Source organism: Pseudomonas sp. SM4 (genome assembly GCF_051913165.1).
Lineage (GTDB): Bacteria > Pseudomonadota > Gammaproteobacteria > Pseudomonadales > Pseudomonadaceae > Aquipseudomonas.
In genome coordinates this window covers 1-57,089 of the sequence record NZ_JBODOE010000017.1, presented here as the reverse complement: position 1 = coordinate 57,089, position 57,089 = coordinate 1, and the positions used below count along the sequence as shown (strand labels likewise).

At 59.8% G+C, this 57,089-nt stretch carries 49 protein-coding genes and 2 pseudogenes (1 of these 51 running past the window's edge); 26 read left to right on the top strand and 25 right to left on the bottom strand.

Features of this window, described 5'->3' with window-relative positions; genetic code table 11:
• The 3 genes from ACQ4MY_RS25725 to ACQ4MY_RS25715 form a co-directional block, all read left to right on the top strand.
• Positions 1–1,072 carry the 3' portion of an Lnb N-terminal periplasmic domain-containing protein gene (locus ACQ4MY_RS25725; RefSeq protein ID WP_440096896.1) on the top strand. The gene continues 782 nt to the left of window position 1, outside the view, so only the last 1,072 of its 1,854 coding nucleotides appear in the window; the start codon falls outside the window, past its left edge; its stop codon occupies positions 1,070–1,072.
• Between the two features lie 155 nt (positions 1,073–1,227).
• Positions 1,228–1,584, top strand: a complete 357-nt coding sequence (locus ACQ4MY_RS25720) for a hypothetical protein (protein ID WP_440096895.1) — start codon at positions 1,228–1,230, stop codon at positions 1,582–1,584.
• 70 nt (positions 1,585–1,654) lie between these two features.
• A complete protein-coding gene (locus ACQ4MY_RS25715) occupies positions 1,655–2,149 on the top strand; it encodes a GreA/GreB family elongation factor (protein WP_440096894.1) in 495 nt (164 codons plus the stop codon).
• On the opposite strand, the gene gdhA is transcribed toward ACQ4MY_RS25715, so the two are convergent.
• On the bottom strand, positions 2,146–3,483 hold the full coding sequence (gene gdhA / locus ACQ4MY_RS25710) for an NADP-specific glutamate dehydrogenase (protein WP_440096893.1): 1,338 nt from the start codon (positions 3,481–3,483) through the stop codon (positions 2,146–2,148). The genes ACQ4MY_RS25715 and gdhA overlap by 4 nt on opposite strands.
• Before the next feature lie 372 nt (positions 3,484–3,855).
• Positions 3,856–5,520, bottom strand: coding sequence for an energy-dependent translational throttle protein EttA (ettA, locus tag ACQ4MY_RS25705; protein ID WP_008078577.1), 1,665 nt, complete (start codon positions 5,518–5,520; stop codon positions 3,856–3,858).
• A 285-nt stretch (positions 5,521–5,805) separates the two neighbouring features.
• Between ettA and morA the strand changes: the two genes are divergently transcribed.
• The 5 genes from morA (at position 5,806) to ACQ4MY_RS25680 (ending at position 14,315) form a co-directional block, all read left to right on the top strand.
• The gene (morA, locus tag ACQ4MY_RS25700; protein WP_440096892.1) at positions 5,806–9,654 is read left to right on the top strand and encodes a cyclic di-GMP receptor MorA; all 3,849 of its coding nucleotides are present in this window, start codon (positions 5,806–5,808) and stop codon (positions 9,652–9,654) included.
• Between the two features lie 240 nt (positions 9,655–9,894).
• A complete protein-coding gene (gene glyA / locus ACQ4MY_RS25695) occupies positions 9,895–11,148 on the top strand; it encodes a serine hydroxymethyltransferase (protein ID WP_129395595.1) in 1,254 nt (417 codons plus the stop codon).
• Positions 11,149–11,483: 335 nt separating this feature from the next.
• On the top strand, positions 11,484–12,797 hold the full coding sequence (locus ACQ4MY_RS25690) for a C4-dicarboxylate transporter DctA (protein WP_440096891.1): 1,314 nt from the start codon (positions 11,484–11,486) through the stop codon (positions 12,795–12,797).
• An 83-nt stretch (positions 12,798–12,880) separates the two neighbouring features.
• Positions 12,881–13,585, top strand: a complete 705-nt coding sequence (locus tag ACQ4MY_RS25685) for a FadR/GntR family transcriptional regulator (RefSeq protein ID WP_008078581.1) — start codon at positions 12,881–12,883, stop codon at positions 13,583–13,585.
• A 19-nt stretch (positions 13,586–13,604) separates the two neighbouring features.
• Positions 13,605–14,315, top strand: coding sequence for a GntR family transcriptional regulator (locus ACQ4MY_RS25680; protein WP_440096890.1), 711 nt, complete (start codon positions 13,605–13,607; stop codon positions 14,313–14,315).
• 123 nt (positions 14,316–14,438) lie between these two features.
• On the opposite strand, the gene yjiA is transcribed toward ACQ4MY_RS25680, so the two are convergent.
• The 3 genes from yjiA to ACQ4MY_RS25665 form a co-directional block, all read right to left on the bottom strand.
• The gene (gene yjiA, locus ACQ4MY_RS25675; RefSeq protein ID WP_440096889.1) at positions 14,439–15,410 is read right to left on the bottom strand and encodes a GTPase; all 972 of its coding nucleotides are present in this window, start codon (positions 15,408–15,410) and stop codon (positions 14,439–14,441) included.
• Between the two features lie 124 nt (positions 15,411–15,534).
• A complete protein-coding gene (locus ACQ4MY_RS25670) occupies positions 15,535–15,732 on the bottom strand; it encodes a YbdD/YjiX family protein (RefSeq protein WP_003228401.1) in 198 nt (65 codons plus the stop codon).
• A 15-nt stretch (positions 15,733–15,747) separates the two neighbouring features.
• On the bottom strand, positions 15,748–17,814 hold the full coding sequence (locus tag ACQ4MY_RS25665) for a carbon starvation CstA family protein (protein ID WP_008078589.1): 2,067 nt from the start codon (positions 17,812–17,814) through the stop codon (positions 15,748–15,750).
• A 159-nt stretch (positions 17,815–17,973) separates the two neighbouring features.
• Between ACQ4MY_RS25665 and ACQ4MY_RS25660 the strand changes: the two genes are divergently transcribed.
• Positions 17,974–18,342 carry a PilZ domain-containing protein gene (locus ACQ4MY_RS25660; protein WP_236428353.1) on the top strand — a complete coding sequence of 123 codons (369 nt, stop codon included), beginning with the start codon at positions 17,974–17,976 and terminating at the stop codon, positions 18,340–18,342.
• A 101-nt stretch (positions 18,343–18,443) separates the two neighbouring features.
• Here the strand turns inward: ACQ4MY_RS25660 and radA are convergent, their stop codons facing one another.
• The 3 genes from radA to katB are packed head-to-tail and all read right to left on the bottom strand — an operon-like array spanning position 18,444 to position 22,008.
• On the bottom strand, positions 18,444–19,811 hold the full coding sequence (gene radA, locus ACQ4MY_RS25655; protein WP_440096936.1) for a DNA repair protein RadA: 1,368 nt from the start codon (positions 19,809–19,811) through the stop codon (positions 18,444–18,446).
• A 46-nt stretch (positions 19,812–19,857) separates the two neighbouring features.
• Entirely contained in the window at positions 19,858–20,406 is a 549-nt protein-coding gene (locus ACQ4MY_RS25650; protein ID WP_440096888.1) for an ankyrin repeat domain-containing protein, read from the bottom strand.
• A gap of 60 nt (positions 20,407–20,466) precedes the next feature.
• On the bottom strand, positions 20,467–22,008 hold the full coding sequence (katB, locus tag ACQ4MY_RS25645) for a catalase KatB (protein ID WP_440096887.1): 1,542 nt from the start codon (positions 22,006–22,008) through the stop codon (positions 20,467–20,469).
• Positions 22,009–22,294: 286 nt separating this feature from the next.
• Here katB and mscL point away from each other — a divergent pair, with 286 nt between their 5' ends.
• The gene (gene mscL, locus ACQ4MY_RS25640) at positions 22,295–22,711 is read left to right on the top strand and encodes a large-conductance mechanosensitive channel protein MscL (protein ID WP_008084629.1); all 417 of its coding nucleotides are present in this window, start codon (positions 22,295–22,297) and stop codon (positions 22,709–22,711) included.
• Between the two features lie 43 nt (positions 22,712–22,754).
• Here the strand turns inward: mscL and ACQ4MY_RS25635 are convergent, their stop codons facing one another.
• Entirely contained in the window at positions 22,755–23,531 is a 777-nt protein-coding gene (locus ACQ4MY_RS25635; protein ID WP_008084620.1) for a ferredoxin--NADP reductase, read from the bottom strand.
• 318 nt (positions 23,532–23,849) lie between these two features.
• Between ACQ4MY_RS25635 and ACQ4MY_RS25630 the strand changes: the two genes are divergently transcribed.
• Positions 23,850–24,563: an autoinducer binding domain-containing protein gene (locus ACQ4MY_RS25630; RefSeq protein ID WP_008084619.1), complete on the top strand. Its 714-nt coding sequence runs from the start codon at positions 23,850–23,852 to the stop codon at positions 24,561–24,563.
• 173 nt (positions 24,564–24,736) lie between these two features.
• A complete protein-coding gene (locus ACQ4MY_RS25625; RefSeq protein WP_008084617.1) occupies positions 24,737–25,861 on the top strand; it encodes a methyltransferase in 1,125 nt (374 codons plus the stop codon).
• 73 nt (positions 25,862–25,934) lie between these two features.
• On the opposite strand, the gene ACQ4MY_RS25620 is transcribed toward ACQ4MY_RS25625, so the two are convergent.
• From ACQ4MY_RS25620 to ACQ4MY_RS25610, 3 genes are all read right to left on the bottom strand, one after another.
• Positions 25,935–26,102 (bottom strand): DUF2474 domain-containing protein, encoded by a 168-nt coding sequence (locus ACQ4MY_RS25620; RefSeq protein WP_008084615.1) that lies wholly within the window; start codon positions 26,100–26,102, stop codon positions 25,935–25,937.
• Positions 26,103–26,172: 70 nt separating this feature from the next.
• On the bottom strand, positions 26,173–27,180 hold the full coding sequence (gene cydB / locus ACQ4MY_RS25615; protein ID WP_008084613.1) for a cytochrome d ubiquinol oxidase subunit II: 1,008 nt from the start codon (positions 27,178–27,180) through the stop codon (positions 26,173–26,175).
• Positions 27,181–27,183: 3 nt separating this feature from the next.
• Complete coding sequence (locus tag ACQ4MY_RS25610; RefSeq protein ID WP_008084612.1) at positions 27,184–28,629, bottom strand: cytochrome ubiquinol oxidase subunit I; 1,446 nt, start codon at positions 28,627–28,629, stop codon at positions 27,184–27,186.
• Positions 28,630–29,195: 566 nt separating this feature from the next.
• Between ACQ4MY_RS25610 and ACQ4MY_RS25605 the strand changes: the two genes are divergently transcribed.
• Together ACQ4MY_RS25605 and ACQ4MY_RS25600 are read left to right on the top strand one after the other, a co-directional pair.
• Positions 29,196–30,452: an MFS transporter gene (locus tag ACQ4MY_RS25605; protein ID WP_440096886.1), complete on the top strand. Its 1,257-nt coding sequence runs from the start codon at positions 29,196–29,198 to the stop codon at positions 30,450–30,452.
• A pseudogene (locus ACQ4MY_RS25600) lies at positions 30,452–30,694 on the top strand (HigA family addiction module antitoxin); the annotation flags it as partial. The gene ACQ4MY_RS25605 and the pseudogene ACQ4MY_RS25600, both read left to right, overlap by 1 nt.
• A gap of 11 nt (positions 30,695–30,705) precedes the next feature.
• Here the strand turns inward: ACQ4MY_RS25600 and ACQ4MY_RS25595 are convergent.
• Together ACQ4MY_RS25595 and ACQ4MY_RS25590 are read right to left on the bottom strand one after the other, a co-directional pair.
• Positions 30,706–31,251 carry a DJ-1 family glyoxalase III gene (locus ACQ4MY_RS25595; RefSeq protein ID WP_440096884.1) on the bottom strand — a complete coding sequence of 182 codons (546 nt, stop codon included), beginning with the start codon at positions 31,249–31,251 and terminating at the stop codon, positions 30,706–30,708.
• A gap of 67 nt (positions 31,252–31,318) precedes the next feature.
• Positions 31,319–31,765, bottom strand: coding sequence for a DUF4879 domain-containing protein (locus ACQ4MY_RS25590; RefSeq protein ID WP_008084603.1), 447 nt, complete (start codon positions 31,763–31,765; stop codon positions 31,319–31,321).
• A 223-nt stretch (positions 31,766–31,988) separates the two neighbouring features.
• Between ACQ4MY_RS25590 and ACQ4MY_RS25585 the strand changes: the two genes are divergently transcribed.
• The 4 genes from ACQ4MY_RS25585 (at position 31,989) to ACQ4MY_RS25570 (ending at position 35,930) form a co-directional block, all read left to right on the top strand.
• The gene (locus tag ACQ4MY_RS25585) at positions 31,989–33,284 is read left to right on the top strand and encodes an NCS2 family permease (protein WP_440096883.1); all 1,296 of its coding nucleotides are present in this window, start codon (positions 31,989–31,991) and stop codon (positions 33,282–33,284) included.
• Positions 33,281–34,360: a tRNA (uridine(54)-C5)-methyltransferase TrmA gene (trmA, locus tag ACQ4MY_RS25580; RefSeq protein ID WP_440096882.1), complete on the top strand. Its 1,080-nt coding sequence runs from the start codon at positions 33,281–33,283 to the stop codon at positions 34,358–34,360. Before ACQ4MY_RS25585 ends, trmA begins: the two co-directional genes overlap by 4 nt.
• Positions 34,361–34,629: 269 nt before the next feature.
• On the top strand, positions 34,630–35,070 hold the full coding sequence (gene aroQ, locus ACQ4MY_RS25575) for a type II 3-dehydroquinate dehydratase (protein ID WP_440096881.1): 441 nt from the start codon (positions 34,630–34,632) through the stop codon (positions 35,068–35,070).
• A 5-nt stretch (positions 35,071–35,075) separates the two neighbouring features.
• On the top strand, positions 35,076–35,930 hold the full coding sequence (locus ACQ4MY_RS25570; RefSeq protein WP_440096880.1) for a shikimate dehydrogenase: 855 nt from the start codon (positions 35,076–35,078) through the stop codon (positions 35,928–35,930).
• 104 nt (positions 35,931–36,034) lie between these two features.
• On the opposite strand, the gene ACQ4MY_RS25565 is transcribed toward ACQ4MY_RS25570, so the two are convergent.
• Both ACQ4MY_RS25565 and quiC read right to left on the bottom strand, forming a co-directional pair.
• Complete coding sequence (locus ACQ4MY_RS25565; RefSeq protein ID WP_150648501.1) at positions 36,035–36,712, bottom strand: TetR/AcrR family transcriptional regulator; 678 nt, start codon at positions 36,710–36,712, stop codon at positions 36,035–36,037.
• Positions 36,713–36,813: 101 nt separating this feature from the next.
• On the bottom strand, positions 36,814–38,715 hold the full coding sequence (gene quiC / locus ACQ4MY_RS25560) for a 3-dehydroshikimate dehydratase QuiC (RefSeq protein WP_440096879.1): 1,902 nt from the start codon (positions 38,713–38,715) through the stop codon (positions 36,814–36,816).
• Between the two features lie 340 nt (positions 38,716–39,055).
• Here quiC and ACQ4MY_RS25555 point away from each other — a divergent pair, with 340 nt between their 5' ends.
• On the top strand, positions 39,056–40,393 hold the full coding sequence (locus ACQ4MY_RS25555; RefSeq protein ID WP_440096878.1) for an MFS transporter: 1,338 nt from the start codon (positions 39,056–39,058) through the stop codon (positions 40,391–40,393).
• A gap of 80 nt (positions 40,394–40,473) precedes the next feature.
• Here the strand turns inward: ACQ4MY_RS25555 and ACQ4MY_RS25550 are convergent.
• The 4 genes and pseudogenes from ACQ4MY_RS25550 to ACQ4MY_RS25535 form a co-directional block, all read right to left on the bottom strand.
• Positions 40,474–41,365, bottom strand: a pseudogene (locus ACQ4MY_RS25550) (DMT family transporter).
• Between the two features lie 118 nt (positions 41,366–41,483).
• Positions 41,484–42,299: a sugar phosphate isomerase/epimerase family protein gene (locus ACQ4MY_RS25545; protein ID WP_440096877.1), complete on the bottom strand. Its 816-nt coding sequence runs from the start codon at positions 42,297–42,299 to the stop codon at positions 41,484–41,486.
• Between the two features lie 2 nt (positions 42,300–42,301).
• Positions 42,302–43,363 (bottom strand): Gfo/Idh/MocA family protein, encoded by a 1,062-nt coding sequence (locus ACQ4MY_RS25540; protein WP_440096876.1) that lies wholly within the window; start codon positions 43,361–43,363, stop codon positions 42,302–42,304.
• Positions 43,364–43,579: 216 nt separating this feature from the next.
• Complete coding sequence (locus tag ACQ4MY_RS25535) at positions 43,580–44,356, bottom strand: IclR family transcriptional regulator (RefSeq protein ID WP_008082993.1); 777 nt, start codon at positions 44,354–44,356, stop codon at positions 43,580–43,582.
• 177 nt (positions 44,357–44,533) lie between these two features.
• Between ACQ4MY_RS25535 and ACQ4MY_RS25530 the strand changes: the two genes are divergently transcribed.
• From ACQ4MY_RS25530 to ACQ4MY_RS25515, 4 genes are all read left to right on the top strand, one after another.
• On the top strand, positions 44,534–46,273 hold the full coding sequence (locus ACQ4MY_RS25530) for an FAD-dependent oxidoreductase (RefSeq protein WP_440096875.1): 1,740 nt from the start codon (positions 44,534–44,536) through the stop codon (positions 46,271–46,273).
• A complete protein-coding gene (locus ACQ4MY_RS25525; RefSeq protein ID WP_440096874.1) occupies positions 46,257–47,090 on the top strand; it encodes an aldo/keto reductase in 834 nt (277 codons plus the stop codon). Before ACQ4MY_RS25530 ends, ACQ4MY_RS25525 begins: the two co-directional genes overlap by 17 nt.
• Positions 47,091–47,292: 202 nt before the next feature.
• On the top strand, positions 47,293–48,180 hold the full coding sequence (ypfJ, locus tag ACQ4MY_RS25520; protein ID WP_440096873.1) for a KPN_02809 family neutral zinc metallopeptidase: 888 nt from the start codon (positions 47,293–47,295) through the stop codon (positions 48,178–48,180).
• Positions 48,181–49,131, top strand: a complete 951-nt coding sequence (locus ACQ4MY_RS25515; RefSeq protein ID WP_440096872.1) for an alpha/beta fold hydrolase — start codon at positions 48,181–48,183, stop codon at positions 49,129–49,131.
• Positions 49,132–49,270: 139 nt separating this feature from the next.
• Here the strand turns inward: ACQ4MY_RS25515 and ACQ4MY_RS25510 are convergent, their stop codons facing one another.
• The 3 genes from ACQ4MY_RS25510 to ACQ4MY_RS25500 form a co-directional block, all read right to left on the bottom strand.
• Positions 49,271–49,864, bottom strand: a complete 594-nt coding sequence (locus tag ACQ4MY_RS25510; RefSeq protein WP_440096871.1) for an HAD family hydrolase — start codon at positions 49,862–49,864, stop codon at positions 49,271–49,273.
• Entirely contained in the window at positions 49,861–50,730 is an 870-nt protein-coding gene (tesB, locus tag ACQ4MY_RS25505; protein WP_008082985.1) for an acyl-CoA thioesterase II, read from the bottom strand. The genes ACQ4MY_RS25510 and tesB overlap by 4 nt, the downstream gene beginning before the upstream one ends.
• A 109-nt stretch (positions 50,731–50,839) precedes the next feature.
• Positions 50,840–51,409, bottom strand: coding sequence for a GNAT family N-acetyltransferase (locus tag ACQ4MY_RS25500; protein ID WP_440096870.1), 570 nt, complete (start codon positions 51,407–51,409; stop codon positions 50,840–50,842).
• Positions 51,410–51,491: 82 nt separating this feature from the next.
• Here ACQ4MY_RS25500 and ACQ4MY_RS25495 point away from each other — a divergent pair, with 82 nt between their 5' ends.
• Together ACQ4MY_RS25495 and ACQ4MY_RS25490 are read left to right on the top strand one after the other, a co-directional pair.
• Positions 51,492–52,412 carry a histone deacetylase family protein gene (locus ACQ4MY_RS25495; RefSeq protein ID WP_008082982.1) on the top strand — a complete coding sequence of 307 codons (921 nt, stop codon included), beginning with the start codon at positions 51,492–51,494 and terminating at the stop codon, positions 52,410–52,412.
• A 278-nt stretch (positions 52,413–52,690) separates the two neighbouring features.
• Positions 52,691–53,950, top strand: a complete 1,260-nt coding sequence (locus ACQ4MY_RS25490) for a TIGR03862 family flavoprotein (protein WP_440096868.1) — start codon at positions 52,691–52,693, stop codon at positions 53,948–53,950.
• A gap of 73 nt (positions 53,951–54,023) precedes the next feature.
• Here the strand turns inward: ACQ4MY_RS25490 and ACQ4MY_RS25485 are convergent, their stop codons facing one another.
• A complete protein-coding gene (locus ACQ4MY_RS25485) occupies positions 54,024–55,361 on the bottom strand; it encodes a DEAD/DEAH box helicase (RefSeq protein ID WP_008082980.1) in 1,338 nt (445 codons plus the stop codon).
• Positions 55,362–55,413: 52 nt separating this feature from the next.
• The gene (gene yedA / locus ACQ4MY_RS25480; RefSeq protein WP_440096866.1) at positions 55,414–56,349 is read right to left on the bottom strand and encodes a drug/metabolite exporter YedA; all 936 of its coding nucleotides are present in this window, start codon (positions 56,347–56,349) and stop codon (positions 55,414–55,416) included.
• A 163-nt stretch (positions 56,350–56,512) separates the two neighbouring features.
• Between yedA and ACQ4MY_RS25475 the strand changes: the two genes are divergently transcribed.
• A complete protein-coding gene (locus ACQ4MY_RS25475; RefSeq protein ID WP_440096865.1) occupies positions 56,513–56,965 on the top strand; it encodes an Lrp/AsnC family transcriptional regulator in 453 nt (150 codons plus the stop codon).
• The last annotated feature ends 124 nt before the right edge of the window (positions 56,966–57,089 follow it).

Here is a 57,089-nt window from a genome sequence, read left to right as displayed (position 1 = left end):
ACTGCTGCAAGTAGCACGGCCTAGCTTGCGCCTGACCGAGCAATTCCCGCTGACCGCGATTCCTACTGACACCGTGAAAGCGGTGAAAGAAGCCGGGCTGGTGGAAAGTATCGAATACCGTCCTTCCCGCGAACGTGAGTTGCTGAGTCGCGCCGAGCCTTTGACGGGTGAAGAACAGGATTGGGTGCTGAAAGTCAGCGCCGATCAACAAGTGTTGCAAGAACCGACGTTCAAAGCCCTGCCCCGCGATCGTCAGGCGTTGATCATCGACGCGGCGTATCGCCTCGAACGCTACCGCGCCAACGGTCAGGAACGCGACCCGCAGCGAGCCCAACGGAGCTTCGAACTGCTGCGGGCGATCAACAAAAACCCGGCACCCGATCTCGAAATCCCGCAACCGGGCCTGCCGGAAGACGGCCACGAATCGCGCACCTGGCAGGCCGGTCTCGGCACCCGCGGCGATCGTGCGTTCGGCGAGTACGGCTTGCGCATGGCCTATCACGATCTCAACGACAACGCCGAAAGCTTCCCGCTCGGCGCGCAAATTGAAATCCTGCAAATGAAGCTGCGTCAGTACGAGGGCAATCACTGGCAGTTCCAGCAACTGGATCTGGCGACGATTCGCTCGCTGACACCACGCAACGAGTTGTTGCAGCCGTTGTCGTGGCAAGTCACCGGTGGCCTTGAGCGCGTACCGGGCAAGCATGATGACGAGACGCTGGTCAGCCATGTGAATGGTGGCGGTGGCGGCACGTGGGCGCTGGGCGACGATGTGCTGGGTTTTGCCCTCGGCACCGTGCGGGTGGAACACAACAATGATTTCGCCGAGTTTGTTTCTCCCGCAGGCGGTTTCAATACCGGCGTGTTGTGGAAAAACCCGTTGGGCAACCTCAGTCTGGAGGCCAAGGGCGATTACTTCTTCAACGGCGAAGTGCGGCGCAGTTTGAGTCTGAATCAGCAGTGGGCGTTGTCGCGCAATCTTGGTTTGCGCTTGAGTGCGCAGCGTGAGTTCAGCCACATCGCCACGCCGGAAACGGAAGTCATGCTCGAAGTGAAGTGGTATCACTATTAAAAGATCGCAGCCTTCGGCAGCTCCTACATTTGCAATGCGTTTCACCTGTAGGAGCTGCCGCAGGCTGCGATCTTTTGATCTTTCTTTCACACCCCACCAACGAATCACCTTCTAGACTTTCCCCATAAGCCGGACAACCGGCTCGGGAGAGTGCGATGTGGCGGTGTGCGGGTGTGTTGGGTGTTTTGCTGTTGCTGGGCGGTTGCCAGTCGACCCACGATGATTTGATCGCCAAAGGTTATCCTCCGGCCTTCGCCGACGGTTTTGATGATGGTTGCGTCAGCGGTCGCCAGGCCGCCGGTTCGATCAGCGGCGAGTTCCGCAAGAACGTCCCGCGTTATCTCAAGGACAAGCAGTACGCCGACGGCTGGACCGACGGCTTTCGCCAGTGTCAGGCGATGCTCGAAAACAAGGGTCGCGACGACTACCGCAACGAACACTGGGACGAGCGCGAGCGCGCGTGGCAGCAACAGAAAGATCAGGACGCCGGGCGGGCTTATCGCTCGCCCTAGGTCGCTCCCAGACATCCAGTGAAACCAAATGCCTGCGAGCATGGCCCAAACCTCATACGAGGAGGAACCCATGAGCCGTGCTTTCGTCAACGAAGACAACGCCGCCGCACAAGCCGATCAACCGGTTGAACGGCAGGTCAGCGAGCAGCCCAATTACGTCACGTCACAAGGCTTGGCGCAGTTGCAGGCAAAAGTCGCCGAACTGCAAACCCAACACGCAGAACAATCGGCCAAAGGTGAGCAGGCCGATAAGCAACGGCTGGCCGATCTGCAAAGGGATTTGCGTTATTTCAATCAGCGCTTGAGCAGCGCCCAAGTCGCCGTCACCGCAACGTCCAGAGACAAAGTGCAGATCGGCAGTTGGGTCACCTACGCCGATGAGCACGACACCGAACACCGCGTGCAACTGGTCGGCGAAGATCAGGCCGATGCGAGCAAGGGCCTGATCAATTGGGGCTCACCGCTGGGCCGCGCCCTGCTCGGTGCCCGACTCAACGACGAGGTGCTGTGGCAGCGCCCCGCTGGCGATCAAGTGATCGAAGTGATCCGCATCGAACCGGCTTAAACCACACCCTGCGCGAGCATCGCGTCGGCGACTTTGACGAAACCGGCGATGTTCGCGCCTTTGACGTAGTTGATCCGCCCATTCTCTTCGCCGTAATGCACGCAAGCGTGGTGAATCGACTGCATGATCGCGTGCAGCTTGCTGTCCACCTCACCCGCCGTCCACAGCAGACGCATGGCGTTCTGCGACATCTCCAGACCGCTCACCGCCACGCCCCCGGCGTTGGATGCCTTGCCCGGCGCGAAAAGAATGCCAGCCTCGATAAAGATATCCACAGCCTCCAGCGTGGTTGGCATATTTGCGCCTTCAGCCACGCACACACAGCCATTGCGCAGCAGGGCGTGGGCGGCTTCGGCGTCTAGCTCGTTCTGCGTGGCGCACGGCAGCGCGATGTCGCACGGCAGTGACCACGGCAACTGACCGGCGCGGAATTCCAAACCAAACGCTGTCGCCAATTCGCTGATGCGCCCGCGCTTGACGTTCTTCAAATCCAGCAGCGCCGACCACTGCTCTTCGCTCAGGCCAGCCTCGCAATACAGCGTGCCTTCGGAGTCGGACAGCGAAATCACCTTGCCGCCCAGATCCATGACCTTGCGCGCGGCGTATTGCGCCACGTTGCCGGAACCGGAAATCGCCACGCGCTTGCCTTCAACGGTCTGCCCGCGACGCTTGAGCATTTCTTCCGCGAAATACACGCAGCCGAAACCGGTGGCTTCTGGACGAATCAGGCTGCCGCCATAGGTCATGCCTTTGCCGGTCAGCACGCTGGTGAACTGGTTGCTCAGGCGTTTGTACTGGCCAAAGAGGAAACCGATCTCGCGCGCACCGACGCCGATATCACCCGCCGGTACGTCAACGTCGGCGCCAATATGGCGATACAGCTCGCTCATGAATGCCTGGCAGAAACGCATGACCTCGGCGTCGCTCTTGCCCTTCGGATCGAAGTCGGAACCGCCCTTGCCGCCGCCCATGGGCAACGAGGTCAGGGAGTTTTTGAAGGTCTGTTCGAAGGCGAGGAATTTCAGCACGCCCAGGTTTACCGAAGGATGGAAACGCAAGCCGCCCTTGTACGGGCCGATGGCGCTGTTCATCTGGATGCGGAAACCGCGATTGACCTGGACTTTGCCCTGATCGTCGACCCACGACACGCGGAACACCACGGCACGCTCCGGCTCGCAGATGCGCTCGAGAATCCCCGAAGTCAGGTAGTGCGGATTGGCTTCGAGAAACGGCCACAGACTGCGCAGTACTTCTTCGACGGCCTGGTGGAATTCGGGCTGATCCGGGTCGCGTTTTTTCAGACGGGCAAGGAAGGATTCGACGGATTCGATCATGGCAAAAGTCTCGGCAATTTTATTGTCGTTGGAGGAGATTGGGCCGGACTGTAACAAACGAAATGCGCACAGGAACAGAGCAAAATGTCGCAGTTATGAAATTAAATGGTGCACAGGATATAAATCCGGCTGGTTTTTGGCGCTGATTTGCACCTGAATGGGGAGATCAAATTTGATTGATGCACCAACAGTTATACCGCCATCGCTGGCAAGCCAGCTCCCACAGTTTTAGCGGCGCTCACACAATCCGGACATAACACAATTCCTGTGGGAGCTGGCTTGCCAGCGATGAATCCACCTCGGTTCCCCTGAAAAAAACCGGGCAAAAAAAACGGAGCCCGAAGGCTCCGCTCTTTATGCAACCAACCCGAATCAGGCCAGTTTCTTGTGACGTACCCGGTGTGGCTGGGCAGCCGCTTCGCCGAGGCGTTTCTTGCGATCCGCTTCGTACTCGGTGTAGTTACCTTCAAAGAAGATCGCTTGCGAGTCGTCTTCGTACGCCAGGATGTGTGTCGCCACACGGTCAAGGAACCACCGATCGTGAGAGATCACAATCGCGGCGCCCGGGAAGTCCAGCAGGGCTTCTTCCAGCGAACGCAGGGTTTCAACGTCGAGGTCGTTGGACGGTTCGTCGAGCAGCAGGACGTTGCCGCCCTCCTTCAGGGTCAGCGCCAGGTGCAGACGACCGCGTTCACCACCGGACAGGTCCTTGACGAACTTCTGCTGATCGCCGCCCTTGAAGTTGAAGCGACCGACGTAGGTACGCGACGGGATCTCGTAGTTGCCGATGCGGATCTGGTCGGAACCGTCGGAGATTTGCTGGAACACAGTCTTGCTGCCATCCAGGTCATCGCGGCTCTGATCGACGCAGGCCAGTTGCACGGTTTCGCCGACTTCGATGCTGCCCGAATCCGGTTGTTCCTTGCCCATCAACATGCGGAACAGGGTCGACTTACCGGCACCGTTACCGCCGATCACGCCGACGATGGCGCCCTTCGGCATCGAGAACGACAGGTTGTCGATCAACACGCGATCGCCGTAACCCTTGGTGACGTTCTTGAATTCGATGACCTTGTCGCCCAGGCGTGGACCGGCCGGGATGTAGATCTCGTTGGTTTCGCTGCGCTTCTGGAATTCCTGCGATTGCATTTCTTCGAAGCGTTGCAGACGAGCCTTGGATTTCGACTGGCGGGCTTTGGCGCCTTTGCGCACCCACTCCAGTTCTTCTTTCATGGCTTTTTCGTGCGCCGACTGCTGCTTGGATTCAGCGGCCAGACGATCGGACTTGGCTTCGAGCCAGCCCGAGTAGTTGCCTTCGTACGGAATGCCCGCGCCGCGGTCGAGTTCCAGAATCCAGCCGGCGACGTTGTCGAGGAAGTAACGGTCGTGCGTGATCGCTACCACAGTGCCCGGGAAGTCGTGCAGGAAGTGCTCCAGCCACGCAACGGAATCGGCGTCCAAGTGGTTGGTTGGTTCGTCGAGCAGCAGCATGTCCGGGGCGGACAGCAGCAAGCGGCACAGGGCCACACGACGTTTTTCACCACCGGAGAGGAATTCGACCTTGGCGTCCCACGCTGGCAGACGCAGCGCGTCGGCGGCGACTTCCAGTTGACGATCAAGGTTGTGACCGTCGCTGGCTTGCAGGATCGCTTCGAGTTTGGCTTGCTCGGCAGCCAGTTTGTCGAAGTCGGCATCTTCTTCAGCGTAAGCCGCGTAGACCTCGTCCAGGCGCGCCTGAGCGTTCTTGATCACGCTGACCGCTTCCTCGACCACTTCACGTACAGTCTTGGTGGGGTCAAGTTGCGGCTCTTGCGGCAGATAACCGATGTTCAGTTCCGGCATCGGACGGGCTTCGCCCTCGAACTCGGTGTCGACGCCGGCCATGATTTTCAGCAGCGTGGACTTACCCGAACCGTTGAGGCCGAGTACGCCGATCTTGGCGCCGGGGAAGAACGACAGCGAAATGTTTTTGAGAATTTCCCGCTTCGGCGGAACAACTTTGCCCAGCCGATGCATGGTGAAGACGTATTGAGCCATGGAGAACCTTGGGTCAGTGACAGATGAATGATTGCAGCGCGGGCGATGCCCGGCCAGACCATGCGCGTCGTTCACTTGATGGTTATCAATGCGTGCGCGCTGAAAAAGTCTGAGTCTAGGAGCTGGAACGCTCCCGCGTAACCGGCAAAGCTACCTGATTGACCAGTGGCAGTCCAGCCGAGCGGGGCTGGCACTTCGCCACAACTCAAGGCATGCTAGCCGCCCTTTGGGCGTCCGGCTTATAGTGCACGTCGCGCCAGTCCAGCCAAACCGCAGGATTACAGCTTGTCCAACGTCACTCCGCCAGCCTCTGTGAGCAGCACCCAACCGGCGCCCGGCTCGCCCCTGCGCGGGACATTAAAGGGAGCGCTGGCAACCCTCGTGCTTTTGTTGCTGGCATTGCTGTTCTGGCAACTGCTCGATCAACTGCGCGAAACCCAGAAAAACCAGCGTCAGTACACCATCGACTACACCGCCGACCTCGCCTCGCAGGTCAGCCTGAACATGGCGCTGAACGCGCAAATCGCCCTCAATCTGCTACCGATCGTCGAGCAACCGCAAACTGCCGACGAACAGCAGGCGCTGCTGCGCAAACTTCAGCAGTCGCTGCCGGATCTGCGCAGCATGGCGTTGCTCAGCCCGTCCGGGCGCATCCTCAGCGACAGCGCCGCCGACAGCCACGACGCCGACTACCTCACCGAACTGGTCCGCCGCAGCCGTGCGCAGGCGCATTATTTCAGCAACGCCGACGACGGCGCGGTGGTGCACCTGTTGTTGCATCAGGCCAGCGGCAGCACGCGTGGCTATTGGGCGTTGCGCCTGACCCCGACCTTCTTCGACTCGCTGACCAAACAGGGTGAAACCGGCCTGCGCCCGCTGTGGCTGGTGGAAAACCGCATCAATCATCAGATCATCAGCCGCGACGAAGCGCTGCCGTCGGCAAAGCCTGGCGTACTGACCCCGGACGATCTGGCCAACACCGTGCTGACCGTGCCGCTGAGCAGCAGCGACTGGCAATTGCGCGGCCTGTTCGACCGCCAGCGCGTGCTGGAAGAATTGCTGCCGGCGTTCATCGGCAAATGCCTGTTGGGCCTGGCCTTCTCGCTGCTGCCAGTGATCGCGCTGTTGAACATGCGCCGCCGCCAGCGCCAGTTGCATGAAGGGCGCCGGCGTTATCAGGACATTTTCGAAGGCACCGGCGTCGCCTTGTGCGTGCTTGATCTGTCCGGGCTCAAGCAGGTGTTCGAAAAAGCCCAGATCCAGACCAGCGATCAGCTCAAGGCCTGGCTCGACCAACCGGCGCAACGCCAACAATTGCTCCAGGAACTGCGCGTCACCGAGGTCAATCAGGTGGCCTTGCAACTGCTCAACGTCAATTCCTGCGAACACGCCTGGCAACTGTTGATCGATGGCCATCCGCATCGCCAGTGCGCGATCGGCAACCAGGTGCTCGACGCGGTGTTGCAGCAGCAGAAACAGCTGGAACTGGAAATCAAACTGCCGGACATCAATGGCCGCGACCAGCATCTATGGATGGTGTTGCGCCTGCCGCACGAGCAGCACGACTATAAAGCGGTGATCCTCAGCATCAACGACATCACCAGTCGCAAGCTCATCGAGCTGTCGCTGCTGGAGCGCGAAGGCTTCTGGTCGGACGTGGTGCGCACCGTGCCGGATCATCTGTACGTGCAGGACGTGATCAGCCAGCGGATGATTTTCAGCAACCACCACCTCGGCCAGACGCTCGGTTACAACCGCACCGAACTGCACCAGATGGGCGAGTACTTCTGGGAAATCCTCCTGCACCCCGAAGATGCCGATTACTACCATCGTTCGCGGCAGTTGCAGCGTCACGCCGGTTACAGCCAACTGCTGCAATGTCAGCTGCGCTTCCGTCATCGCAATGGCAAATGGCGGCGCTTCGACATTCGTGAACAGGCACTGGCCCGCGACAAGCATGATCAAGTCACGCGGATCATCGGTGTGGCCAAGGACATCACCGAACAGATCGAGGCCAGCGAGTCCCTGCGCGACAGTGAGCAGCGTTATCGCATGCTCGCCGAAAGCATCAGCGACGTGATCTTCTCCACCGACAGCAAGCTCTCGCTGAACTACGTCAGCCCGTCGGTGCAAGCCGTGCTGGGCTACGACGCCGAGTGGATTTTCCAGAACGGCTGGCAATCGACCATCGCCAACCCGCAACAACTGAGCGGCATCTACACGCTGATGGATCGCGTCAGCAAGGCGCTCGACAAGCCCGAGCAACTGGCGCTGCTGCGCAGCCAGGTGCAGACGCAATTGTTCCTGTTCGACTGCCTGCGCGCCGATGGCCGCAAGATCCCGATCGAGCTGCGTCTGGTACTGGTGTGGGACGAGCATGGTGCATTCGAAGGCGTACTCGGTGTCGGTCGCGACATCAGCCAGCAACGTCGCGCCGAGAAAGACTTGCGCATGGCCGCCACGGTTTTCGAGCACTCGACCTCGGCGATTCTGATCACCGACCCGGCCGGCTACATCGTTCAGGCCAACGAAGCGTTCAGTCGGGTCAGCGGTTACGCGGTGAGCGAAGTGCTCGACCAGTTACCGAACATGCTCACCGTCGACGAACAACAGGACGCGCACCTGCGCTACGTGCTCAAGCAATTGCACCAGCACAACACCTGGGAGGGCGAAGTCTGGATGAAGCGGCGTAATGGCGAGCATTACCCGGCGTGGGTCGGCATCACCGCCGTACTCGACGACGAAGGCGATCTGGCCAGTTACGTGTGTTTCTTCAGCGACATCAGCGAGCGCAAGGCCAGCGAACAGCGCATTCACCGCCTCGCCTATTACGACGCCCTGACCCATTTGCCGAACCGCACGCTGTTCCAGGATCGTCTGCACACCGCGCTGCAATCGGCGGAACGTCAGAAGTCGTGGGTGGTGCTGATGTTCCTCGACCTCGACCGTTTCAAACCGATCAACGACTCCCTCGGTCACGCCGCCGGCGACCGCATGTTGAAAGACATGGCCACGCGCCTGCTCGCTTGCGTCGACGATGACGACACCGTGGCGCGTATGGGCGGCGACGAATTCACTCTGCTGCTGCAACATCGTTCCAGCCGTGAAATGGCGCTGAACCGGGCGATTCATGTCGCCGAGCAGATTCTTGCCAGCCTGGTGCGGCCGTTCGTGCTCGAAGGCCGCGAGTTTTTTGTCACGGCGAGTATCGGCATAGCCCTGAGCCCGCAGGACGGCAACGAACTCAGCCAGTTGATGAAGAACGCCGACACCGCGATGTACCACGCCAAGGAACGCGGCAAGAACAACTTCCAGTTCTATCAGGCCGACATGAACGCCAGTGCGCTGGAGCGTCTGGAGCTGGAAAGCGATTTGCGCCACGCCCTGGAACAAGACGAATTTGTCCTGTATTACCAGCCGCAATTCAGCGGCGACGGCAAACGCCTGACCGGTGCCGAAGCGCTGCTGCGCTGGCGTCACCCGCGTCGTGGCTTGGTGCCGCCGGGGGATTTCATTCCGGTGCTCGAAGAACTCGGGCTGGTGGTGGACGTTGGCGATTGGGTGATCAGCGAGGCCTGCCGTCAACTGAAGACCTGGCACCAGAACCGTGTGCGCGTGCCGAAGGTCTCGGTAAACATTTCCGCGCGACAGTTCTCCGATGGCCAACTTGGCACGCGGATCGCCACGATCCTGCGCGAAACCGGCCTGCCGCCGGCGTGCCTGGAGCTGGAGCTGACCGAAAGTATCCTGATGCGCGAAGTCAGCGAGGCGATGCAGATTCTCGCCGGGCTGAAAAACCTTGGCCTGAGCATTGCGGTCGATGACTTCGGCACTGGTTATTCATCGCTTAACTACCTCAAGCAGTTCCCGATCGACGTGTTGAAAATCGACCGCACGTTTGTCGATGGCTTGCCGTCGGGTGAGCAGGACGCGCAGATCGCCCGGGCGATCATCGCGATGGCACACAGCCTGAATCTGGCGGTAATCGCCGAGGGTGTGGAGACCCATGAGCAACTGGACTTCCTGCGTGAGCATGGTTGCGATGAGGTTCAGGGGTATCTGTTCGGGCGACCGATGCCGGCGAGCCGCTTTGAAGCGCAGTTCAGTAATGATGCGCTGTTCATGTTCGACTGAAGTCCTGCGGCGCGGCCATCGCTGGCAAGCCAGCTCCCACAGGGACTTGCTGTGGATCAATATTCTCGGGCTGAAACCCAGACATTGTGGGAGCTGGCTTGCCAGCGATGGGGCCAGCAAAAGCACCGCACATCTGTCATGAACGCCACTTGTCTGCGACATGATGTCGTTTCATATGCCATCCAAAACCCATTGGGTTAGAATGCCCCCCTTTTCTGCCCCCGATCCTTGAGGACCGCCATGTTCAGCCGTGATTTGACTATTGCCAAGTACGACGCCGACCTTTTTGCCGCCATGGAGCAAGAAGCTCAGCGCCAGGAAGAACACATTGAGCTGATCGCTTCGGAAAACTACACCAGCCCAGCGGTGATGGAAGCTCAAGGCTCGGTCCTGACCAACAAGTACGCTGAAGGCTACCCAGGCAAGCGTTACTACGGTGGTTGCGAGTACGTCGACATCGTTGAACAACTGGCCATCGACCGCGCCAAAGAGCTGTTCGGCGCCGATTACGCCAACGTTCAGCCGCACGCCGGTTCGCAAGCCAACGCCGCTGTTTACCTGGCTCTGCTGCAAGGTGGCGACACCATTCTGGGCATGAGCCTGGCCCACGGCGGTCACCTGACCCACGGCGCCAGCGTTTCCTCCTCGGGCAAACTGTACAACGCTGTGCAGTACGGCATCGACGCCAACGGCCTGATCGACTACGACGAAGTCGAGCGTCTGGCGGTTGAGCACAAGCCGAAAATGATCGTGGCCGGTTTCTCTGCCTACTCGCAGATCCTCGATTTCCCGCGTTTCCGCGAAATCGCTGACAAAGTCGGCGCTTACCTGTTCGTCGACATGGCTCACGTAGCCGGTCTGGTCGCCGCTGGCGTCTACCCGAACCCGGTGCCTTTCGCTGACGTCGTGACCACCACCACGCACAAGACCCTGCGCGGTCCACGTGGCGGCCTGATCCTGGCGCGCGCCAACGCCGACATCGAGAAGAAGCTGAACTCGGCGGTATTCCCGGGCGCCCAGGGTGGCCCGCTGGAGCACGTGATCGCTGCCAAGGCGATCTGCTTCAAGGAAGCGCTGCAGCCTGAGTTCAAGGCTTACCAGGAACAAGTGGTGTTGAACGCCCAGGCCATGGCCGAAGTGTTCATCGAGCGCGGTTTCGACGTGGTTTCGGGCGGTACCAAGAACCACCTGTTCCTGCTGTCGCTGATCAAGCAGGACATCTCCGGTAAAGACGCCGACGCCGCTCTGGGCAAAGCGTTCATCACCGTGAACAAGAACTCCGTGCCAAACGATCCACGCTCGCCGTTCGTCACTTCCGGCCTGCGCTTCGGTACCCCGGCTGTGACCACTCGCGGCTTCAAGCAAGCCGAGTGCAAAGAGCTGGCCGGCTGGATCTGCGACATCCTGGCTGACCTGAACAACGAAGCGGTGATCGACGCCGTTCGTGAGAAAGTCAAAGCCATCTGCAAGAAACTGCCGGTGTACGGCGCTTGATGCGACGTTAAACCCGCAGCATGAAAAACCGGCCAAGTGATTGGCCGGTTTTTTTTCGCCTGCGATTTCCCATGCAGGAGCTGCCGCAGGCTGCGATCTTTTGATCTGGATTATAAATACAAGATCAAAAGATCGCAGCCTTCGGCAGCTCCTACATTTGGTTGGCGCCGCTGGTCAGACCGGTCATGCCAATTTTGTTGTTTTCACTTGTCATCCCGAAAAAACCGAGCGTAGACTGCGCCTGCACTGGACATACCGGTAAGACCACAATAATTAAGTCCTGAATCTGATGCGCCACGCGCACGGCAGCCAGGACACCGACCAGGATTCCTCCCATGCTCAGATGGTGCTCGCGTTCAATCTTCCTCCAAGTGGTTCTCGGACTGGTGCTCGGCATCGTCTGCGGGCTGACCCTTCCTGAATACTCGGCCCAGCTCAAACCGCTCGGCGACGGTTTCATCAAACTGATCAAGATGCTCATCGGCCTCATCGTGTTCTGCGTGGTGGTCAGCGGTATCAGCGGCGCTGGCGATCTGAAGAAGGTCGGGCGCATCGGCCTCAAATCAGTGATCTACTTTGAAGTGCTGACTACCATCGCCCTGGTGATCGGCCTGGTCTTCGCCTTCAGCACCGGCATCGGCAGCGGCGCGAATATTCATCTGGAGCAACTGTCTGCGGCCGACATGGGCGACATCGCCCAGCGTGGCCAGCACATGCACAGCACCACGCAATTCTTGATGGATCTGATCCCGACCTCGGTGCTCGGCGCGTTCGCCGACAACAACATCCTGCAAGTGCTGCTGTTCTCGGTGCTGTTCGGCAGCGCGTTGAATCTGGTCGGCGAAGCGGCCTCCGGGATCTCCCGACTGATCAACGAACTGAGCCATGTGATCTTCCGCATCATGGGCATGATCGTGCGTCTGGCGCCGATCGGCGTATTCGGTGCCATCGCCTTCACCACCAGCAAATATGGCCTCGACTCACTGCAACACCTGGGCAGTCTGGTCGGTTTGTTCTACCTGACCTGCATGGCCTTCGTCAGCGTGATTCTCGGTCTGGTGATGCGCGCCTCCGGCCTGCGTATGTGGCCGCTGCTCAAGTACCTGCGTGAAGAACTGCTGATCGTCATGGGCACGGCGTCGTCCGACGCTGTGTTGCCACAAATCATGCGCAAACTCGAACACCTCGGCATCGGCAGCTCGACCGTCGGCCTGGTGATCCCTACCGGTTATTCGTTCAACCTCGATGGTTTTTCGATCTACCTGACCCTGGCCATTGTCTTCATCGCCAACGCCACCGGCACACCGCTGGCGATGACCGATTTACTGACGATTCTGCTGGTGTCACTGATCACCTCCAAAGGTGCTCACGGTATTCCCGGCTCGGCACTGGTGATCCTCGCCGCGACGCTGACCGCCATTCCGGCGATCCCGGTAGTGGGTCTGGTATTGGTGCTGGCCGTGGACTGGTTCATGGGCATCGGTCGGGCACTGACCAACCTCATCGGCAACTGCGTCGCCACCGTCGCCATCGCCCGTTGGGAAAAAGACATCGACGTACAACGCGCCAACAAAGTACTCAGCGGTCAGCAGGGCTACACCTTTCAGCCGCGTAAACCAGCAACTCCCGCGCACCAGCAGGAGTTCTGATTTCAACCCCGTAGGAGCTGCCGCAGGCTGCGATCTTTTGATCTTGCTTGCGGCGCACCCAATGGGCTCACGGAGCAAGACCAGTGATCACCACATCAACCGTCGTCAACTCAGTCGTAGAAAAACTCCGCGCCGCCCTCGCCCGTGGCCAATGGCGCTCTGGCGACATGCTGCCGGGCCAGCGCGAACTGGCCGAACAACTGGGCATCAGCCGGCCGAGCCTGCGCGAGGCGGTGATCGTCCTGGAAACCCTTGGCCTGGTGCGTTCGATGCCGGGCAAGGGCGTGGTCGTGCTCGACGCGCAATTGAGCGACAGCCAAAGCCACGACAGCGCAGTCGCCGGGGCCAGTCTCGAAGATGTCCTGCAACTGCGCTACACCCTGGAACCGTTCATCGTCGGCCTGGTGGCGCAGTCGATCAGCAGCAAGGAAGTCGGGCAGTTGCGCCTGACCCTGATGGACATGCGCGAAGCCCTTGAGGCTGGCGACAGCGAAGCCGGAGTCAGCGCCTACATCGCTTTCCATGAAGAGCTGTTCACCCTGACCTCGAACCCGATCTTCCAGAGCGTCGTGCAGCAGACCAGCAACGCCCTCAAGCAAAGCGCCGAAGTGCTGCGCAACTCGCCGGAGCACCTCGCTGAACGGTTAGAGGAAAACGAAGCCGTGGTGCGGGCGATCCGCAGCAAGAACAGTGCTCAGGCCAGCGCCGAAATGCGCCGGCATATTTTGCGCGAAGGTCAGCGGATGGGCATCGAGCTGAATATTCCGGATGACAACCTGAGTCACTGATTCCTATTGGAGACAGACCATGAACAGTTTCGCTTCAACCTCGCACGCTCAGCCAACTGCCACGCCCCTGCCCTTCTCTCGGCTGCGTGCGCCGGTAGAGGATCTTTATCCGCGACTGTTCGATGCAATTCTCGAACAGCGCATTGATCCGGACAGCCGTTTCACCGAGGACAGTCTGAAGGAGATGTTCAGCGCCAGTCGTGCGGATGTGCGCCGGGTGCTGACGCAGTTGTCGCTTGAACAGGTCATTGTGCTGCGCGCCAATCATCGGCCGCGTGTCGCCGCACCTGATCGGGAGCAGACGCAGCAGGCTCTGCATGCGCGACGGCTGGCCGAAAACACCTTGGTGCGTCTGGCCTGCCAACGTCCGCAGGCCGAAGACTTGAAACGCCTGCGCGGGTTGATCGAGCGCGAGCGTCAAGCGGTTGAGCAGGACCGGCGCGGGACGGCGATTCGCTTGTCGGGGGAGTTTCATCTGCACTTGGCGCAGATGGCGGGGAATGCACCGTTGACGCATTTTCTCGGCAGTCTGGTGCCGCTGACGTCGCTGGCGATTGCGCGAAGTGAGTGCCAGACGCATAGCTGTTGCGCATGGCAGGAGCATTTGGCGCTGGTTGAGGCGGTGGAGCGAGGCGATGTTTCCAAGGCCGGCATGTTGATGAATCAGCATCTGGATCATCTTGAGCAGACGCTGCTGGAGTCGACCGTCAAGCATTGTGTTGTCGGTTAAATCGCCATCGCGGGCAAGCCCGCTCCCACAGGTTTATTGGTGTCCACACAATCTGTGAACGACAAATAACCCTGTGGGAGCGGGCTTGCCCGCGATGGCGTCAGCCCTGACACCGAAGAACCATCAGGCAGAAGCTACCTTGGCAAACCCCGCCCGAATCTTCTCTTCCGGCAACTCATCGGCAATAAACACGATCACACTTTCCCGCGCCTCTCCCTCGGCCCATTCGGAGTCCCAGTCGAAACCATAAAGCTTCAACACGCCCTGAAACACCAGGCGGCGATCTTCGCCGGCAATGCTCAGCACACCTTTGTAGCGCAGCAATTGTTTGCCGTGTTCTTCCAGCAGTTCATTCATGAATTCACTGAGCTGATCGATATCCAGCGGCTGATCCGTGCGCAGCACCAGACTGGAAATGCGGTCAATCGACGGCGCCTTGCTCACCGGGCGCAGGCTCAAGCCGCCCCCCAGATCGGCGTTGAGATTGAAGCCACGGACATCGAGCAGTTCAGCCAGATCGATGTTGCCGTGATCAACCACTCGAATCGGCGCGCGGCGGTTGATCCGCGTCAGGCGTTCGCTCAGAGCGGTGAACGTGGCCTCGTCGACCAGATCAGTCTTGCTCACCAGCAAGCGGTCGGCAAAACCGATCTGCGCCTGGGCGATGGTCTGGCTCAGATGCACATCCGCGTGCGCGGCATCGACCAGGGTGATGATGCCGTCGAGCAGGTAACGCTCGCGCAGTTCTTCGTCGATGAAAAAAGTCTGCGCCACCGGTGCCGGATCGGCCAGACCCGTGCACTCGATGACCAGACGATCAAAGGCGATTTCGCCGCTGTCCAGCCGTTCGAGCAGCAGGTACAGGGCTTTGGTCAGGTCGGTGTGAATGGTGCAGCAGACACAGCCGTTGGCCAGGGTCATGACTTGCACAGGTTCGTCGCCGAGCAATTGAGTGTCGATGCCGGCGTCGCTGAATTCGTTTTCGATCACGGCGATTTTCAGGCCGTGTTCGGCTTTCAAAATGTGGCGCAGCAAGGTGGTCTTGCCGGCACCGAGGAAACCGCTGAGTACCGTGACCGGGATTGGGGCTGACAAATTAAATCTCCCTCACGCAAAAAAACGGTAGGAGCCTGGCTTGCCAGCGAAGGCGTCTTCAAGATCGCCTTCGCCAGCAAGCTGTGCTCCTACAGTGCTTGTGTTGCCTGAACCCTCATGTGCCTCAACAGCACTTCGGCCCACCCTTGCCACCGTAACGGGCTTCCTGACGTTCGCGGAAGAACATCTCGTAGCTCATCACCGGTTTGTCCGGGTGCTTGGTTTGCATATGCTCGACGTAGGTGTCGTAGTCGGGCATGCCGACCATCAGGCGCGCAGCCTGACCGAGGTATTTACCGAGGCGACTCAGGTCATTGAACATGCTGCAATCCTCTGGTTACGCATCCGGCAGGGCCTGGAATGGCGATTCTTTATCCGTACGCTCTTTTTTGCCCCAGGCGGCGATGCCGACTTTGAGCGCATAGAACAGGATGCTGAAGACCACGAACAGGAACAGCGCGGTGAGCGTTGCGTTGGTGTAGGCGTTGAAGATCACGTGCTGCATCTGCTCGACGCTTTTTGCCGGTGCCAGCACCTGACCGTTGGCCAGCGCATCGCTGTATTTCTTCGCCAGCGACAGGAAACCGATCGCCGGGTTGGCATCGAACAATTTGATGAAGCCCGCAGTCGTGGTGCAGATCAACAGCCAGGTGGCTGGCAGCAGGGTGACCCAAATGTAGCGCTGGCGCTTCATTTTGATCAGAACCACAGTGCCAAGCATCAGCGCGATACCCGCCAGCATCTGGTTGGAAATACCGAACAGTGGCCACAAGGTGTTGATGCCGCCCAGTGGATCGACCACGCCCTGATACAGCAACCAGCCCCACATCGCCACACAACCGGCGGTGGCGATCAGGTTGGCGGTCCACGATTCGGTGCGCTTCAGCGCCGGCACGAAGGAGCCGAGCAGATCCTGCAGCATGAAACGTCCGGCACGAGTGCCCGCATCCACAGCCGTCAGAATGAACAGCGCTTCGAACAGGATCGCGAAGTGGTACCAGAACGCCATGGTGTTTTCACCCGGCAGGACACTGTGCAGGATCTGCGCGATACCGACCGCCAGGGTCGGCGCACCACCGGCACGGGCGAGGATGGTGGTTTCACCAATGTCATGCGCCACGGCTTGCAGCGCTTCCGGCGTGATCGCAAAGCCCCAGCTGGAGACCACTTGCGCAACCGATGCGACATCACTGCCGACCACGGCAGCCGGGCTGTTCATGGCGAAGTACACGCCAGGCTCGATCACCGACGCGGCAACCATGGCCATGATTGCCACGAACGATTCCATCAGCATGCCGCCGTAACCGATGTAACGGGCGTTGGTTTCGTTATCCAGCAGCTTCGGCGTGGTGCCCGAAGAAATCAGCGCGTGGAAACCGGAAACCGCACCGCAGGCGATGGTGATGAACAGGAACGGGAATAGACCGCCCTTCCACACCGGACCGGTGCCGTCGACGAACTGGGTCAGCGCGGGCATTTTCAGCTCGGGCATGGTCACCAGAATGCCGATCGCCAAGGCGACGATGGTGCCGATTTTGAGGAACGTGGAGAGGTAGTCACGCGGGGCCAGAATCAGCCACACCGGCAGCGATGCCGCGACGAAACCGTAACCGACCAGCATCCAGGTAATCTGCACGCCGGTGAAGGTGAACGCCTTGGCCCATACCGGATCAGCGGCAATCTGCCCACCGAGCCAGATCGAACCGAGCAGCAGCAACACGCCGACCACGGAGATCTCGCCGATGCGGCCCGGGCGGATGTAACGCATGTAAATGCCCATGAACATCGCGATCGGGATGGTCGCCATCACGGTGAAGATGCCCCACGGGCTCTCGGCCAATGCTTTGACCACGATCAGCGCCAGCACCGCGAGGATGATGATCATGATCAGGAAGCAGCCGAACAGCGCGATGGTGCCGGGAATACGGCCCATTTCTTCACGCACCATGTCGCCCAGGGAACGGCCGTTGCGACGGGTCGACATGAACAGCACCATGAAGTCCTGCACCGCACCCGCCAGCACCACGCCGGCAATCAGCCACAGCGTGCCGGGCAGATAACCCATCTGCGCCGCCAACACCGGGCCGACCAATGGCCCCGCACCAGCGATGGCTGCGAAGTGGTGACCGAAAAGAATGTGTTTGTTGGTCGGCACGAAGTCCAGACCGTCGTTGTTGAGCACGGCGGGGGTTGCCCGACGCGGGTCCAGTTGCATCACATTGTTAGCGATGAACAGACTGTAGTAACGGTACGCAACCAGATAAATGGCCACAGCGGCGACCACAATCCACAAGGCATTGATCGCCTCGCCGCGACGCAATGCCACTACGCCCAGGGCGCACGCTCCTACGATTGCCAGCACTAGCCAGGGTAAGTGGCGTAGCAGGCTATTATTATTTTTCATTTTATTATTCCAGCCAGGGTGGACAAGAAAGACAGCCACCCCGAGTTTAGCGCTTACGGCGCCAAAGGCCATACCCCGACGTTGGTCTAGACGCTTTAGCGATTGGCTGGCGCCCGCATTCGCGGTCTATAGTCAGCGAACCTTCATGAGGATTGCGCCATGAGCGAGCACCCAGCCAACCGTCGTCGCTTCAAACGTATTGCGTTCGATGCCAGAACCGAGCTGAGTCAGGGCGAGTACATCTGGCCGGTCAAGTTGATCGACCTGTCACTCAAAGGATTGCTGATCGAACGGCCGGAGCCGTGGCTGGGCGATGCACAGAAGGATTTCTTCGTCGACATTCATCTGAGCGATGACGTCGATATCGAGATGGATGTGCACTTGGCTCATGAAGAGAATGGCCAGTTGGGGTTTGTCTGCCGGCATATCAGCCTGGAGTCGATCCAGCGGTTGCGGCGGTTGATCGAGCTGAACCTGGCTGACGAAGCCGAACTGGAACGCGAACTGGGCGCCCTGATCGAAATCTGAACGTTGCCCCTGTAGGAGCTGCCGCAGGCTGCGATCTTTTGATCTTGAAAACCAAAATCAAAAGATCGCAGCCTGCGGCAGCTCCTACAGGGAATCTCTGGTTATTCGAAGAGGGCGTCGAGGGCTTGTTCGAGGCGGGTCACGGCGATGATCTGCAAGCCCGGAGGGGATTCCTTTGGCGCATTGCCCTTGGGCACGATGGCGCGTTTGAAACCGTGTTTCGCGGCTTCCTTCAGGCGCTCCTGGCCACTGGGTACAGGACGCACTTCGCCAGACAGGCCGACTTCACCGAACACCAGCAAATCATGCGGCAATGGTCGGTTGCGCAAGCTCGACATGACCGCCGCCATCAGCGCCAGGTCTGATGCCGTTTCCAACACCTTCACCCCACCGACCACGTTGAGAAACACGTCCTGATCGTGTGTCGGAATTCCACCGTGGCGATGCAAAACCGCGAGCAACATCGCCAAACGGTTCTGATCCAGACCCAACGTCACCCGTCGCGGGTTGGCCAGATGACTGTCATCGACCAGCGCCTGCACTTCCACCAGCATCGGCCGGGTGCCTTCCCACGTCGCCATCACCACACTGCCCGGGACTTCTTCCTGCGCGCGCGTGAGAAAAATCGCCGAAGGGTTGGAGACTTCTTTCAAACCCCTGTCGGTCATGCCGAACACGCCCAACTCGTTGACCGCGCCGAAACGGTTTTTCACCGCGCGCAGCAAACGCAGACGTCCATCGGATTCGCCTTCGAAATACAGCACGGTGTCGACCATGTGTTCGAGCACGCGGGGGCCGGCCAGTGCACCTTCCTTGGTCACGTGGCCGACGAGGAAAATCGCCGTACCGCTCTGCTTGGCGTAACGCACCAGCAGCGCTGCACTCTCACGTACCTGAGAGACTCCGCCGGGTGCCGATTGCAACTGTTCGGTGAAGATCGTCTGGATCGAATCGATCACCATCACCTTGGGCTTTTCCTGGCGGGCAGTAGCGATGATGGTTTCAATACAGGTTTCGGTCATTACCCGCAGTTGATCCTGCGGCAAGCCGAGACGGCGGGCGCGCATGGCCACTTGCTGCTGGGATTCTTCGCCGGTGACATACAGCGCCGGCATGCTCTTGGCGAGGTTGCACAGGGTCTGCAGCAGGATCGTCGATTTACCGATGCCCGGATCACCGCCAATCAACACCACCGAACCGTCGACGAGACCGCCGCCGAGCACGCGATCCAGTTCACTGGAGGCCGTGGAAAAACGCGGAATTTCTTCGACACTGACTTCGGCCAGGGTTTTGATCTGTGCCTGCTGGCCGGTCCAGCCGGTGCGACCGGACGGCGCCGTGGCACCGCCACTTTCGATCATGGTTTCGGTCAGGGTGTTCCAGGCACCACATTCCCCACACTGCCCGGCCCACTTGGGAAAGGTTGCGCCGCACTCGGTGCAGCCGTACATGCGCTTGGCCTTGGCCATCAGAACCCCCGGGGCAAAACCGCGATGATAACGCAGACGCCACCCGTCAGCGCGGCGCAGCCGTGCGGATTTCGCCGCTGGCCAGACGCGCGGCGCTGTTGCCCAACGGGTCTTGGGCATTCAGGTCGGCGCCCTTGGCTTTCAAGGCATCGAGCAGTTCCAGGCGCTTGAACAGCCCGGCGTACATCGCTGCCGTCTGCCCGGCACCGTTGCGCTGATCAGGGCTGCAATCGGTGGCCATCAAGCGCCGGGCAATCTGCAACTCACCTTTGAAAATGGCACCCATCAGCGCCGTATTGCCGCGCAGATCCTGAGCACAGGCATCGGCACCCGCGGCGAGCAAGCGCTCCACTGCCTGCGCCTGACCGTGATAGGCCGCCAGAATCAATGCGGTGTAGCCCTTGTCGTCATGAGTATCGAGGGCGTATCCGGACTCGATGAACGTGTCGAGCATCGGCACATCACCGCGTCGGGCCGCGTCGAAATAGTAGTCCTGCAGTTGGGCCTTGATCGCGGCCGGATCCTGCTGCTCAAGCGGCGCCGCGAACACACCGGGTGACAACAGGCCGAACAGTAAAAAAAGATAAACACGCATGGGCTATGTCCTTTCACAGAAGCGGGACCTGCCTCAGGTCCCGCCGGTACACCATGGCTATCAGTCGACCAGTTTGGCGGCCAGGGCCTTGACCCGGCTCAGGTCACCCTTGGCCACTTTCGTCACGCCGGTGCCGTATTCCGGATCGGCCTTATAAAGGAAGGACAGGATGATGTGCTTGCTCTCGTCATCGGTGGTTGCCAGCGAGCCGCCGAAGCTCTCAATCAGATCGCGGCGCTCCTGTTTGCTGAACGAGCGATACAGATCACCGGCCTGCTTGAAATTCTGCTCCCGAGTAATTTTCGCTTGCTGAGTATTACCAGCCAGGGCTGATTGGCTGTAACGCGCAGTTTGCGTTTCTTCACGCGGTTGCAGTCGGCTCGGCTGATAGTTCACGCCGGAGTTACTCGCGCCGACGTTCATGGCGCCGTCCTGATTACCGTTATTGACGGCAACCTTCGGTGCGTTGATTGGCAATTGCAGGGCATTGGCGCCGAGGCGATACATTTGCGTATCGGCGTAGGAGAACACGCGACCTTGCAGCAAACGATCTTCGGAAGGCTCGATTCCGGGCACGACATTGGCCGGTGCCATGGCCACTTGCTCGGTCTCCTGGAACACGTTCGCAGGATTGCGATTGAGCACCATTTGTCCAACTTTTCGCTCAGCAACACCCGGCCAGATCTTGGTGGCGTCCAATGGATCGAAATCAAACTTGGACAAATCCTGCGGATTCAGTACCTGGACGTACAAGTCCCACTTGGGGAAATTACCTTTATTGATATTCGTCACCAAGTCATTGGTCATATGGCTGTAATCCTGACCTTGAACTTTCGCGACCTCTTTGGGCGACAGGTTTTTTATACCCTGCAAACTCTTCCAGTGAAACTTGACGTAGTGCACTTCGCCTTTGCCATTGACCAACTTGTAGGCGTGCACACCATTACCGTCCATTTCACGATAACTGGCGGGCGTACCGGAGTTGGAATACAACTCGGTTAATGTCCGGGTGGCTTCCGGTACATGCGAGAAGAAATCAAAACGACGCGAATCATCATCGAGGTTAGTTCGCGGATCGGGTTTGAAGGCATGGACCATGTCGGGAAACTTGATCGCATCACGAATAAAGAACGTCGGAAAGTTATTGCCGACCAGGTCCCAGTTGCCGTCAGCGGTGTAGAACTTGGTGGCGAAACCACGCGGATCCCGCAAGGTTTCCGGCGAGTGGTTGCCGTGGACCACCGCCGAGAAGCGCACGAACACCGGGGTGCTCTGGCCGGCAGCAAATACCTTGGCCTTGCTCAGGTCACTGAGGTCATTGGTCACGGTGAATGTGCCATGGGCACCGGTACCGCGGGCGTGCACTACGCGCTCGGGAATGCGCTCACGGTCGAAGCGCTGCAGCTTCTGAATCAGTTGCACGTCCTGCAACAGCACCGGGCCGTTGGCGCCGGCCGTTTGCGAGTTCTGGTTGTCACCGACCGTTGCGCCGTTATCGCGGGTCAGCGGCGCGGCGTTGACGGAAAAGCTCAGGAGGCTGGCGGTGAGTACGCCAAGGGTGCGGCGATGGGGAAAAGCCCCTAAGCCAAGTGATGAAGTCATATCAGGATCCTCTGGTTGTTTTGGGCGCATCCAGATGCGCCAACCAGAGGCTAGAGGTCCTGCACCGAGAACATAAATAGAATCTTCCCACCCGGGCGATGGAAAAAAATGGCTTCCTGTTCAGCGGGTTAAGGCGTATTTCGCGCGCGATTAGTGGCACTTTGCAAACTAATCGTCGATTCTTGTGTCGATAAAAACGGGCATTGTAAGAAGGTGTTTCGCGCAGGACGCGTTTTGCTGATTTACACTGCGTACACCAAACTCATCTGTAACAAGGAAATAACCTATGGGCGTGCTAAGTGAGTTCAAGGCCTTCGCGGTCAAAGGCAATGTGGTCGACATGGCCGTCGGTATCATCATCGGTGCGGCCTTCGGCAAGATTGTTTCGTCGTTTGTCGGTGACGTCATCATGCCGCCAATCGGCCTGTTGATCGGTGGGGTGGACTTCAGTGACCTTGCCGTCACGCTCAAGGCCGCCGAAGGCTCGGCGCCTGCGGTGGTGCTGGCCTATGGCAAATTCCTCCAGACTATTCTGGACTTCGTGATCGTCGCTTTCGCCATCTTCATGGGCGTCAAAGCTATCAACCGCCTCAAGCGCGAAGAGGCCGTGGCCCCTAGCCTGCCACCGGTTCCGACTAAAGAAGAAGAGCTGCTGGGCGAGATCCGCGACCTGCTCAAGGCGCAGAACAACCGGCCGCAATAAACCGGCCAGTACAAAAAACGGCGCCCTGGAGGCGCCGTTTTTTTTACCAGTAGTTTTCCACGGCGACCTGGCCGGGCCGGCGGGTCAGGCTCAAACTCATGTGCCGTTGTTTGAGCAACGCGCGAGTGTCGTCGATCATCTGCGGATTGCCGCACAACATGACCCGCGAATGCTCCGCCGACAGCTCCACGCCTGCCGCGCGCTCCAGCTCGCCGTTTTCGATCAACGTGGTGATCCGGCCATTCAGCGCGCCCGGATGCGCTTCACGAGTCACGGTCGGGATGAACTGCAACTTGTGGGCGTAGTCAGCCAGATAATCCCGCTGCGTCAGCTCGGCAATCAGCTGTTGATAAGCCAGCTCTCGCGCCTCGCGCACGCTGTACACCAGAATGATCCGCTCGAATTTCTCCCACACCTCGAAGTCCTGCAGGATCGACAGAAACGGCGCGACACCGGTGCCTGTGGATAACAACCACAGGTCGCGCCCGTCGACGAAGCGATCAAGGGTCAGATAACCGAAGGCCTGACGCTCCACCAGCAGGGTATCCCCCACCTCGAGACGGCTCAGCTCACTGGTGAACTCGCCCCCCGGCACGACGATGGAAAAGAACTCGAGAAACTCGTCAAACGGTGAAGACACCATCGAGTAGGCACGCCAAACCGTGCTGCCGTCAGCCTTGGTGACGCCGAGCCTGGCGAACTGACCGGCGCGAAATCTGAAGCCCGCGTCGCGAGTGGTACGCAAGGTGAACAGATTTGGCGTCAGCGGCTGTACATCGAGCAGGGTCTGGCGAGTGAACTTGTCTGCGCTGGCAGTCATGTGGGCGCTCCATTTGGCGGTTGTCCTAGTCTCTCGCAAAGAAGTGCAGGTTAAAACCGCCATTTTGTAGTGGTATTACGCAGCGTTTCATCTAACTAGAACAACGCGTACTAATTACACAACTAACCAGAAAGAACATTTGCCTATTAAAATGTCGACCTTCATATAAGCGACAAGTACGCTAATAGCGTTTTATCCAAATACACCCACTTTTAAAGAGCAAAAAAATTCACACCACTTTGTAGGAAGCGTCCTACACTCGATTTCGTGCGTATTGGATCCATCGCACCCCCAAGCAAAATACATGGAGCGTTCGAAATGGAATTGTGGAAGGAATCGCAGTTGAGGCAGCTGTCTTTTGCACGAGGGATAGATACTGCTTACCCGATTTTGGAGAACTTCTCGAAGAACATCGGCTTCAACTTTTGCGCCGTCACGGTTGACTCAACCCATCATCAACCACATTTCAAGACGTTGGAAATCAGTAACTACTCCAACGACTGGAAGCGCCAATGCAAAGAGGACAATGACCACGAAGCCGATCCGGTCATCGCCCATTGCAGAAACTCGATGCTGCCGTTGGTATGGAGCAAAAGCGCCTACGCCAATGCGCCCAACCTCTGGCGGGCCTTACAGCAGGAAGGGCTTCGATACGGTTGGTCGCAGTCTTTTCATAATGAGGAACAAGCGGTCCGCAGCACCCTCAGCCTGGCGAGAAAAGATTGCGAGATCAGTCCGCTGGAGCTTTATGAACATGTGGGTTACATGCACTTTGTCACCAGCCATTTGACCGAGCTTTTCATCAGTACCCTGCCCCCCCGGGCCTGCAAACCGAAACCGGCCCATTTGTCGCCGCGAGAGCTGGAGGTGCTGCAACTGTCCGCCTCCGGCAAAACCGCTTGCGAGATCGCCCTGATCCTCAGCCTCAGCGAGCGCACCGTGAACTACCACGTACAGAACATCATCGTGAAGCTCAACGTCTGCAACAAGATTTCTGCGGTGATTGCCGCGGCCCGAGCCGGAATCATCTGATTGCCCGAGCATCCACCCGGCTGAAAACTTGCAAGTATTTACAGTGAAAAAAAAGTACCATTTGTGACCTTCCTGAGTGATAACGCGCGCGTTGCGTGTTGCTGTGCACTCGGTCGGTTCCGCCGCACATCAGGGCTGCGGGACACCCCTCGATTACCCTGAGTCCCCGCCCCATGCCTTTGCTCGATACCCCTTTCGCCCAACTCGATCTGATCCGCCAGCCCGAGCAGCAGAACGAACCGCTGCAAGCCTTCGATGCTGCCGACGAATACCTGCTCAATCATCTGGCCGCGCAACAGCCGGCGGCGAGCACGCGTGTGCTGGTGCTCAATGACAGCTTCGGCGCACTGGCAGCCAGCCTTCTCGGCAAGGTCGACGTGAGCAGCAGCGGTGACTCGTTTCTGGGCTTTCAAGGCCTGGAAAAAAATCTGCTGCGCAACGGCCAGGCGTTCGACGCGATTCGCCCGACACCTGCCAGCGCGCCTTTGATCGGGCCATTTGACCGGGTATTGATCCGTGTGCCGAAAACCCTCGCACTGCTGGAAGAGCAACTGATTCGCCTGCAGGGGCAACTCGCCCCCGGAGCCGAAGTGGTCGCGGCCGCCATGGTCAAGCACTTGCCACGTGCCGCCGGCGATTTGCTGGAGCGCTACATTGGCCCGGTACAAGCCTCTCTGGCGGTGAAAAAAGCTCGACTGCTGATCGCTACGCCGCAGGCCAAAGCCGCCGCCGTCTCGCCCTACCCGACGCGTTATCGTCTCGACGAGCCAGCGATCGAACTGCTCAACCACGCCAACGTGTTCTGCCGCGAAGGCCTGGACATCGGCACCCGCGCGTTCCTTCCGCACCTGCCGAAAAACCTTGGCCATGCGCGCGTCGCCGATCTTGGCTGCGGCAACGGTGTATTGGCGATTGCCAGTGCCCTGCAAAACCCCGACGCGCAGTACACGCTGGTCGACGAGTCGTTCATGGCGGTGCAATCGGCCGCTGAAAACTGGCAAGCCGCCCTGGGTGATCGCGACGTCATCGTACGGGCCGGCGATGGCCTGGCCGGGCAGGAGGCGCAATCGCTGGACGTGGTGCTGTGCAATCCGCCGTTCCATCAACAGCAAGTGGTCGGCGATTTCCTCGCCTGGCGCATGTTCCAGCAGGCCCGCGAGGCGCTGGTAGTGGGCGGTGCGTTGTACATCGTCGGCAACCGTCATCTGGGTTATCACAGCAAGCTGGCGCGGCTGTTCCGTGGCGTCGAGCAAGTGGCGGCGACACCGAAGTTCGTGATTCTCAAAGCCCGTAAATAATCCTCAAGGCAAAAAAAACCCTCCGTGAGGAGGGTTGCAAAGCCGTACCCGAAGGCGCCGGGACGGGGATGATTCAGTGCGTGGTCAGACCTGCGGCATTCATGAACATGCGCATCAGGCTGGCGACGATGAACAGCGCGCCGACACTGCCGACCCAGATCAGGGCCAGCCAGCCGAGCCGCTGCCACAGCGGTTTTTTTTCGGCTTGTTCAATGTCGTGCAGGGAATGTTTGCCGGTCATTGTTGCGATCCTCAGTCAGATCGATGGCGCCGCTACCGACGCCATCGCGGGCAAGCCCGCTCCCACAGGTTTAGTGATAGCCGTCTTCGTGGGTGACCTTGCCGCGGAACACGTAGTAGCTCCAGAAGGTGTAGCCCAGGATGAACGGGATAATGAACAGCGTGCCCACCAGCATGAAGCCCTGACTTTGCGGCGGTGCGGCGGCGTCCCAGATCGAGATCGACGGCGGCACGATGTTCGGCCACAGGCTGATGCCCAGTCCGCTGTAGCCAAGGAAAATCAGCACCAGCGTCAGCAGGAATGGCGTGTAGTTGGCATTGCGCGCCACCGCGCGGATCAGGCCATACATCGTCACCAGCACCAGAATCGGCACCGGCATGAACCAGAACAGGTTAGGCATGCTGAACCAGCGCGAGGCAATTTCCGGGTGAGCCAGCGGCGTCCACAGGCTGACGACACCGATCACCGCCAGCAGCACGAACGCCAGAGGCCGGGCCAGATTGTGCATCTGTTCTTGCAGCTTGCCTTCGGTCTTCATGATCAGCCAGGTGCAGCCGAGCAAGGCATACGCCACCACCAGTGCGGCACCGCAGAACAGCGTGAACGGCGTCAGCCAGTCCAGTGAGCCGCCGGCAAACTGCCGATTGACCACCGGCAAACCGTCGATGAACGCGCCCAGCGCCACGCCCTGGAAGAACGTCGCCGCCACCGAACCGCCGATGAACGCCTTGTCCCACAGGTGACGCTTGTCGTCCTTGGCCTTGAAGCGGAACTCGAAGGCCACACCGCGGAAGATCAAACCGATCAGCATGAAAATCAGCGGTAGATACAGCGCCGACAACACCACCGAATAAGCCAGCGGGAACGCGCCAAACAACGCCGCGCCACCCAGTACCAGCCAGGTTTCGTTGCCGTCCCAGACCGGGGCGACGGTGTTCATCATCACGTCACGGTCGACCTTGCCGGGGATGAACGGGAAGAGAATCCCGATGCCCAAGTCGAAGCCGTCCATGACCACGTACATCATGATGCCGAAGATGATGATCACGGCCCAGATCAGCGGAAGATCAATACCCATGGCTCAAATCTCCTTGGTCAGGCTGGGGGTGTCGTCGTGATCGGCGTCGGCCGAATCGTCGGCGGCGGACAACGGACGCGCCGGTGTACGCTGCTTGCCTGGCCCACCGTCGGGCGTTTCTGCGCCTTCGCTGATCTTCGGCCCTTTGCGCACCAGGCGCATCATGTAGCCAAGACCGGCACCGAACAGCGCGAAATACACCACCACAAACATGATCAGCGTGATGCTCATCTGCATGAAACTGTGGTTGGAAGACGCATCCGCCGTGCGCATCAGCCCGTAGACCACCCACGGCTGACGGCCGATTTCAGTGGTGAACCAGCCCGCCAGAATCGCGATCAGACCGGATGGCCCCATCCACAACGCCAGATAGAGGAATGGCCGCGACGTGTAGAGCGTGTCGCGTTTACGCAGCCACAGACTCCACAGACCGGTGAAGATCATCAGGAAGCCGAGGCCGACCATGACCCGGAACGACCAGAACACGATGGTCGAATTCGGCCGGTCTTCCGGTGGGAATTCCTTGAGCGCCGGCACCTGTTTGTCCAGCGAGTGGGTGAGGATCAGGCTGCCGAGGTAGGGGATTTCCACAGCGAACTTGGTCTTCTCTTCTTTCATGTCCGGCCAGCCGAACAGGATCAGCGGCGTCGCTTCGTCACCGTGGTTTTCCCAGTGACCTTCGATCGCAGCGATTTTTGCCGGTTGATGCTTGAGCGTATTCAGACCATGGAAGTCGCCGATGACCGCCTGGATCGGCGCGACAATCAGCGCCATCCACATCGCCATCGAGAGCATGGTGCGAATCGCCGGGTTGTCCTTGCCGCGCAGCAAATGCCAGGCCGCCGAGGAGCCGACGAAGAATGCCGTGGCCACAAACGCCGCCGTCGCCATGTGCATCAGGCGGTACGGGAACGACGGGTTGAAGATGATCGCCAGCCAATCGGTCGGAATCACCTGGCCGTTGATGATTTCAAAGCCTTGTGGGGTCTGCATCCAGCTGTTGGACGCGAGAATCCAGAAGGTCGAAATCAGCGTGCCGATGGCTACCATGACGGTGGAGAAGAAGTGCAGCCCGCGCCCGACCTTGTTCCAACCGAACAGCATGACCCCAAGGAAACCGGCCTCAAGGAAGAACGCCGTGAGTACCTCATAGGTCAGCAACGGCCCGGTGACGGCACCGGCGAAGTCCGAGAAACGACTCCAGTTGGTGCCGAACTGATAGGCCATGACTAGCCCCGAAACCACGCCCATGCCGAAGTTGACGGCAAAGATCTTCGACCAGAAATGGTAGAGGTCACGGTAGGTGTCGTTGCGGGTTTTCAGCCACAGGCCTTCGAGTACGGCGAGGTAACTCGCCAGACCGATGGTGATGGCCGGGAACAGGATGTGGAACGAGATGGTGAACGCGAACTGAATTCGGGCGAGATCTAGTGCCTCTAAACCGAACATATGGCTTCCTCTGTCAGGTAATACCGGCTGTGGGGCTTGTGGCCCCTGCGCCTACTGCCCCCACGGATATGGAGTGCGGCGAATTCTGATTCGTTCTTTTTAAACAACCATCGCAACGCAGGGAGTCTGGCCAACTGGCCGCCGGATCAATTCCGTCTGGGGTCTTGATCTGGATCAAGCAACGTTGAAAGAGTAGTCCCATTTTTGCCGATGAACTGCGTGGTCGTTTGCCGCGTGACAAGTTGCCTCATAACCGTGGGGAAACTTTGCAACAAATCATCAGAACCATGTGATGGTGGGGCAACAACAAATAAACCCTGTGGCGAGGGGATTTATCCCCGTTGGGCTGCGAAGCGGCCCCGAATCCATCCAACGCGTTTTTTTCAGTTCAATCGCGTCGCCCAATTTGGGGCTGCTGCGCAACCCATCGGGGATAAATCCCCTCGCCACAGGGTTGCTGGGTTAAAGAAATAGATGTCTGGCTAACTAAATTTTTTGTCATAGCAACTTCCTGTTACAGACTGGTGATAATCTCGCGGTTCCCCCCGAACCAGACCTGCCCTCAGATGCCCAGCCAAGAGCCCCTGCTGTTACGTCACCATCGCCCTTTCCTTGCGTTCTGGCTGGCGCGGATTTTCACCGCCAGCGGTTTCCAGATGCTCACCGTGGCAATTGGCTGGAACCTCTATCAACTGACCGGCAACGTCCTCGATCTGGGGCTGGTCGGTCTGGTCGAATTCGCCCCGCGCGTGCTGTTCATGCTGCACACCGGGCATGTCGCCGACCGCTATGACCGACGCAAGGTCGCGGCGATCTGTCAGTCATTGCAGGCGTTGATTGCCTTGGCGCTGGCCATCGGCAGCGCCACCGATCATGTCACTCGCGAGATGATCTTCATCCTCGCCTTTCTGCTCGGCGCGGCGCGCTCCTTCGAAATGCCCACCACTCAGGCGCTGCTGCCGAGCATCGTCCCCAGCGCGCTGTTCCCCCGCGCGGTGGCGGCGGCCCAATCGGCGCAACAGTCGGCAACCATCGTTGCCCCGGCGCTGGGCGGTTTGCTTTACGCGTTCGGTAGCGTCTGGGTCTATGGCCCGACGGTGCTGCTCTACGTCATTGCCTGCACCTTGATGCTCAATCTGCCCGCGCGGCAAACGCCGTTGAACAAAGGCAAAGCCACGCTGGATTCGTTGCTCGCGGGGATTCGCTTCATTCGCAGCCGCCCGGACATTCTCGGGGCGATTTCGCTGGACCTGTTCGCGGTGCTCCTTGGCGGCGCGACGGCGTTGTTGCCGGTGTTCGCCAAGGACATCCTGCTGACCGGGCCGTGGGGCCTCGGCCTGCTGCGTTCAGCACCGGCGGTCGGCGCGCTGGCGATGTCGCTGTTCCTCGCGCGGTTTGCGGTGGAACGCAATGTCGGTCGGGTGATGTTCACCGCAGTCGGCATTTTCGGCGTGGCGACCATCGCCTTCGGCCTGTCGACCTCGTTCTGGTTCTCGTTGGCGGTGCTGGTGGTGCTCGGCGCGGCGGACATGATCAGCATGGTGATCCGCGCCTCTTTCGTGCAACTGGAAACCCCGGACGAAATGCGTGGCCGGGTCAGCGCGGTGAACGGCTTGTTCATCGGCGCCTCGAACCAGTTGGGCGAATTCGAATCCGGGCTCACCGCCCACTGGTTCGGCACCGTACCGGCGGTGGTCATGGGCGGGATCGGCACGCTGGTGGTGACGGGGACGTGGATCAAGTTGTTTCCGACGCTGGCTAATCGCGATCGGATGCATGTGCCGGTGGAAGAAGTGCGCCGCCCCCCGGTGAAACCCTGCTGATGGATATTTTGCCCGAGCCAGGTATCAGCGTTACCGAATTGGCACGGCATCTGGGCTTCGCACGCCCACATCTTTCACGCGTATTGCACGGACATGCCCCGATCAGCCCGGATCTGGCCGTAAGACTTGAGCGTGCCGGCATTGGCAAGGCGCGCGCGTGGCCAGGCGTCCAAACTGAGTACGATCTGTGGCAAGCGGAGCATCGAGAACAACCGGTGATTGAACCTATCGCGGCACACGCCCGAGAACGCCCCTACAAATCCCCCGCCACTTTCGACCGCAAGGCCTTGCCGCCGAGTTGTTCGACCAGCGTCAGGGCAAATTCCAGGGCTGCGCCGGAGCCTTGCGCGGTGATGCAGTTGCCGTCGACAACGACCGGTTGATCAACAAAAGAGCAGCCTGACAGTTGATGGCTGACGCCGGGCAAACAGGTCATGCGCCGCTGGCGCAATATGCCAAAGGCTTGCAGGGCGACGGCCGGGGCTTCGGCGATGGCGGCGAACAGGCGTCCGGCGCTGGCTTGATCCTTGAGCAATTGTTGCAGAGGTTGATGTGCGGCCAGATGCTGCGCACCGACGGCGCCGCCGGGCAGGACGATCAGATCGAAAGTCTGCGCCAGCACATCGATCAACATGCCGTCGGCGGTCAGGCGCGTACCGCGAGCGCAGGTCAACATGCGCCTTCCCTCGATGCTGGCGGCGACCACTTCGATGCCGGCGCGGCGCAGCACATCCATCAGGGTCACGCTTTGCAGATCATCGATGCCCTCGGCGAGGGTAATCAGGGCTCTAAAGGTCATGGGCGCTGTCCGCTGGGTGATCTTCACAGCGTAGTCAGCTTTGCCCGGCCCTGTTCAGCAACAGCCGTTACTTGATGTAAAGCTGCGTCGACATCCTGTTGCCCGGCGCGTTGATCGACGTGTTGCTGAAAGTAAAGAGGCCATCCTGTTTACCGGCCAGGTCGAGCACATACAGATAGCCCACGGTATTGCGGCCAACCGTGCATTCGGTCAGGTTGCCGTTGTCGTAGGCACAGACTGGCGTTCGCGTGCCGTTGATTTCAAAACCGTCGAGTGCCACATGCGCTTCGCGGCCATAACCGACTTCCAGCACGTAGACCTTGATATTCGGACCACTGTGATCGCAGCGCGTCTGTTCCTGGCCCTCTGCGATGTCTTCAAAGCCGCACTTGGGCGACTCGACCTTCAACACCTTCAACTGGCTCAAGGGCGGCGCCGACGCAGCCCAGGCACCTGACGCTGCGGTCATCAAAACGGCGATCAGCCCGAAAGCCTTCATCCAGCGCTTGCTCATACGATCCCTATCCCCCGAAAAAACAGCGCGCAGTATGGCGCAGTTGGCCGCGAGGCAAAACTTCGCCGACGATCGACACCAACAACCGCCATATTCCTCACGCTGCTGGTATGATGCGCGGCTTTTTCCGGCCCACCACAATTTTCCAGGCGCTTGCGACGGTCTGTGCTTTGCTGTTGAGGTCGATACATTCACGGCGCCACGCGCGCCACGGGGAGCAGACATGCTGGAAAGGCTGTTTCAACTCAAGGCACACAACACCAACGTGCGCACCGAGATTCTGGCGGGCATCACGACTTTCTTGGCCATGGCCTACATTCTGTTCGTCAACCCGAGCATTCTCGGCGAGACCGGCATGGACAAGGGCGCGGTGTTTGTCGCCACCTGTCTGGCTGCCGCGATCGGTTCGACAATCATGGGCCTGATCGCCAACTACCCGATTGCACTCGCACCGGGCATGGGCCTGAACGCCTTCTTTACCTACACCGTCGTCCTGCACATGGGCCACACCTGGCAAGTCGCGCTGGGTGCGGTGTTTATCTCGGCCGTGTGCTTCTTCCTGCTGTCGATCTTCCGCATCCGTGAATGGATCATCAACAGTATCCCGCTGCCGCTGCGTTCTGCGATTGCTGCCGGTATCGGCCTGTTCCTGGCGCTGATCGCCCTGCACAACGCCGGCATCGTGGTCAGCAACCCGGCAACCATGGTCGGCCTCGGTGACTTGAAAGCCCCGGCACCGATCCTCGCCACCCTCGGCTTCGCCCTGATCGTCGCGCTCGAAGCGTTGAAAGTGCGCGGTGCGGTGCTGATTGGCATTCTGGCAGTGACCATTATTTCCATCGTGATGGGCTTCACCCCGTTCAACGGCGTGACCTCGATGCCACCCTCGCTGGCGCCGACCTTCATGCAACTGGACATCAAAGGCGCACTGGACATCGGTCTGGTCAGCGTGATCTTCGCCTTCCTGTTCGTCGACCTGTTCGACAACTCCGGCACCCTGATTGGCGTCGCCAAACGTGCCGGCCTGATGGGCAAGGACGGCCACATGCCGAAAATGGGTCGCGCACTGATCGCCGACAGCACCGCGGCCATGGCCGGCTCCCTGCTGGGCACGTCGACTACCACCAGTTACATCGAGTCCGCAGCCGGCGTCAGTGCCGGCGGCCGTACAGGCCTGACTGCCGTGGTTGTCGCAATCCTGTTCCTGCTGGCGCTGTTCTTCTCGCCTCTGGCGGCCAGCGTTCCAGCATTCGCCACCGCGCCAGCGCTGCTGTTCGTCGCCGTGTTGATGACTTCGGGCCTGGCGGAAATAGACTGGGACGACATCACCGTCGCCGCGCCGGTTGTCGTGACCGCGCTGGCCATGCCGTTCACTTACTCGATCGCCAACGGCATCGCCTTCGGCTTCATCTCCTGGACCGTGATCAAACTGCTGTCCGGCCGTGCCCGTGAGCTGAACCCGGCGCTGGTGATCCTGTCGATTCTGTTCGTGATCAAGTTGGGTTGGTTCAACGCATGACATTCGATTCCCAGGCTTACGCCGAGCAACTTGAAGCCAAGGTCACGCGTTTGCGGGACCTGCTGGCACCATTCGATGCCCCCGAGCCGACCGTGTTCGACTCGCCGTTGCAGAACTTCCGTCTGCGCGCCGAATTCCGCCTGTGGCGCGAGGGCGGTGATCGGCATTACGCAATGTTCGCTCAGGACGACAAACGCACGCCGATCCTGATCGAAGAATTCCCGATTGCCAGCCTGCGCATCAACCAGTTGATGCCGCAGCTGAAAGCGGCGTGGCAGGCCAGTTCGGCATTGAGCCACAAGCTGTTTCAGGTTGAATTCCTGACCACGCTGTCCGGCGATGCAATGATCACCCTGTGCTACCACCGTCCACTGGACGCGCACTGGCAGGCTGCTGCAACTCAGTTGTCGGCAGATCTGGGCGTCAGCATCATTGGTCGTTCGAAAGGCAAACGCGAAGTGCTTGGCCTCGATTACGTGGTCGAGAAACTTGACGTCGGCGGTCGCACGTTCAGCTATCGCCAGCCGGAAGGCGCGTTCACCCAGCCGAACGGCACCGTGAACCAGAAGATGCTCAACTGGGCGTATGAAGCACTCGGCGATCGCACTGACGACTTGCTGGAGCTGTATTGCGGCAACGGCAACTTCACCCTGCCGCTCGCCACCCGCGTGCGCAAAGTGCTGGCCACCGAAATCAGCAAGACCTCGGTCAACGCGGCACTGAGTAACCTCAGCGAAAACGCTGTGGATAACGTCACCCTGGTGCGTTTGTCCGCCGAAGAACTGACCGAAGCGCTCAACGAAGTGCGCCCGTTCCGTCGCCTGCAAGGCATCGACCTGAAGAGCTACGAGTTCGGCAGCGTCTTCGTCGACCCGCCACGCGCCGGTATGGACCCGGACACCTGCGAGCTGACCCGGCGTTTCGACAACATCCTGTACATCTCCTGCAACCCGGAAACCCTGGCGGCCAACATCGCCCAGTTGCACGACACGCACCGCATCACCCAGTGCGCATTGTTCGACCAGTTCCCGTGGACGCATCACATGGAATCGGGTGTGTTACTGACCCGGCGTTGAGTGCAGTAGCCTGATACGAAAAAGCCGTCGTGATTGACGGCTTTTTTGTGGGTGCTCGAAAAGATCGCAGCCTTCGGCAGCTCCTACAGGGAAATGCATTCCTATGTAGGAGCTGCCGCAGGCTGCGATCTTTTGATTTGTGCGATCACCGAACATAAAACGCCACCGCCATTTTTGTTCAATTGACCATGGTAACCATCTAGTACATTTTATCTCCACAGGCCGAAACCTCTGGCCAAAGCCAAAAACAATAAGTGGAGTTACCCCTCATGCCCCCTATCGTTCTGGTGCTCAACGGCCCGAACCTGAACCTGCTCGGCACCCGCGAGCCGGCGACTTACGGTTACGAAACCCTGGCGGATATTTCGGCGTTATGCGGACGTGCGGCTGAAGAATTCGGCCTGGCGGTGGAGTTTCGCCAGACCAATCACGAAGGCGAGCTGCTCGACTGGATTCACGCGGCTCGCGGTCGTTGCGCCGGGATCGTGATCAATCCGGCGGCGTGGACACACACTTCGGTAGCGATTCGCGATGCGCTGGTCGCCAGCGAGTTACCGGTGATCGAAGTGCATCTGTCCAACGTCCACGCCCGCGAGCCGTTTCGTCATCACTCGTTTGTCTCGGCGATCGCCACGGCAGTGATGGCCGGGTTTGGCAGTCATGGCTATCGACTGGCACTGGAACATTTCAGTCAGCGGCTGAAGGGGTGAATCGTATGTCCCGTGGCAACGTAATACTCGCCGGACTGATCGGCGCCGGTATTCAGGCTTCACGCACGCCGGCACTGCATGAACATGAAGGCGATGCGCAAGACATGCGCTACCTGTATCGATTGATCGATCTCGATCAATTGAAAATGGACAGCAGCGCCCTGCCCGACCTGCTGCTGGCGGCCGAGCGGATGAACTACACCGGGTTGAACATTACCTTTCCGTGCAAGCAGGCAATCATCCCGCTGCTCGATGAATTGTCAGCGGAAGCCCGCTGCATCGGCGCCGTGAACACTGTGGTGTTGAGGGACGGCAAACGTGTCGGGCACAACACCGATTGCCTCGGTTTCGCCGAGGGTTTTCGCCGTGGCTTGCAGGACGCCGCCCGTGAGCGTGTGGTCCAGATGGGCGCCGGCGGCGCAGGCGCGGCAGTGGCCCACGCCCTGTTGAGCGAAGGCGTGCAGCAGTTGAGCATTTTTGATGTCGACACTGCGCGCGCAGAAAGTCTGGCGAACAACCTCAATCAGCATTTCGGCTTCGGTCGTGCGGTGGCCGGGCATGATCTGCCGAGTACGCTGAATCTGGCCGACGGTCTGGTCAATACCACGCCGATGGGCATGGCCAAACTGCCGGGCATGCCGGTGCCGGTCGAGCTGCTGCGCAAGGAATTGTGGGTGGCGGAGATTGTGTATTTCCCGCTGGAAACCGAGCTGCTGCGCAACGCCCGCGCGCTGGGTTGCCGGACGCTGGATGGCGGCAACATGGCGGTGTTTCAGGCGGTGAAGGCGTTTGAATTGTTCAGCGGCGTGGTGCCGGATGCGCAGCGGATGCTCGCGCATTTTCACAGCATGAATGGTTAAAAACCTGTAGGAGTGAGCCTGCTCGCGATGGCGTACCGTCAGCCAACACATCAGTTTCCTGACACACCGCTATCGCGAGCAGGCTCACTCCTACAAAAGCAGCGTCAGGCTTGCAGGTAACGCAGCACCGACTCGCAAATCATCTCGCGATGACGCTGCTTGATGCTTTCATCCGGCAGATCAATCTGAAAGATCTCGCCAAATGTGTGCCGGTTCGACACGCGATAGAAGCAGAACGAGCTGATCAACAAATGCACATCCAGCGCATCGAGCCCCGCACGGAACACACCTTCATCAGCACCGCGACGCAGAATCTCACCCAGTGAATCGAGGATGGTGTTGTTCATCGCCTTGATCGCATCGGAACGCTTCACGAATTCAGCGTTGTGAATATTTTCGATGCTGACAATGCGCACGAAATCGACATTGCGGTCGTGGTGATCGAAGGTGAATTCGACCAGTCGGCGAATCGCCTCCACCGGCGGCAACTCGGCCAGGTGCAGACGGTTTTCGGTGTTGCGGATATCGCCGTATAGCTTCTCCAGCACCTCGACGTACAGCTGCTCCTTACTGCCGAAGTAGTAATAGATCATGCGCTTGGAGGTGTGAATGCGCTCGGCAATCGCGTCGACGCGGGCACCGGACAAGCCCTGCTGGACGAACTCGACGATCGCCTCCTGCAGGATGTTCTCGCGGGTCTTTTCCGGGTTGTTCTTGCGACTCTTGCGCGGCTCTACAGCGGACACTTCAGGAGCTGCGGTAAGTTCTGTATTCATCGTCATTGCGGGCTCACGGCCATCACTGCACAGGCGGCGATTATGGGCCGCGCCGCACAGTGAAGGAAGCCGCGCGAGCCGTGTTTAATCCCGCGTTTACGAATTTCCTACAACTTCGCCTGGCGAACGGCGCCACTGCGTGATTTGGCCATCGCCGCCAGACGCACCGCTACGTTCGCCGCACCGTAACCGGCATAGCCGTTCTTGCGCTGGATAATCTCGAAGAAGAAGCGCCCTTCGAACGGCTCGGTGTAGACGTGAAACAACTCGCCGCCCTGCGCGTCACGATCGTAGAGCACGTTGTAATACGCCAGCTCGCTGAGAAATTCGTCGTCGAAATCAAAGCGTGCAGCGAGATCGTCGTAATAGTTGAGCGGGATATCCAGCAGCGGCACGCCGGCTTCTTTGGCGCGACTGACTTCGGCGAAGATGTCGTCACAATCGAAGGCGATGTGATGCACACCGGAACCGCGGTAACTCGACAGCGCGTGGGAAATGGCGGTGTTGCGGTTCTCGGAAATGTTCAGCGGCAAGCGGATCGAGCTGTCGCGACTGCGCAGTGCGCGGCTCTTCACCAAACCGTACGGGTCGGGCAACACAACTTCGTCGTCCGCCTCGAAATCCAGCAGGCTCTTATAGAACAACACCCAACTGTCGAGACTGTCGGCCGGCAACGCCATCGCCATGTGGTCGATGCGCTTGAGGCCGCCACGGGACGGGGCATCCGCCAGCAGATTGAAATCGGTACCGTAGACATCGGCCTGTTCATCCACCAGATAAATCAGGCTGCCGTCGGGAGCGCGTACTGCCGCCAGTTCCAGCTCGTTGGGGCCGACCAGTCCGCGATAGGGCTGACCTTTGTAAGCCACGGCGCGGGCCAAAGCACTGGCGCTGTCCTTGACCCGCACAGCGGTAGCGCACAACGACGGGCCGTGGGCTTCGAAGAAGCTGTGCGCAAAAGAATAAGGCTCGGAGTTGAGGATCAGGTTGATGTCGCCCTGACGCAGCAGGCTCACGCTCTTGGAGCGATGCTGCCCGGCCTTGACGAACCCGAGGCGCTCCAGCCAGTTCGACAGCTTGGCGCCGAGGCTTTCATCGACGGCAAACTCAAGAAACTCGATGCCGTTATATTCGCTAGCCTTCGGCGTTTCAAAAAGGATTTCACGGTTGGCCACAGGCGTCGCTTCCTGTTCCAGACGCTGGCGAGTCTTCTCTTCCAGATACAGCAGCGAACGCAAACCGTCAGCGGCATTCGCCCGTGGCGGTGCGGCGCGGAAGCCGTCGTTGAAGATTTCCAGCGACAGCGGCCCGGTGTAACCGCTCTGGATGATCGGCGCGAGGAAACCCGGCAGATCGAATTCGCCCTGCCCCGGGAAGCAGCGGAAATGCCGGCTCCACTCCAGCACGTCCATGGCCAGAATCGGCGCGTCAGCCATTTGCACGAAAAAGATCTTGTCGCCGGGAATATCGGCGATTGCGCGGGGATCGCCCTTCAACGACAGCGTATGGAAGCTGTCGAGCAAAACCCCAAGGCTTGGGTGATCAGCCTGACGCACGATGTCCCAGACCTGTTGATAAGTGTTCACATGACGGCCCCACGCCAGCGCTTCGTAACCAATGCGCAAGCCACGCGCACCGGCGCGTTCGGCCAGCAGGCGCAGGTCATCGATTAGAATTTGTTGATCGCCGACGCTGTCGGCCGAGGCGTTGCTGCAGACCAGCACCAGGTCGGTGCCGAGTTCCTGCATCAGGTCGAACTTGCGTTCGGCGCGCTCAAGATTGCGTGCCAGGCGATCGCGGCGGCAGCCTTCGAAATCGCGGAACGGCTGGAACAGGGTGATGGCGATGCCGAGGTCGGCGCACATCTGTTTAATTTCCCGTGGACTGCCGTCGTAGTACAGGAGGTCGTTTTCGAATATCTCCACCCCGTCGAACCCGGCGGCGGCAATGGCTTCAAGTTTTTCCGGCAGGGTGCCGCTCAAGGAAACGGTGGCAATGGAACGCTGCATGCTTCAACTCCCGGACTGCGCCGCTTTAATGTAGGAGCTGCCGCAGGCTGCGATCTTTTGATCTTGAAAAAGCAAAGATCGCAGCCTGCGGCAGCTCCTACATGGGATGGGTTTTTATAGTAGGGAAATTATTGGCTGCATCACTGCGCACAGCAATTTAAAGTGTACTACCCGGTTAGTTTTGCGTGCGATTATCGAACACAATGGCGGTTTGGCGAATTGACGATTTTTCGTCCACTGCCCAACATCGACCGCACATTGAGTCCGGATCTGAACCACCGGTCGCAGCGTGCACAGAAAAAAGCACACCAAATAACAAATCCAAAAACGGGTGGAACACATGATTCCTTCACAGACTTCCCGCATGGCCCCGGCCATGAGCACTGCCTCAGGTGGCATCGGCGACAAGATCCGCGGCGCCATGGCCGTCGGCAAGACCCGTTGGGGCATGCTGGCGCTGGTGTTTTTCGCCACCACCCTGAACTACATCGACCGCGCCGCCCTCGGCGTCATGCAGCCAATCCTCGCCAAGGAAATGAGCTGGACGGCGATGGATTACGCCAACATCAACTTCTGGTTTCAGGTCGGCTACGCGATCGGTTTCGTCCTGCAAGGTCGACTGATCGACCGGGTCGGCGTCAAACGCGTGTTCTTCTGCGCCGTGCTGCTGTGGAGCCTGGCCACCGGTGCCCACGGTCTGGCGACATCGGCCGTCGGTTTCATGGTCTGCCGGTTCATCCTCGGCCTGACGGAAGCGGCGAACTACCCGGCCTGCGTGAAAACCACGCGCCTGTGGTTCCCGGCCGGCGAACGTGCAGTCGCCACCGGCATCTTCAACGCCGGCACTAACGTCGGCGCGATGTTCACGCCGATGTTGCTGCCACTGGTCCTGCACGTCTGGGGCTGGCAAGCGGCGTTCCTGTGCATGTCGGCACTCGGCGGCATCTGGTTGCTGTTCTGGGGCTTGAAATACTTCAACCCGGAAGATCACCCGAGCGTCAAGCAATCCGAACTGGACTACATCCAGCAGGAAGTCGAACCGGAGCAGGCCCGCGTACCGTTCTCGAGAATCCTGCGCATGCGCGGCACTTGGGCCTTCGCCATCGCTTATGCGCTGACCGCGCCGGTGTTCTGGTTCTACCTGTACTGGCTGCCGCCGTTTCTCAATCAGCAATACAACCTGGGCATCAACGTCACCCAGATGGGTATTCCGCTGATCATCATCTACGTCACGGCGGACTTCGGCAGCGTCGGTGGCGGGATTCTGTCTTCGTTCCTGATCGGTCGCGGGATGAACTCGATCAAGGCGCGGCTGCTGTCGATGTTGCTGTTCGCCTGCTGCATCATCGGCGTGATCATGGCAGCTGGCTCGGCCAATCTGTGGGTGGCGGTGGCGGCGATTTCTCTGGCGATCGGCGCGCATCAGGCCTGGACCGCGAACATCTGGAGCCTGGTGATGGACTACACGCCCAAGCACATGATGAGCACGGTGTTCGGTTTCGGCGGCATGTGCGCAGCGATCGGCGGGATGTTCATGACCCAGATCGTCGGCCATATCCTTACCGTCACCAACAACAACTACACCGTGTTGTTCACCCTGATTCCGGCGATGTACTTCATTGCGCTGACCTGGATGTACTTCATGGCCCCGCGCAAAATCCCGACCGTCACCGAATAAACCCATGCAGGAGCTGCGGCACGCTGCGATCTCTTGATCTTGAAGATCAAAAGATCGCAGCCTCGTTTCACTCGTCAGTCCTACAGGGGTTTGTGTTTTCGGCTTTGCTGCCACGCTGCTGCCAGTCCACTGCAGCAGATCACCGCGATACCGATGATCGTCAACAGACTCGGCGTGTGATTGAACAGCAGCCAGCCCAACAACCCCGCAAACACGATCTGGCAATAACCGAACGGCGCCAGCAGCGCCGGTGCGGCATGGCGGAATGCCTGGGTCAGGAACAAATGCGCGGTCATCCCGCAACTGCCCAGCGCCAGCATCAGCCCGGCATGGGTCAGCGTCGGCACTTGCCAGAAGAACGGCACCAGCGCACTCATCACCAGCGTGTTACACAACCCGGCGAAAAAGTTACTGGTGGTCGGGCTGTCCACCTCTGCCAGCTTGCGCGTGAGCAACTGATAGAAACAGAAAAACAGCGCCGAGCAGAACGGCAAAAGCACCGCAGGAGTGAACAGTTCACCGCCCGGATGAACGATGATCAGCACGCCGATAAAACCGCAGATCACCGCGATCCATTGGCCGCGCGTCACGCGCTCCTTGAGCAGCGGCACTGACAATGCCGTGACCAATACTGGCGCAAGAAAGTTGACCGCCGTGGCTTCCGCCAGCGGGATGTACAGCAGCGCCGTGGTGAAAAACAGGCTGGTGCCGAGTAGGCAAAGTGCCCGAACCAGCTGCCATAACGGCTTCTTGGTACGTAGGACGCGCAATCCCGACTGCGGCAGAAAAATCCCCGCCATCAGCAAGGTGTGCACCAGATAGCGCGCCCACACCACCCATCACGATCGGGTAGAAACCGGACAGGTATTTCGACAGTGCGTCGTGACTGGAAAACAGAAAGGTCGCCACGACGATCAGCAAGATGCCCTTGAAGGGTTGATTGACACCGGAGAGCGGGGTGCTGACGGTCATTGGGTTTCCTTGTGGTGCCGAAAAAGATCAAAAGCTTCGCGGGCAAGCCTTGCTCCTACAGGGGTTGGGTAAACCCCGTAGGAGCAAGGCTTGCCCGCGAACAGGTGCGCAGCACCGCTTACAGTCGCGCCAACAACGCTCGAGTTTTATCAATCGCCATCTGCGCCCGCTGCAATCCGCTCACGCCCTGCTCCAGCAATTTCAGCGTGGGAATTTCCAGGCTCAGTGGAATATTAGTCGGCAGCGCTTTCAACAACCCGAGCAGATCGCAATCGCCCTCGCCGGGAAACCGTCGCTCGTTGCGCGCCTGACGCAAGATCTCGGCCATGTCTGACGGCCTCGGCCCCGCGACATCACATAATTGCGCATATCGCAGGCGCGACGCAGGCACATCTGCCAGATCCTCCAGCCGTGACGCCGAACGATCAAAATGAAACGCGTCGACCAGCACCGCAGCATTTTCCCGATCAGCGTTTCCAACAATGCGTAGCGCTTGCTCAAGATTGCGCGCATCCGTCCAAGGCATGAACTCCAGATGCGGATGCAACCCGTACGGCGCCGCCAGATCACACAGCGCCGCAAAATTATCGGTAAGCCGCTGCTCGTCAGGATCGTTACCGGCGACCAGCAATTCAGTAGCGCCAAATTCCGCACCGACCGTAAGAAGTTTCTCGAAGTCGGCCACCACGGTTTGCGGTTTCAGACGGAGGATTTCCACGTCGAGCACACGGATACCGCTATCGCGCAACTGCGCCAACGTCCGACGACGCAAGTCGCCATCGGCTACCAATGGAAAGTGATATTCCTCAGGCGTTGCCGGTTCCAGGCGCAAACCGACATGGCTATAACCGGCGCGTGCAGCGACTTCGACCATTTGCGGTGGCGACAACTCCAGCACGGTAAGGCTGGCCAGGGACAGGATGCGTTCGCTCATGTTCAAGCCTCGATCAGTGCAGGGGCGCAAGCACGGCCGGTAGCGGCGGCGGCGCGAATGGCTTCAATCAGTGCAAGGGTGCGGGCGGCGTCGGCCGCACTGACCAGCGGCTCGACTTCACGCCGCACCACGCGTACGAAATGCTCTAACTGCAAACGTAAAGCGTCGTCACCGCTGTAGGACTCTTGCACCACCTGTAACGGTTCATGCCAACCGGCATCCACCTGATCAGCGGCGTAATGCCAGTGCTTGAGCTGCGGAATACTCAATGCGCCGGCGGTCCCGGCCAGCAAGTAACACGGCTGATCGGCCTGACGCGGATACACCGGGTTTTCGCCGGAGTCCAGCTCCCAACTCCACGGCGCGGCGACCGCATCCGAACCGCTCAACGTACCCAATGTGCCGCCCGCGAATTGCAGCAACACCGCTGCGCTGTCTTCATTGGCAAAACCCCGCACAGCGTTGTCGGTGAACGCTTGCACCGAGCGCACTTCACCGCACAGATGCCGGAGCAAATCGAGGTCGTGGATCAGGTTGGTCAGCAACATGCCCGCCCCCGGTTCACGACGCCACGGGATCTCGAAATAGCTGTCCGGTTTGCGCAACTGGAACAGCGCGGTAACCGTGGTCAGACGCCCGAGCGCGCCGCTCTGCACCAGTTCATGGGCACGCACGATCAGCGGATTGTGCCGTCGGTGATGACCGACCAATACCGGCACGCCACTGCTTTTGACCGCCGCGACCAACACGCGCGCTTCATCGAGGTGCACGCCGACCGGTTTTTCCAGCAACACCGGTACGCCCGCCGCGAGGCAATCGAGGGCCGTGCTGACATGTTGAATATTCGGATTGGCGACGATCACCGCGTCTGGCCTGATCTGCTCGAGCATCTGACGGTGATCAGCGAAATGCCTTACACCCCACTCAGCCGCCAGGGCTGCGGCTTGCGACCCAGGATCAGCCACTGCGCACAGCGTCGCTTCGCTCAGGGTTTGCAAGTGTCGATAATGTTGCTGGCCCATGTTGCCGGCGCCGATCAGGGCGATTCGAAGGGGCGAATTCAAGGCGCGATCCTCTTGTGATTGTTATTGGAATACCACTCCAGCAACAATTTAGAACCGAGTTCCAGAATCAAAAACCCGCCAATCCGAAAACCGTGCGAACACCGCACAACTTTTCCCCTGTAGGAGCTGCCGCAGGCTGCGATCTTTTGATGCTGTCTTTAAAAAAAACATCAAAAGATCGCAGCCTGCGGCAGCTCCTACAGGGGATTGTGGCTATTAGATGAACAGTTCCGAGGCCAGGCTGGCTGCTGATAATTCTTTGGTGAATGTCAGCAACAGCGGCGCCAGTTCATGCAGGCGTGCGCCCGGCATGCGCGCACTGGGGCCGGCGATACTCAGCACGCCGATCACTCGACCATCCGTAGGATGTTTCACCACCGCGGCAATGGCCGAAGTGCCGACCGCCGAGCTTTCTTCAACGCAGGCATAACCCTGTTCACGGGCCAGGCGCAGGCGTTCCAGCAATTCGATATTCGAACGCGGCGCATTCGGCCCGACACCCGCCGGCACCTCCGCCGCCTGACGTTCGACCATCGACAGCGCCTCGGCGTCGGTCATGCACGCCAGCCACGCATGCCCGGACGCGGTGTAGAACAGCGGCGCATCGCGGCCCATGTCCGGGTCATAGCGCAGACCGGTGCGCGCGCCTTGCGCTTTGGCAATCCAGGTTTGGCGCTCGCCGTCGATCACGCCCAGGCGCACCAGCTCGCCGCTCTCTTGCGCCAGCCGATCAAGCACCGGCTGAACGATGTCGGCACCGCTGCTCGACAAGTATTGAAAGCCCATCGCAACCAGTTTGGTCGACAGGTGATAACGCAGGGTCTCCGGATTCTGCCGCACGTAGCCCAGGCGGATCAGCTCGGCGAGCAAGCGATGCGTTGCGCTCTTGGGGATGTCCAGTTGCTCGGCCAGCGTCTGCATCGGCAGCCCGCGCGGATCACTGGTGAGGCTTTCCAGCACGCTGAAAACCCGTTCGATTTGACTGCCGGCCATGGAGAAATCCAAATGAAATTTCGCCGATTCTAGAAGACATCCTCGGCAAAGCGAAATCTGCAACCGCCCGTTCGATAACCGCCCGCTTTGTCGGCTCAAGACTTGTCGAGCGCTGCCGCCACTGGTTATTTTCTGGAATCAAATTCCAAAAACAATTCAGCGCTGGAGCCTTGTTTGATGTCTGTCGAACTTCCCGAAATCGACTGCGATGTGTTGGTCGTCGGCTCCGGCGCCGCCGGGTTGTCGGCGGCCGTCACTGCGGCGTGGCATGGCCTGAAGGTTATCGTCGTGGAAAAAGATCCGGTCTTCGGTGGTGCTACCGCGTGGTCGGGCGGCTGGGCGTGGGTGCCGTGCAATCCACTGGCACGTCGGGCCGGCATCATCGAAGACGTCGAACAACCGCGCACCTATTTGCGCCATGAACTGGGCGAGCATTTCGACCCGGCAATGATCGACGCCTTCCTGACCGCCGGGCCACGCATGGTGGCGTTTTTCGAGCAGCACACCGTCCTGCAATTTGCCGACGGCAACGCCATTGCCGACATTCATGGCGACACGCCGGGCGCTGGCACCGGTGGACGTTCTGTCATCGCCGCCCCTTACGACGGACGCAAAGTTGGGCGCTTGCTTAAGCGTCTTCGTACAACAATGCGCGAAACGTCCTTCATGGGCATGCCGATCATGGCCGGCGCGGATCTTTCGGCTTTCCTCAATTTGACCCGTTCGCTGAAAGCGGCGTGGCATGTGACGCGACGTTTTACCCGGCACCTGCTCGACCTCGCGGTTCACGGCCGGGCAATGCAACTGGTCAACGGCGTGGCGCTGGTCGCGCGACTGGCGAAATCCGCCGAAGACCTCGGCGTATTGCTGTGGCATTCGGCGCCAGTTACCGAATTGCTGCGCGACGACAATCGTGTTTCAGGAGCCTTGATCAACAGCGGTAAAGGCCCGATCCGCATCCGTGCGCGCAAAGCCGTGGTACTCGCGGCGGGAGGCTTCGCCAACGATATCGAACGGCGCAAAGCCCTGTTCCCACGCACGCCAACCGGCCACGAGCATTGGGCGCTGCCACCGCTGGCCGTCAACGGCGATGGCCTGCGCCTGGGGGAAAGCGTCGGCGCGCGGGTCAACACCGATGTCGCTTCACCGGTGGCGTGGGCACCGGTGTCGCAAGTGCCACATTCCGACGGCAGCACCGGCCATTTCCCACACATCATCGAGCGCGGCAAACCCGGAATCATCGGTGTGCTGCGCAACGGTCAGCGCTTCGTCAACGAAGCCAATGGTTACTACGACTATGTCAGCGCCATGGTTGCCGCCGCGCCGGAAGGCGAAGAAGTCGCCTCGTGGCTGATCTGCACCCACGCCTTTCAACGGCGTTATGGCCTTGGCATATCGAGGCCGTTTCCGCTGCCGGTGTCAGAATTTATCCGCAGCGGCTATCTGAAAACCGGTAACAGCGTTGAAGAATTGGCCAGTGCTTGCGGCATCGACCCGGGCGGCTTGCGCCAGACTCTCGACGATTACAACCGCCATGCACGCAACGGCGAAGACCCGCAATTCGGGCGCGGCTCAACACCTTACAACCGCAAACAGGGTGACCCGGCGAACCTGCCCAACCCCTGCGTTGCCCCGATAGACACCGGCCCATTCTATGCCGTGAAAGTACAACCAGGATGCTTCGGCACTTTTGCCGGCCTCAAGGTCAACCCACACGCGCAAGTGCTCGACGCCAACCAACACCCTATCGCCGGGCTGTATGCAGCGGGCGGCGACATGGCCAGCATCATGGGCGGCCACTACCCGGCGGGCGGAATCAACCTCGGCCCGGCGCTGACGTTCGGCTACATCGCCGCCCGGCACATCGCCGGCATCACTGCTTTCGAACAGGAGATCGACCATGCAGCACATCGTTAATGCCCAGGGTTTGAACATGCCGAAACTCGGCCTCGGCACCTGGCCGATGCTCGGCGACGAATGCACCCGCGCCGTCGAGCAGGCGCTGGAACTCGGTTATCGCCACATCGACACGGCAGCGGCCTACAACAATGAAGATGCGGTCGGACAAGCGCTGGCGAATACGCCGACACCGCGCGAGCAGATCCATGTCACCAGCAAAGTCTGGTGGGATCAGCTGCAACCCGATGCCATGCGCCACTCCATGGCGCGCAGCCTCAAAGCCTTGCGCAGCGACTACGTCGATTTGTTCATGATCCACTGGCCGAGTACTGACTGGGATGTACCCCGTACGCTCGAAACATTGGCGTCATTCAAGGAACAGGGGTTGGCCCGCAACATCGGCGTGGCAAATTTCCCCCTGCCGCTGCTGCGCAAAGTCGTCGAGGAATACGGGATTGGTCTGTCAGCGATTCAGGTCGAGTACCACGTTCTCCTCGGCCAAAACGCCCTGCTCGACTACGCCCGCCAACACGACATGGCACTGACGGCCTACACCCCGTTGGCGCGCAACAAAGTCTCGGACATCCCGCAGATCCAACAGATCGCGCAAAAGCACGGGGTGCTGCCGACCCAGGTCGCCTTGAAATGGTTGCTCGATCAGCCCAACGTTGCGGCCATTCCCAAGGCCAGCAGCCAGACCAATCAACTGGCCAACCTGGCCTCGCTGAAGGTCGAGCTCGACGATGAAGACCGCGCATTGATTGCCGCCCTGCCGAAAAATCAACGCCAGGTCAGCCCGGATTTCGCGCCTGAATGGGATGCCTTTGATCGCTGATCGATGACCTGCTGAAAGAAACCCGCCACCGGATTGAATTCGCGGGCCGGGTGATCGTCAATAACAGGCCGACCTCGTCTGCACGAGGCCGGGCCTGTTTGCGTGTGGCCAATAGACGGACGACCGGACTGGCGCCACACTCACACACCAGCAACACTCATCACCACGTGCTATTCACCCGATACAAACAGAGGATTCCCACATGCTATGGAAAAAAGGCCGACGCAGTGACAACGTCGTCGATGCCCGTGGTGATGATGCCGGCGGTGGCGGCGGCATGCGCTTCGGCGGCGGCAAAGGCCTGAGCCTGGGCGCGATCCTGCTGATCGTCGGGATCGGCTGGATCACCGGGCAGGATCCATTGCAGATCCTCGGCCAGCTCGCCGGGCAATCCACCCAGCAAGCGGCGCCGACCTCGCAAACCCGTCAGGCGCCGCCGGCCAATGATGAGCAAGCCGAATTCGTCCGTTCGATCCTCGGTGATACCGAAGACACCTGGGGCGCGATTTTCCAGCAGGCCGGGCGCCAATACAAAGACCCGACGCTGGTGCTGTTCAGCAATCGGGTGAATTCCGCCTGCGGCCTGGCAACGTCCGCCACCGGCCCGTTCTACTGCCCGGCTGACCAGAAGGTCTATCTGGACATGGCCTTCTTCCAGGAAATGGCGCAACGCTTCAAGGCTGCCGGCGACTTCGCGCAGGCCTACGTGATCGCGCACGAAGTCGGACACCATGTACAGACGCTGCTCGGCGTCTCGGCGAAAATTCAGACAGCCCGCCAGCAAGGTCGGCAGATGGAAGGCGACGGCGGTTTGTTGGTGCGTCAGGAATTGCAGGCCGACTGTCTCGCCGGCGTCTGGGCCTACAGTGCGCAGAAGCGCCTGAACTGGCTGGAACCGGGTGACATCGAAGAAGCCTTGAACGCGGCCAACGCCATCGGTGATGATCGCCTGCAACAACAGGGTCAGGGGCGTGTGGTGCCAGACTCGTTTACCCACGGTACGTCGGCGCAAAGGGTGCGCTGGTTTAAAACCGGATTCGCGCAGGGCCAGGTCGGCCAGTGCGACACCTTCGCGGCGAAAAACCTGTAAATGCATAAATGGCTTTTGGCGTTACTGATTGTTGGCAGCACTGCGCAAGCCGCCGGTGTCGATGCAATCAGCCCCGGTCGCTTGCAACTCAAGGCCGGGGAAATGGCAGTGGGCATCGGCCCCGCGCCGGAGAAGATCGAGCGCGTGCTGATCGTCATTCATGGCCGTTTGCGCAACTCGGAAACCTATCGCAAAAGCGCCGAGAGCGCGGCTGAATTGGCCGGGCAAAGTGCGCACACGCTGGTGATCGCACCGCAGTTTCTCAATGAAAGTGATGTCGCTCTGTACTCGCTACCTGCGACGTTGCTGCGCTGGCAAGGCAACGAATGGATGGGCGGTGGTTTATCCACAGGCCCGAACCCGTTGAGTTCCTATGCGGCACTGGACGAAATCGTCGCGCGGATCAGCGATCGCAAACAGTTTCCCGACGTGAAGCAGATCGTTATTTTCGGTCACTCTGGCGGCGGTCAGGTGGTGCAGCGTTATGCCCTGCTGGCCAAGGATCAGCCTGCGCTGAAGGACAACGGCATTCGCTTGCGCTACGTGGTCGCCAATCCGTCCTCCTATGCGTACTTCAATGAACAGCGGCCGGTGGCGTTCGATCATGCCAAGTGCGTGGGTTTCAATCGCTGGAAGTACGGTCTGACAGACATGCCGGTGTACGCCGGTGGGCAAACACCGTTGCAGCTTGAGAGCAGTTACGTCAAACGCGAGATGATTTATCTGCTGGGGCAGCAGGACATCGATCCCAAGCATCCGGCGCTGGACAAGCGATGTGAAGCCGAGGCGCAAGGTGCCTATCGTCTGGAGCGTGGGAAGTTGTACTTCGGCTATTTACTGCGCCGCCATCCGGAAGGGGTGAATCAGCGGCTGGTTGAAGTGCCCGGGGTCGGGCATAACGGCGATGGCATGCTGACCTCGCCGGAGGGGCAGAAGGCGTTGTTTGAATAAGTCCTGTATTGAATGATCTGCCGCCATCGCTGGCAAGCCAGCTCCCACAGTGGGTTGTGTCGCACACATTTTGCATCCACTGAAAATCCCTGTGGGAGCTGGCTTGCCAGCGATGAGGCCATATCAAACAACCGAAATGTCAGGTAAACAACATCCTGCGCAACTCGACACAATCCCTGGCATGCCAATCGGTCAACTCAGGCCACGGGTTATCCGGCAAATTCACCAACACCGTCCGCGCCCCCGCCGCTCGCCCGCAATCCAGATCAAAGCGGTAATCACCGACCATCACCATCTCGCTGGCCGCCACATCCCAGGCCTCTGCCAACTTCAGCAATCCACCCGGGTGCGGCTTCGGTGGCGCTTCGTCGCGGCCCAGCACATCGTCCACCGCAAAGCAGTCAGCCAAACCAATCGCCTCCAGCGTCACATGCGCCAACTCCCGCGCATTGCGGGTGAGGATGCCGAGGCGATAACCGCGCGCGTGCAGTTCACGCACCAATTCCACCGCCCCGGTCGCCGGGGTCGAGCCCAGCGCCAGATCGCGTTCGTGCTCAAGCAACCACGCATGTTTGGCCGCCGCCTCATCCGCCGGCAACGCGGCGAGATGCGTAAGGATGTCGTCCTGCGGCGGAATCGCCAATGCCACGCGAATCGCCGCAAAATCATGCACGGCGACGGTCAGCGTGCCGTCCATGTCGAACACCCAATGGCGAACGTCGCTCAGGCTCATGCCCAATCCTTGCGATGACGAATCAGGCCTTCCTGCGTCACCGACGCGACCAGTTGCCCGGCGCGGTTGTACACGCTGCCACGGGAAAAACCACGGGAATTGCCAGCCCACGGACTGTCCATCGCGTAGAGCAACCAGTCATCGGCGCGCAGATCGTTGTGGAACCACAGCGCGTGATCGAGGCTGGCGACCTGCATGTCCTTCTGCCACACCGATTTGCCGTGGGGCAGCATCGAGGTGGTCAGCAGGCCGAAGTCCGAGGCGTAGGCCAGCAAGTATTTGTGCAGCGCCGGGATGTCGGCCAGCGCACCGTCTGCACGGAACCACACGTACTTCACCGGATCGGCCGGTTGCGGGTTGTACGGGTCTTTTTCGGTGACCGGGCGCACTTCGATCGGCTTCGGGCACAGCAGCTTTTCACGCATGTGCTCGGGGATCAGTTGCGCGCGTTGCTGAAACAGCTCCAGCTCCGACGGCAAGTTTTCCGGGCCGACCACAACAGGCATCTGACTCTGGTGTTCGAAGCCGGCTTCGTCGTACTGGAACGAAGCGCTGCAGGTAAAAATCGGATGGCCCTTCTGGATCGCCGTGACGCGGCGGGTGCTGAAACTGCCGCCATCGCGCACGCGATCAACCGAATAAACCACTGGCAATTTGGCGTCGCCCGGACGCAGGAAATAACCGTGCATCGAGTGCACGTGGCGCGCTTCTTCAACCGTCTGACTGGCCGCCGACAGCGACTGACCGAGCACCTGACCACCGAACAACTGACGGAAACCCAAGTCCTGGCTACGGCCACGGAACAGGTTTTCTTCGATCGGTTCCAGGGTCAGCAGGTCGACCAGATCTTCCAACACTTGGCTCATTCAGACTCTCCTCACACAAAGCTATGCCGCGCAGTCTTGGCTGCGGCGGGCGATTCAGGTTCTGGCACGGGCCAATGATTTGGCGGCCATTGTAAACGTCCGTGTCGGCTTAGCCATGCAAGGTTTGCAGCCATTGTTCCCGGGTGATGCGGTACAGCACATGCCTGCGCAACGGATGATCGGCGGCAAGTTTGGGATGATTGAAATCATCGTCCGGGGCGTGATGCATGCCAATCGCCTGCATGACCTTCTCCGAAGGCAGATTGGTTTGCGCGGTGAAGGAGACGATTTCCTTCAAGGCCAAGCGGTCAAAGCCGCAACGCAGAGCGGTCCACGCCGCTTCACTGGCATAACCGAGCCCCCAATGTTCCTTGGCCAGACGCCAGCCGATCTCCACCGCCGGGGTGAACGGCGCGTCGAACCCGACCACGCCGAGCCCGGTGAAACCGATGAATTCGCCGCTGTCCTTACGCTCCAGCGCCCACAAGCCGAAACCGTGCTCGGCAAAATGCCCGCGCACGCGGCCGATCATCGACGCGCTTTCCAGTCGGCTCAAGGGTGCCGGAAAGTAGCGCATCACCTGCGGATCGGCGCACATCGCCGCAAATGCCGGCAAATCCTCGTCCTGCCACTGACGCATCACCAGCCGCGCGCTTTGCAGTTCCAGTATCGGCTCCATCGTGCCCCTCCGTTTCCATGCCGCAAGTCTACATCGCTGGTAGGATCCTTCACTCTTTCCTACGTTCCTACATGAAACCGACATGCCATTGCCGCTGATCTACCACGAAGACTACAGCCCCGAGTTTCCGGCGGATCACCGCTTCCCGATGGACAAGTTTCGTCTGCTGCGCGATCACTTGGTCGACAGCGGTCTGACCCGCGATGCTGACCTGCTGCGCCCCGAGATCTGCCCCAACGACATCCTCGCCCTCGCCCATGACCGTGCGTATATCGAACGCTACATGAGCGGCGAGTTGTCCCGCGAAGACCAACGGCGCCTCGGCCTGCCATGGAACGAAGCCTTGGCGCGACGTACGGTGCGCGCGGTTGGCGGTTCGATCCTGGCGGCGGAACAAGCCCTGGAGCATGGCCTGGCCTGTCACTTGGCCGGCGGCACCCATCACGCGCATTACGACTATCCGGCGGGCTTCTGCATCTTCAATGACCTGGCGATCATCAGCCATTACCTGCTGCAAAGCGGCCGGGTCAATCGCGTGCTGATCTTTGACTGCGATGTGCATCAGGGCGACGGCACGGCGCGGATTCTTCATGACACGCCGGAGGCGATTACCGTTTCCCTGCACTGCGAGAAGAACTTTCCTGCACGCAAAGCCGAAAGTGACTGGGACATTCCACTGCCCAAAGGCATGGGCGATGGCGATTATTTGAAGGTGGTCGACGACACGCTCAACTATTTGCTGCCGCTGTATCAACCGGATCTGGTGCTGTATGACGCCGGTGTTGATGTACATAAGGACGACGCCCTCGGTTATCTGCAACTGACCGACGAAGGCGTCGCTGCTCGCGATGAGAGCGTGATGCGTCATTGCCTGGGCCGCGACATTCCGGTGATGAGCGTGATTGGCGGCGGTTACAGCAAGGATCGCCACGCCCTCGCCCGCCGCCATGGCATCCTCCATCACAGCGCGCAGCGGGTCTGGCAGTCACACGGTTGTCATTGAGCTGTGCTGCGTTACCCACAATCGCTGTGGAACTGCCTGTGGATAACCTGCGTGAAAGAGCCTACAGCCCATACCGCTTATGGCCTGCAGCGCACTGATCATTTTTCAACCAACATTCTGAGCCAACACTATCCTGTAGCAGTGAGCCTGCTCGCGATAGCGTCAGCACCTTCAACATTAACTTGGCTGACACACCGCTATCGCGAGCAGGCTCACTCCTACAAAAGAGCTGCGCTGTTAGAATGCGCGGCTTATCCCGCCATACCGCAGCGCACGCCATGACCCAGAACTCCGCCTCCTCCCCCGCTCACGTCGCCATCATCGGCGGTGGCCCTGCCGGCCTGATGGCCGCCGAAGTGCTGAGCCAGGCCGGAATCCGCGTCGATCTGTACGACGGCATGCCCTCGGTGGGCCGCAAATTCCTCCTGGCTGGCGTTGGCGGGATGAACATCACCCACTCCGAAGCGTACCCGGCGTTCCTCTCGCGCTACGCCGAACGCGCACCGCAAATCGCCCCGCTGCTGCGCGGCTTCGATGCTGACGCGTTGTGTAAATGGATTCACGATCTCGGTATCGAAACCTTTATCGGCAGCTCCGGCCGCGTATTCCCTACCGACATGAAAGCCGCGCCGCTACTTCGCGCCTGGCTCAAGCGTCTGCGCGACAGCGGCGTAGTTATCCACACCCGCCATCGCTGGCTCGGCTGGGATGAACACGGTGCGCTGCGCATCGACAGCCCGGAAGGTGAAATCACCGTCAAACCCGACGCCACCCTGCTCGCCCTCGGCGGCGGCAGTTGGTCGAGGCTCGGTTCCGACGGAGCCTGGATGCTGCCACTGGAGCAACGCGGTGTAGGACTTGCGCCGCTGCAGCCAAGTAATTGTGGCTTCGAGGTGCAGGCCTGGAGCGAATTGATGGTCAGCAAATTCGCCGGCGCGCCGCTGAAAAATATCGCCATTGGTTTGAACGATGACATTCCGCGCTTGGGTGAATGCGTGATCACCGCGACCGGGATTGAAGGCAGTCTGATTTACGCGCTGTCAGCGCCGATTCGTGAGGCGATCAATCAGTATGGCGCGGCGGTTGTTCACATCGATCTGCTGCCCGGCCGGCCTGTGGATAAGTTACAGGCGGGATTGAGCAAGCCACGCGGTTCGCGTTCGATGGCCAAGCATCTGCACAGCCAGGTCGGGATTGATGGGGTGAAAGCGGCGTTGCTGCGTGAGCTGACCGATGCTGCGACTTTCGCCGATCCGGCGCTGTTGGCCCGGGCGATCAAGGCGTTGCCGCTGACCTTGGTGAAAACGCGGCCGCTGGACGAAGCGATCAGCAGTGCCGGTGGCGTGACGTTTGAGGCGATGGATGAGCGCTTGATGCTCAAGGCCTTGCCGGGGGTGTTCTGTGCGGGGGAGATGCTCGATTGGGAAGCGCCGACGGGCGGCTATCTGCTGACTGGCTGTTTCGCCAGCGGCCGGGCGGCAGGGTCGGGGATCCTACAGTGGCTCAAACACCCTAACCCTGTAGGAGCTGACGAGTGAAACGAGGCTGCGATCTTTTGATCTTCGGCAATCAAGATCAAAAGATCGCAGCGTGCCGCAGCTCCTACAGGAGTTACGGTTTGCGCTTACGAGGGCCGGTGTTAAATACCGGCACCTTGCGCACAGGCTTGATCGAAGGCTCCGGCGCCTGCGTCTCGCCGCTATCCACCCATTTGCCCAGATTACGCTTGCCGCCACCGCCAGATGCTTTCGGCTTCTTCGGTTTCTTCGGCTTCTTGATCACCTGACCGCTGGCGTCGGTGTCCGGCACGCGGTGCTCAGGTTCGAAGTCCGGTTCGTTCTGACGCTTCAAGGTCTGGCGCGTCAGCATTTCAATCGCCGACAACATGTTCACTTCATCCGCACACACCAGCGAGATCGCCTCACCGGTTGCACCCGCACGGCCGGTACGGCCGATACGGTGGATGTAGTCTTCGGCCACGATTGGCAGATCAAAGTTGATCACCAACGGCAAATCTTCAATATCCAGACCACGGGCAGCAACATCCGTCGCCACCAGAATCTGCACTTCACTCAACTTGAAACGATCCAGCGCACGCTGACGAGTCGCCTGCGGTTTGTCACCGTGGATACCGTCGGCGTTCACACCCAGACCCTGAAGTTTTTCCACCAGCGCATCGACGCCGTTGCGGGTCTTGGCGAACACCAGCACCTGCTTCCACTTGTTCTTGCGCATCAGGTGCACGAACAGTTCGGCCTTGCGCTTCTTGTCCACCGTGACGATCCACTGCTTGACGGTGTTGGCGGCGACGTTGCGCGGGCTGACTTCAATGCTCAGCGGATCGTTGAGCATCTGCCCTGCCAGCAGGCGGATGTCATCGGAGAAGGTCGCGGAGAACAGCAGGGTCTGGCGCTTCTTCGGCAGCATGCGATAAATATTCGCCAGTTCTTCAGAGAAGCCCAGGTCGAGCATGCGATCGGCTTCATCCAGCACCAGAGTCTGCAACTGATCGAGTTTCAGCGCGTTCTGGCGGAACAGGTCAATCAGGCGACCCGGCGTGGCGACCAGCACATCGACGCCGCCGCGCAGCTTCATCATTTGTGGGTTGATGCTGACGCCGCCGTAAACCGCATAAGTGCGCAGCGGCAGGTTTTCGGCGTACTGGCGCACAGACTCATGAACCTGCTCGGCCAGCTCGCGGGTCGGCACCAGAATCAGCGCACGCGCCGAGTTGGCAGCGACTTTCGGCCCTTCCATGCTCAGCAACTGCAACAGTGGCAAGGCGAAACCGGCGGTTTTGCCGGTGCCCGTCTGGGCGGCGGCCATCAGGTCGCGACCGGCCAGAACGGCCGGGATGGCTTGCGCCTGCACCGGCGTCGGGGTCTGGTAGCCGAGCGTCTCAAGGGAGCGCAGCAAGGGTTCGATCAGGCCAAGGGTGGCGAAAGTCATGGGAGTACCGTAGGAAAAGATGACGCGGGCATGCAATGCCGCGCAGTTTACCCTAATTCGTACGCGTTTCTGTGGGAACGGCTGTCGACGCCACGACTGGCGGCTGTGCTGGCCGGCGCCACTGCGGCAAGCCAATCAGCACCACGGCGCTGATGATCACCAGCATCGCCAGCGCTTCTTCGATGCCGATGGTCTCGCCGACAAACACGATCCCGAGCAACACCGCGACAGCCGGATTGACGTAGGCATAACTGGTCGCCGCCGCCGGGCGCACGTGCTTGAGCAGGTACATATAAGAGTTGAAGGCGATGATCGAGCCGAAGAAGATCAGGTACGCCAGCGCCAGCCAGCCTTCAATCGGCGGCAGCGCTTGCAAGTGTTCACCACTGACGGCGCTACCCATCAGCAGCACCACACCGCCAACCAGCATTTCCACCGCACTGGCCATCGCCCCCTGCGGCAACGGCAAATGTTTGCTCCACACCGAACCGAACGCCCAGGTCGCCGCCGCAAAAATCAGCAGCGCTGCGCCCATCGGGCTCGATTGCAGGTTGGAGCCCATGTTGAGCATGGCGATGCCGATGATTCCCAACGCCACTCCGGCCCACTCCAGCCGGGTATTGCGCGCACCCCAGAAATAACCAAACAGCAAAGTGAACAGCGGCACCGTTGCCACCGCCAAGGCCGCGACACCCGAAGCCACGCCGGTGTGCTCAGCCACACTCACCGCGCCATTACCGAAACTGAGCAGCAAAATCCCGATAATCCCCGCCGCTTTCCACTGCGCCCAGGTCGGTGCCGGCGCCCCGCGCCAGCGCAGGAACGCGTACATCAACGTGCCCGCGATCACGAAGCGCACACCACCGAGCATCAGCGGTGGCCAGTACTCAACGCCAATGCGGATTACCAGATAGGTCGATCCCCAAATCACATACAACGCAAAAAACGCGGCGATCAGCGGTAGAGAAAAACGGCGCAAGGCAGACATGAGTGGCTCGACTGTCAGGATCAGGGATTGGATTATTCTAGAAAGGCACACGAGCAAAAATAAGCTACAAAACCTGTTTATCAGGCCGGTACACTTTGGAAATAACGGAGATCGAAGGGTTAAACCACGATTTCGAAAGTCTGGCATTTTCAGGAGTCTGGCCTTGGACAAATACGACCGCATGCTGCTCAGCGCCCTGCTCGAAAATGGCCGTGCGTCTTACGCCGATCTGGCGCGCAAGGTGAACCTGTCAGCGCCCGCCGTGGCCGAGCGCGTGGCCAAGCTTGAGGCAACCGGAGTAATCACCGGATATGAGGCGAAAGTCGACCTGTCGAAAATCGGCTTACCGATCCAGTGCATGATCGAATTGCGTCTGCACCAGAACGGCAGTCAGAAGGTCTACGACGAACTGGTGAAGATCCCGCAACTGACCGAGTGCTTTCGAGTGACGGGCGATCCGTGCGTGATGATGAAAGGCGCGGTGGGTTCAATGCCGGAGCTGGAAGAGCTGATCAACCGCGTGGCGAAATTCGGCTTCAGCAAGACATCGATCGTGCTGTCGAGCGCCATCGAAAAGCGCGTGCCGTTAAGCCATATCGAAAACAACGGAAAGTGAATAAATCGCGTGACCGCCCCTCTCCCTGCACAGAAACAATCTTCCCTCCCTGTAGGAGCTGACGAGTGAAACGAGGCTGCGATCTTTTGATCTTTCACCTCTAGATCAAAAGATCGCAGCCTTC

What these genes read in the sequence shown, in the direction of transcription:
- ACQ4MY_RS25595 (WP_440096884.1), bottom strand. Translation starts at nt 31,251, where the DNA reads ATGACCTTTAGAGCCCTGATTACCCTCGCCGAGGGCATCGATGATCTG.
- quiC (WP_440096879.1), bottom strand. Translation starts at nt 38,715, where the DNA reads ATGCAGCGTTCCATTGCCACCGTTTCCTTGAGCGGCACCCTGCCGGAA.
- tesB (WP_008082985.1), bottom strand. Translation starts at nt 50,730, where the DNA reads ATGAGCCAAGTGTTGGAAGATCTGGTCGACCTGCTGACCCTGGAACCG.
- ACQ4MY_RS25525 (WP_440096874.1), top strand. Translation starts at nt 46,257, where the DNA reads ATGCAGCACATCGTTAATGCCCAGGGTTTGAACATGCCGAAACTCGGC.
- mscL (WP_008084629.1), top strand. Translation starts at nt 22,295, where the DNA reads ATGGGCGTGCTAAGTGAGTTCAAGGCCTTCGCGGTCAAAGGCAATGTG.
- ACQ4MY_RS25620 (WP_008084615.1), bottom strand. Translation starts at nt 26,102, where the DNA reads ATGACCGGCAAACATTCCCTGCACGACATTGAACAAGCCGAAAAAAAA.
- ACQ4MY_RS25515 (WP_440096872.1), top strand. Translation starts at nt 48,181, where the DNA reads ATGCATAAATGGCTTTTGGCGTTACTGATTGTTGGCAGCACTGCGCAA.
- ACQ4MY_RS25535 (WP_008082993.1), bottom strand. Translation starts at nt 44,356, where the DNA reads ATGGCCGGCAGTCAAATCGAACGGGTTTTCAGCGTGCTGGAAAGCCTC.
- glyA (WP_129395595.1), top strand. Translation starts at nt 9,895, where the DNA reads ATGTTCAGCCGTGATTTGACTATTGCCAAGTACGACGCCGACCTTTTT.
- aroQ (WP_440096881.1), top strand. Translation starts at nt 34,630, where the DNA reads ATGCCCCCTATCGTTCTGGTGCTCAACGGCCCGAACCTGAACCTGCTC.
- ACQ4MY_RS25500 (WP_440096870.1), bottom strand. Translation starts at nt 51,409, where the DNA reads ATGGAGCCGATACTGGAACTGCAAAGCGCGCGGCTGGTGATGCGTCAG.
- katB (WP_440096887.1), bottom strand. Translation starts at nt 22,008, where the DNA reads ATGACTTCATCACTTGGCTTAGGGGCTTTTCCCCATCGCCGCACCCTT.
- cydB (WP_008084613.1), bottom strand. Translation starts at nt 27,180, where the DNA reads ATGGGTATTGATCTTCCGCTGATCTGGGCCGTGATCATCATCTTCGGC.
- ACQ4MY_RS25630 (WP_008084619.1), top strand. Translation starts at nt 23,850, where the DNA reads ATGGAATTGTGGAAGGAATCGCAGTTGAGGCAGCTGTCTTTTGCACGA.
- ACQ4MY_RS25625 (WP_008084617.1), top strand. Translation starts at nt 24,737, where the DNA reads ATGCCTTTGCTCGATACCCCTTTCGCCCAACTCGATCTGATCCGCCAG.
- radA (WP_440096936.1), bottom strand. Translation starts at nt 19,811, where the DNA reads ATGGCCAAGGCCAAGCGCATGTACGGCTGCACCGAGTGCGGCGCAACC.
- yedA (WP_440096866.1), bottom strand. Translation starts at nt 56,349, where the DNA reads ATGTCTGCCTTGCGCCGTTTTTCTCTACCGCTGATCGCCGCGTTTTTT.
- ACQ4MY_RS25490 (WP_440096868.1), top strand. Translation starts at nt 52,691, where the DNA reads ATGACCCAGAACTCCGCCTCCTCCCCCGCTCACGTCGCCATCATCGGC.
- ACQ4MY_RS25610 (WP_008084612.1), bottom strand. Translation starts at nt 28,629, where the DNA reads ATGTTCGGTTTAGAGGCACTAGATCTCGCCCGAATTCAGTTCGCGTTC.
- ACQ4MY_RS25715 (WP_440096894.1), top strand. Translation starts at nt 1,655, where the DNA reads ATGAGCCGTGCTTTCGTCAACGAAGACAACGCCGCCGCACAAGCCGAT.
- ACQ4MY_RS25530 (WP_440096875.1), top strand. Translation starts at nt 44,534, where the DNA reads ATGTCTGTCGAACTTCCCGAAATCGACTGCGATGTGTTGGTCGTCGGC.
- ACQ4MY_RS25590 (WP_008084603.1), bottom strand. Translation starts at nt 31,765, where the DNA reads ATGAGCAAGCGCTGGATGAAGGCTTTCGGGCTGATCGCCGTTTTGATG.
- ACQ4MY_RS25690 (WP_440096891.1), top strand. Translation starts at nt 11,484, where the DNA reads ATGCTCAGATGGTGCTCGCGTTCAATCTTCCTCCAAGTGGTTCTCGGA.
- ACQ4MY_RS25720 (WP_440096895.1), top strand. Translation starts at nt 1,228, where the DNA reads ATGTGGCGGTGTGCGGGTGTGTTGGGTGTTTTGCTGTTGCTGGGCGGT.
- ACQ4MY_RS25495 (WP_008082982.1), top strand. Translation starts at nt 51,492, where the DNA reads ATGCCATTGCCGCTGATCTACCACGAAGACTACAGCCCCGAGTTTCCG.
- ACQ4MY_RS25555 (WP_440096878.1), top strand. Translation starts at nt 39,056, where the DNA reads ATGATTCCTTCACAGACTTCCCGCATGGCCCCGGCCATGAGCACTGCC.
- trmA (WP_440096882.1), top strand. Translation starts at nt 33,281, where the DNA reads ATGACATTCGATTCCCAGGCTTACGCCGAGCAACTTGAAGCCAAGGTC.
- ACQ4MY_RS25545 (WP_440096877.1), bottom strand. Translation starts at nt 42,299, where the DNA reads ATGAGCGAACGCATCCTGTCCCTGGCCAGCCTTACCGTGCTGGAGTTG.
- ACQ4MY_RS25605 (WP_440096886.1), top strand. Translation starts at nt 29,196, where the DNA reads ATGCCCAGCCAAGAGCCCCTGCTGTTACGTCACCATCGCCCTTTCCTT.
- ACQ4MY_RS25670 (WP_003228401.1), bottom strand. Translation starts at nt 15,732, where the DNA reads ATGTTCAATGACCTGAGTCGCCTCGGTAAATACCTCGGTCAGGCTGCG.
- ettA (WP_008078577.1), bottom strand. Translation starts at nt 5,520, where the DNA reads ATGGCTCAATACGTCTTCACCATGCATCGGCTGGGCAAAGTTGTTCCG.
- ACQ4MY_RS25485 (WP_008082980.1), bottom strand. Translation starts at nt 55,361, where the DNA reads ATGACTTTCGCCACCCTTGGCCTGATCGAACCCTTGCTGCGCTCCCTT.
- ACQ4MY_RS25565 (WP_150648501.1), bottom strand. Translation starts at nt 36,712, where the DNA reads ATGACGATGAATACAGAACTTACCGCAGCTCCTGAAGTGTCCGCTGTA.
- ypfJ (WP_440096873.1), top strand. Translation starts at nt 47,293, where the DNA reads ATGCTATGGAAAAAAGGCCGACGCAGTGACAACGTCGTCGATGCCCGT.
- gdhA (WP_440096893.1), bottom strand. Translation starts at nt 3,483, where the DNA reads ATGATCGAATCCGTCGAATCCTTCCTTGCCCGTCTGAAAAAACGCGAC.
- ACQ4MY_RS25635 (WP_008084620.1), bottom strand. Translation starts at nt 23,531, where the DNA reads ATGACTGCCAGCGCAGACAAGTTCACTCGCCAGACCCTGCTCGATGTA.
- ACQ4MY_RS25665 (WP_008078589.1), bottom strand. Translation starts at nt 17,814, where the DNA reads ATGAAAAATAATAATAGCCTGCTACGCCACTTACCCTGGCTAGTGCTG.
- ACQ4MY_RS25650 (WP_440096888.1), bottom strand. Translation starts at nt 20,406, where the DNA reads ATGCGTGTTTATCTTTTTTTACTGTTCGGCCTGTTGTCACCCGGTGTG.
- ACQ4MY_RS25585 (WP_440096883.1), top strand. Translation starts at nt 31,989, where the DNA reads ATGCTGGAAAGGCTGTTTCAACTCAAGGCACACAACACCAACGTGCGC.
- ACQ4MY_RS25510 (WP_440096871.1), bottom strand. Translation starts at nt 49,864, where the DNA reads ATGAGCCTGAGCGACGTTCGCCATTGGGTGTTCGACATGGACGGCACG.
- ACQ4MY_RS25660 (WP_236428353.1), top strand. Translation starts at nt 17,974, where the DNA reads ATGAGCGAGCACCCAGCCAACCGTCGTCGCTTCAAACGTATTGCGTTC.
- ACQ4MY_RS25570 (WP_440096880.1), top strand. Translation starts at nt 35,076, where the DNA reads ATGTCCCGTGGCAACGTAATACTCGCCGGACTGATCGGCGCCGGTATT.
- ACQ4MY_RS25680 (WP_440096890.1), top strand. Translation starts at nt 13,605, where the DNA reads ATGAACAGTTTCGCTTCAACCTCGCACGCTCAGCCAACTGCCACGCCC.